A 57,671-nucleotide genomic window follows, 5' to 3' on the forward strand; every position below is an offset into this window, starting at 1 on the left:
TGTTTGGCGACTACACAATAACCTTTCCAGCCGTTTTCGTATCTAGTTCCCGCTAATGTGCGAAGAACCATAAAAAAGGCCACCTTTCGGTGGCCTTTTTCAGTTCAAGAGGCAGTCTTAGCGCTTAGGCTTGGACGCGCGGTCCAGCAGGCTCAGAATGTTCTTGTAAGGGATGCCAGAGTGAGTGGTCAGGCCAATCTCACAGGTGGCGGATACGGAGTAACCGCTGGTGCAACCCTTGTCCTTGGTTTCTGCTTTCAGGTGACGCAGACCGTGCTCGTTCAGCTCTGGGAAGTTCATGCCACGGTTACCGGCCATACCACAGCAGCCAACCTTGTCGCGGTCAGGTACAACTACGTCAGAGGCACACAGCTTGGCCAGGCCAACCAGGTCATCAACAATGCCCATCTTGCGGCAGGTACAGGTTGGGTGAACCGCGATCTTCTCTTCGATCTTGCTGATGTCCAGGCGGTCAACCATGTACTGCATGGCGAACTCTTCTGGACCCAACATGTTCAGGCGCTTGTCACAGGAACGACGCATACGCTCCAGACAGGCGGTGGTTTCCACCAGGATGGGGTGCTCACCGTTGTTGGACACTTCCAGCAGCCACTTGGACAGCTCGTCGGACTTGCGGTCCGCCTGCTCGTTGTGACCGTAGGATTCCCAGGACTGACCACAGCACAGACCCTGAGGCTTCTCGCCACACAGCATCTCGATGTTGCACTTCTCGAACAGAGCCTTGATGGTCTCTGGAACGGAGCGCTGATCAGGGTTGTTAGGAGCGGTACCCAGCATACGGTTCAGACAGGCTGGGAAGTAAACGGCCTTGATGTCACCGGCAGTCTTCATCTCAGGCAGGGCTTTACCGCGCTTAGGCATACCGGAGGTCCACAGAGGGATAGGCATGCCAGGCATAACCTTACGGGCAATCTTGGTGATGCCACCCATGCCGCCTTCGCCGATGACGGCACGGGCGATATCGGTTGCACCCAGGGCGAAGCGAGCAACGCCTTCCAGGTTGTCGTACTGGTTTGCAGTGAAGTTGGCTACCTTCTTGTCGGTACCGGTGGCGTACTTGGCACGTTGAACCTTGATGAACTTACCGGTGTCGATGCCCATGGGACAGCCCAGCTTACACAGGCCGTCGGCGGCACAGGTGTCCATGGCGAAGTACTTGTAGTTGGCCTGCAGGTCAGCCAGAACCTCGGGCTCTTTGCCGGTGGTCTCCAGGGTCTTCATCACACGGGCTACCGCGGTACGCTGACGAGGAGACAGGGTCAGGCTGTGGGCCACACAGTGCTGCTCACAGAAACCACACTCGATACACTTGTCGATGATGTCGTGTACCTGAGGCAGAGGCTTAAAGCCCTTGGAGTGACAGTGTGGGTCATCGTTGATGATCACGCCTGGGTTCAGGATGCCCGCAGGGTCCAGAACGTTCTTGGTGCGCTTCATCAGGTCGTAGATGCGGGTGCCCCACTCTTTCTCTACGAAGGCCGCCATACCGAAGCCGGTACCGTGCTCAGCTTTCAGGGAGCCGTCGTACTTGGTGGCAACCAGCTCTACTACCGCTTCCATGAAGTTGTCGAAGCGGTCTACTTCGGCCTGGGTGCTGAAGTCCTGGGAGAAGATTACGTGGTAGTTACCTTCCAGGGCGTGACCGTAGATCACCGCATCGTTATAGCCGTGCTCGAAGGACAGGTTCTGCAGATCGATGGTGGCCTGAGGCAGCACTTCGATTGGGAAAGCGATGTCTTCAATGATGCAGGAGGTGCCGGCAGGGCGCATGGAGCCAGCCAGAGGGAATACCGCCTTACGGATGGCCCACATGTTGGCAATTTCGGAGCCGTTCTGAGTGAACTCAACAGGACGGTACAGACCGTGCTTCTCCATGATGGCGTTCATCTTGGCGGTGTTGCGGTCGATCTCTTCCTGGCTCATGCCGAAGGTTTCGAACAGTACCGCAGTCACGTCCTTATGGATGTCGGCCAGGAAGTCTGGGGTCTGGTACTTGGACGCAGCTACCGCCTTCAGGGCGAAGTTGTCCAGCAGCTCGGCGGCGTTGGTTTCGTCGAAGGCGTCTTTACGCAGTTCAACGATCGCTTCACAGGCGCCGCGCAGAGAGTCGAAGTACACCATGGCGGACGCAGAGTGAGTCGCCTTTGGCACGCTCTTCATGGTCATCTCGGACAGGAAGCCCAGAGTACCTTCAGAACCCACCATCAGGTGCAGGATGATGTCGAACGGGTCGGAGAAGTCCACGAAGGAGTTCATGCCGTAACCGGTTACGTTCTTAATGGAGTACTTACGATTGATGCGGTTAACCACTTCTTGGTCAGCCATGATCTCATCGCGAATCGCTTCGATACCCTTGATCACTTCAGGGTACTTGGCGGTGAACTCTTTACGGCTGGCTTCACTGGCGGTGTCCAGGACGAAACCGTCGGCCATTACGATGCGGGCGGAATCAATCAGCTGGTAGGAGTTGGCGTGGGTACCGCAGTTCATGCCGGAGGCGTTGTTGGACACAATACCGGCAACCATGGCAGAGGCGATGGTGGCTGGATCTGGACCGAACTTCCAACCCAGCGGGTTCAGTACCTGGTTGACCTTGGAACCAATAACACCGGCCTGCAGACGGATACGTTCACCGCCGTCCAGCACTTCGTACTTGTCCCAGTCACCACCGGCTACCATCAGGATGGAGTCGGAGATCGCCTGACCACACAGGGCGGTACCAGCGGCACGGAAGGTAACAGGAGTTTTGTTGGCATGACATTCTGCCAGTGAAGCGGAGACTTCAGCTTCGGTCTTGGGGTGGACCACGATCTGTGGACGCTTCTGGTAGAAAGAGGCGTCGGTACCCCAAGCAACTCGGCGGAGGTTGTCGGTATGGACGCGATTAGCATCAAGAATCTGGCTAAGCTTGTTAGCCACTTCACTATAGTTAGCAGTTAGCACTTTTATTTACCCTTATATTTTGTACCAAGGGAGTCAAATATTTGAACAAATATTCATTGTCCCTGGTAAAAGCCGCACCTGGATCACATTCATTCAGTATAAATATTATGCCATAAGCGAATTCAGGGTCTTTGGGCGGATGACTGAATATAGAGGCGAAATTGACCAAGATTTTTGTGCAAATGAACAAAATTAGTGAAGAAAGATCACTTAATCTTGTTTGAGGCGAAAGCGTGTTCACCTGATCGGATGAGTGGAAGGATGGTGTAGATGGTTACTCTTCAGGGGGCGTATTTTTTGTGTGTGGCCACCTGATTGGGGCCGTCACGATGTTAAGCCTTTACCGAATGCTGAGTGAGCTCAGTTTTGCAATGAACAGGCTGATTAAAGCAACTCAGTAAGGTGCCCTTTGCGGCGCTGGACTTGCGTCAGCAGCACGGCTTCAACTACTAACTTTCTGGCAATCGAGATCCTAAATAACCCAGGCTAAATAGTGTCTTGGGCATGTTTTTGGACAATCGTCGAAGTCCTGGGCATTCCTCAAAATGGCGTCAGTTGCTTGATTCATGTAAGTGGCTTTTACCCCTGGTGGCCAGGGCGTCGGCGAACGACTTAAGAGAGGTGTCCCCATGGCCAGATTTACCCTTGTTGTGCTTTCGGTTAAGCCGACTAATGTGTTGCTGGCCCGAGGAGTCAATCATAGGGTTTGAGCGCCGCACCGGAAACGCGAATGCCACTCATGAAGCTTACTCACTCTTTCGGAGTTGGCATCATTGAGTTTCGCTAACTTGTTTATATGCACAACGCTGTTTTTGGTTTCTTTGAGCGGCAGGTGGTGCTGGATAGGGGAGGGGGTTTAATCAGCAGTGAGTAATGCGGGATGGTGAATATGAGGTTAAATCGGGTGCGCTAAATATTAGGTAAGTCAGATTCACCAAGGTGGATTTTAACAGCGGCAGGCAGATGAAGTGCTATTGAAATTAAAAAAGCCGGACCCTTATAGGCCCGGCTTTTTTTACGATCTTCTAGGAGCTATTAGTAGCCACCCCAGAAGAAGGCGATGGTACCGGCAACCATGGCGTAGGCCAGGGCAACAGGCATGGTCTTACGAATAATCTCAGACTCACGACCCGCCATGCCTACTACGGTAGCAGCAGCAACAACGTTCATTACACACATCATGTTACCGGCGTTAGCACCGATACCCTGCAGGGCCAGTACCAGGGCGTGGTTCATGCCCAGGTTGTCGGCTACGGAGTACTGCAGGCCGGAGAACATCATGTTGGAGAAGGTTGCGGAACCGGACAGGAAGGCACCGAAGATACCTACGACCGGAGCAGTCCACTCCCACACGGCGCCCATGGAGTTAGCCAGCATGTCAGCCAGTGCCTTAGGCATGGACATCAGGCCAGCGTCGTTGGCGCCAGAGTTCAGGAAGATCTTCACCATAGGTACGGAAGCACCCAGGGAGATGATGGTGGGGATCATGGACTTACAAGAGTCAGTGAACGCACCAGAGAAGGCCTTAGGCTTCATCTTGAAGATGAAGAAGCCCAGGATACACACGGCGACGAAGAAGGCGCCAGGGGCGTACAGAGTCTTGAAGCCGGAACCCAGCTCAGTACCCAGCAGGTTGGGGAAGCTCAGGTTGAAGCTCAGCAGGAAGCTCTTCAGAGGAGCAACTACGCGAGACAGAACCAGCAGGCCGGCCATAACCAGGTAAGGGGTCCAGGCAGCCAGCTGAGAGAACTGAGGCTTGGCAGCGGCGGCACCAGCGGACTGAGGCTGACCGGCGGCAGCAGGAGCGGCCTTGCCGTCGTTCTCGGCGAAGTCATTCCAAGGCTGAGCGGGCAGCAGGAAGCTTTTCTTGGCAGCAGGAATCACGATGGCCATGCCAACCAGAGCACCAATTACAGATGGGAACTCAGGACCGGCGAAGAAGTTGATCAGCCAGGCTGGGATGGTGAAGGCCAGGCCAGCAAACAGAGCGAACTTCCAGATCTGCAGACCTTCGGCGAAGGACTTCTTACGGCCGAAGAAGCCAGTCAGCACTGCAACCATGGTCAGAGGTACCAGGGTACCGGTGAACAGGTCGATGGTGATCATGTGCTTGGCAATCAGCTGAGCGTAGTCGGCGAAGCCAGCAGTGGCACCCAGGGCAGCAATCTGATCTGCAGCCATGGAAACACCACCAGCGTCCAGACCCTTGTCCATACCGAAGAGTACGGGCAGGCCGATGGCGCCGAAGGATACAGAGGTGGAGTCAGCAATCAGGGCCACACAGGCAGCAGCCAGAGGCGGAATGCCCAGCAGTACCAGCAGAGGAGCGCCGATAGCAGCAGGGGTACCGAAACCGGCGGAACCTTCGATGAAGGAGCCGAACAGCCAGCAGATGATGATGACCTGAACACGGGCGTCAGCACTAATGTTAGTGAAGCCCGCACGGATGGTATCCATGGCACCGGAAGCGGCCAGCGTCTTCAGCAGGAAAATCGCACCGAAGATGATGGTCAGAGGGGTAATGGCGTCCAACATACCCTGGACGACGGATGCGCTTAGAATTGCGGTATCCATCTGCCAGATGAAGGCAGCCGCCAAACCGGTTAATACTGCGGAGATTGGCATTGCCTTGGAAGCAGGCAAGCGCAAGAGCACCAAGAATACGAGTACCGAAATAATCGGTGTGAGCGTTGCGATGGTCTGTATGAGATTCACGCCGTTTCCCTTCTATTGAGGAATGATTACTTTGTTTCAGTTTCACTATAGTCAACCAAATTTGAATCATGCTTGGTTGAACGATAGTAATTGGTAGCGTATTCAATAGCGGAAAGCACCTCAGAAAATTGACCTAGATCAATATGGATGAACTTCACATTTTAGTAGCAATCGGGAATGAGTTTCTCATCCCAAATGGTGGGAAAGTGTGATCCGGGCACTTATGGCGGGATTTTTGACTGTGATCTAGATCGCAATAAAAAAGCTGTTTTTATAACCATTTTTTCACAATCAGCAAAAGTTTAATATAATCAATGAGATAGGTCGTGGTGGCGTTAGGGGGGTGTTGCAAGCTTAGAGTCACTAAAGGGTCATAATGGATACTTTTGGAATATATAAATGAACATTAATCATAAAAGTGAATAAGGCGACTAACTTCGTGACAAATTCGATTTAGGGGAAAATTTGGCATGAGGCGAAAATATTCGCCTATGACGGCTTGAAAGTGTAGGAAAATAACTAGATAAATTGGGTTATTGCCGAATTGCGGCGTTATTACTGAATATTAATTACAAAACGTCGTCATGTTTAGTTTTTGCACAACTCATCTTGCGCCAGATCACAAAGTGCTCCCGGTAGTCCATACTAAGCTTTGGTAAATCAATCTCCTACAAATTTGAGGTGGATTTTGCAGGGAAATTGGCTACTGATAATGGCCGCTGTGACCCTGGTGACGGCACTGCGAAACGTCCGGCTGATGACCCGGCACATCATCTTGTTAACAGTTGGCTTACTTGTGGGCCAACTTGTTAGTACATTCCAATGGCAGACTGGCGTAACCGCAGCAGGGCTGACTCAGACCATCTTCTACCTGATATTGCCCTGGTTGCTGGTGCATGCGGCCCAGATGATCTCACGTCGACGGCTGCGGACACTATGGCCCTGGGTTGCTGTCCCTGCCACTCTGGTGTTTCTGTTGACCCTGATGCTGGTGAGCTGGGGCCTCTATCTGTTGATTGGCCATCCAGGCTTTCCGTTGATCTCTGCAGTTATTGCTGGCCTGCTGCTGGCCGCGTCCGATCCCAGCTGGAGCAGCCAGTTGGTTCAACGCCAGCGCTCGCTGTTGGTGCTGCTGGAGGGGGAGGGACTCTGGGTCGAGCTCTTTGCCCTGGTGGGGCTGATGGTGCTGGTAAAGGCGGGGTCAGTTGACGAACTTCTGGCAGCAGAGTTTGCCCTGACCTTCGTGAGGTTGCTGGTTAGCTCTCTGCTGACTGCCTGGGCTCTCTCCTTTATTGTTCGTCCACTGATCAAGTGGAATCCGGGCCTGACCCTGCCCGTGGCTTACCTGAGCTTCTGGGGGGCAGAGTGGTGGCTGGGCCTGCCCGGGGCCGCGGTTTGTCTGTTGCTGGTGCTGTTCAGTCGTCCGCAGCTGGATAGTGGTGGCAATCAGGCTGTGGAGGAGGGTGCAAGACTGGGAGCGGATCTTCTGGTTCTTATTCTGGGTTTCTCCTTGACCCTCTCCATGTTTACCGAGCGCTACTGGGTGATGTTGGCGGCCATTGGGCTGTGCCTGATGGCCAGGGTGCCGCTGCTGTGGGCCACCTCCCGTTGGTTCAATCACCCACTCAGCCCGAAGTCTGCCTCCTTGTGGTGGCAACTGCCTGTACATGGGCCCGTCACCCTGGCCCTGGTGCTCTCCATTCCTGTGTCGGTGACCGCCTGGTGGACCATACAGGCTGCCTGTTATGGCGTGATACTGTTTGAGTTATTGATTCAGCGCCCATTGGCGAGCCGCTCTGTGAGCGGATCGTGATTCTGGAAAGGCAGCCCCAAAGGGGTCATACAGATGTGATGGGAGTCCGGAGAGTTTGATTGACCTTCAGTAAAATAGTCCTTTGGGTTTCTGTTTTATAGGTCAACTGTCATGCGCTGTCCCCACACCGATGCCCTCAGGGTGAAATGTCAGGCCGTCCTCGATGTGACTGAAGGGATGATCGATCAGCAGGGGTTGATCTCATTCAAGCTCTCCCAGGTTGCCAAGGAGGCGGAGATTGCCAACTCTACCTTCTATAAGCTGTTTGAGAGCAAAGAGGACCTGCTGGTGTGCTGCTTCATGCGTAACGCCACTTGCAATCACTTCGATGATTTCGAAGCCCTGCATCCGGGAATGTCTGCCATAGAGCGGGTTCTGTTGCCCATCATCTTTACCTTCGAGGCTACCTACTTCTCTCCCAGTTTCAACCTGGTTCGCCAGGTGGCAGTCAACAGTCGGGTGTGGCGCCTGGCCAGTGCCGACAAGGCCAAGGCGTTTGAGAATCGCATTAACCTCTATTGGGAGAGGATCACCGGATACCTGAAGCAGGCGGTAACCGAGGGGGAACTGGTGGCGTCTGATGACGAGGTGAGGGAGCTGGCACAGGCGATCACCTTCTACCTGAGCGGTGCCCTGTCCGCCTATGAGTGCCGCCTCATTGGTAAGGAGTTCCTGCAGGAGAAGCGTCAGACTCTGTTCCGGCAGCTGCAGAATGTATTCAAGCCTTACGGCTGGCGTGAGCCTCTGACCCTGGCACTGTTTGAGCGGGTGGGGGTTAGAGTACATATGTACTACCAGGCCAATCGCCGTGACTTCAACAGCTGTGCCCGCTGCATGGCGATGCAGGAGAAGCTGGGCGGCTGAGTTCAGTGGTGCAGATGAGTGGGCTCCCCCAGGGGAGCCTTTCCTTTATATAAGGGAAACAAAAAAGGCTCCCTTGCGGGAGCCTGGGCGTGTGTCAGGAGTTGAGTGTCACTTCAGCCTTAGAAGTAGTAGCCGAAGTTGATGTTGATGCGCTGGTCCCAGCCGTCGCCCGCTTCCTTCAGGCCAACGTGGTCATCCATCTCGGTGGAGAAGGTCATGTTCTTGCCCATCACGAAATCCGCCATGATGTACAGCGGGCCCGCAGCGATGGCAGCACCGGTGACGTTCTGGTAGCTGTTATCAAAGCTGTCGTCGTCGGTGTCAGGCGTCATCACACCGAAGTCGTTGTAGATCTTCACGCTGCCCCAGTCTGTGGGGATGGTCTTGGCGATGTTGAAGTTGTAGGCCTGGCCCTTAGAGGCGATCTCGTACTGCCAGCTCACCACGGAAACGCCGATCTTATTGGGATCCACCCCCTCCTGATTCTTGGCATCGTACTCATACTGCATCGCTTGCAGTTGGATGTTCCAACCGTTGAAGCTGGAGTCCAGGTGAGCGGCAATGGCGTAGCGGTCGCCATTGTCTTCGGTCTTGCTGTTGTAGATCTGACCCCACTGAACCGAACCACCGATGGTGGTGCTGCCGCCGTCGTGCTCCACGGTGTAGGTTTGGCGCAGGTTCAGCTGGTTGGTCTCTTCGTTGTAGTACTCGGTACCGTTGATGGTGCCGGTGTACAGGTCGGTGGCGTAACGCTTGTTTTCAGATGCGCCGTATTCGGGGTTCTTGTAGAAACCCAGGTCGGTGTGCCACTTGCCGTTGTCGAAAGTGGCCTTGATGCCCACATCATGGTCATCTTCGAAGCCCAGGTAGTAGGGGATACCAAACCACCAGCTGTTGGAGATGAAATCGCGGTTACCGAAGGGCACCTTGTTGATGCCGAACTGGATCTGCCACTCCGGGGTAGCGTCGTAGTAGCCGTAGCCGTACTTGATGTAGTGGGTGCCGGAGGTGAAGCGGTACTCGGAGGAGAGGCCCCAGTCGCCGTGCTTGCCGTTGAACTTAATGGCGGCCATGTCGAAGGTCAGATCGCCAGCCTTGTCTTTGGAGCTGTCGCTGTAGAATTTCAGGCCGTAGTTCACCCGTACGGCACCGCCGACACTGATGCCGTCTTCCTGGGCCTGGGCCACTGGGTTGAGCAGGGCGAAGATGGCACCTGCCACCAGGGAAAGCTTGGTTGCGTGTTTCATTGTATTCACTGCCTTAATCCGAGCCGGCAAGGCCGGCTCAAAAATCTGATACGTCGTTTTTATTTTTCGAACTTGTCTTGGTTGGTGCCGTATGGACCCAGGTCCATGGCGGCCTTGCGCAGGGCGTCAACACGGTCGAACGCCTCTTCCGCTACGCGCAGGTTTTTCACATCCTTACGCCAGTAGTACTTGAAGCCGTCGAAGTGGGCGTTCTTGGGGTACCAGTACATCACGCCGAAACCCTGCTCATCGGTGATGGGGGTGTTGTGGATGGTGTTGCCGGGGATGTAGAAGTACATGCCCTTCTCCATCCACTTGTACTGGCCGTCGGCCAGGGTGCGGGCGCGGCCGGATACGGCGTAGTAGCACTCAGGCTGGCCGTGGAAGTGGGGGGCGTGGTCAGACTTGCCGCCGTTGGTGATGCCGATAACCACAGGGGCGTCGGACAGCTCTTTCCACAGGTAGCCTACGGGCGCGTTCTCCAGCTTGCAGTCCTTGGCTTCCATGATGTTGCCGTCGTCATCCATGGTCTTGCAGAAGCGCTGGTCCTTGGCGATGGAGTCGTTGGACTTGATGGTGTTGAAGTCTACACGGCCCGCTTCCCAGTCGGCGATGTACTGTTCCACCAGAGGGTCGCGGCACTGCTCAGGCATGGTGGCCTGAGGAGAGTAGGGGGTGGAATCATAAGGGATGGCGGTAGCCTGCTGGTAGGGCAGTTGGGCGTGTTCCAGGTGGGCGTTGGCCATAACGGAACCGGAGCACAGGGCGCCGAGGATCAGTGCGAGTTTCTTCATCATTCTCTTCCTATATATAGGTGTTGTTGTGTTTGAGGCGGCAGGCACGGTGCCTGCCGCCAAATGGGTTACATCTCGTCGAACCAGGTGCGGTGGCACTCGGAGCAGACCGGAGCCTTGGTCTGGTGTTCGGCGTGACAGGCCAGGCAGCTGGCGCCCTGGTTGAAATGGATGCTCTTGTGAGGATTGGCCTCCTCGAGCACCAGGTCACGGGTCACCTCGATGTCGTTGATGTTGCCGTGGCAGTCGATGCAGGCGCTGTCGTCCACATACTTGCGAGCAGAGCCCTCGTGGCAGGTTTTGCAGCCATCTTCATAAATAAACTGGTGATTGGTGCGGCCCTTTATGGCGCCCTTTACCTTGACCAGATCACCGGCCTGAGCGGTATTGCACAGGGCCAGCATCAGCCCCAGGGAGATCAGTACTCGTTTCATGGCGTTCTCCTCAGGCGTCCGCTTTGATGGTCTTGGGCACGATCATGCCCATGGTCAGGCACTCCAGGCAGGAGGTGGAGCTCAGGCGGGCGTGGCCATGCACCCCGCCGGTTACCTCGCCAGCACCGTACAGCTTCTTGATGGGCTTCATGGTGCGGCAATCCAGCACCCGGCCACCCATGTCGGTTTTCAGGCCGCCCATGCAGTAGTGCACCTTGGGCCAGATGCGGCTGACCACGAAGGGTGGCTTGAGCTCGACGGCAGTGTCCATCTTGCGACCGAAGTCGGGATCGGTGCGCTTGCTTACCTGGGCGTTCCATTGAGCCAGGGTCTGTTTCAGCTCGGTCAGGGGCAGGTTAAACTTCTCTGCCAGTTGCTCCAGGCTGTCGACCTTCCAGGCCATTTCGTCCCGCAGGGCGCGGACCACACGGTCATCATCCGGGTGGTCGTTGTAGTTGAACAGCACCAGAGGGTAGGCGGGAGTACCGTCCTGATGGCGGTTTTTCATGATGGCGGTGGAGCAGGTCAGGCGGTCGGCGCGCTCGTTCATGTAACGTTTGCCGCTGAGTACGCTGACGGAGATCCCTTCATGCCAGCCGATGGAGAGCAGGGCGTTGGACCAGCCAAAGCCGCCTTCGTCCGGAGAGCCCCAGTGGCCGGTCTGGATCATGTTCAGGTGCACGGGCAGGGCTCCGTGGGCCATGGCGGCCAGCATCACTTCGCCGGTGGCACCCAGGTGGTTGGTGCCGTCCAGGGTGGGATCCAGTGACGGGTCCACGGCGGCGCGCAGGGCCATGTTACGGGTAAAGCCGCCGGAGGCGCAGATCACCGCCTTGTTGGCCTTGATGCGGATCAGAGAGCCCGTCTTCTGGTCAGGGAAGCGATAGCCGCGGCGAACCATCACACCTTCGACCTCACCCTGGCTATTGAGGATGAAATCTTCGATGTAGTGTTGCAGGCGATACTCGACCCCCTCTTTTTTGCCGGCTTCATACAGCTTGGTGGTGATGTCACCGCCGGTGCCGTGCTTGGTGCGGATGGCGCGGGCCTTATTGTGGCCGCCCACCTGGATGTTGAAGTTCTTGCGGAACTCGACGCCAGCATCGACGCACATGTGGTAGGCGCCCAGGGCGTGTTCGGCGATCTGGGTCAGCATCGCCTCATCGGCCATGCCGCGGCCGGAGATCATCTGGTCCTTCACCAACTCGGCTGGGCTGTCATCGTCGATGCCCTGAGACAGCTGGATGGGGTTCTTGGGCACGGCGAACCAGCCGCCGTTGATGGCGGAGTTGCCGCCAATCACCTGCATCTTTTCCAGGACCAGGACCTTGCCCAGACCCTGACGTTTGGCATTCAGTGCGCTGGAGAGGCCGGCGAAGCCGGAACCGATCACCAGCACATCAACCTCTTCATCCCATTTGGTGGCGGGGGCGGCGGTTGCCACCGCGGGCAATCCTGCTGCCAGGCCACCGGCGGCCAGACCGGCACCGAGTCGCAGGAATGAACGTCTGTTCGACATGATTTCTCCAAAGTCGAGAGTGTGTGTGAGGTGAAGGTTACGGGGATGCCTCTTCCCGTGCCGTGATGGCTTTATGGAGAAACTGTTCTCATCGGCGGTGGCCAGGGTGAACTATTTTACTGAGATGGCGAATGGAATTAGAGCTGAGTTGAAATGAATCCGAGTCGGCTCTCAGATTTTGCGTAGAGTGTGGCTTGGATCGCCGAACGGCACCTCTCCTAATCCGTGATCTCCTTCAAAAGAGTTTTTTCACTCCTCTCTGATTAGTAAGAAAAAAAGGTTGTGGTCTGGCCAGGTTAATGAAATGTTGCAAAGTGTTGGTGTGAAAGGTTTTCTGGCAAATCACACTGGAAATTGAGAGAGGGCTGACGAAAAAAACTGAAATCGGTGCTGGTTTTGGTTTTTGCTGGAGATTATGCCTTTCAATTTGCTCAAGCGTGGCGAATTGTTCGTTGGAAAAGGCCTGTGATGATGCATCGGCCTGAAAACGACAATCATTCGGCCTTTACACACCAGAAATGGCGGCCTAGGTTGCTCTTTGTCACAGTGTGAAGTCGTGGCCTGAAGGAAGTAATAATCATAACTATCAATGGGTAGAACCTATGACTCTGATAAAGAAAAGTGCCCTGACTGCCACTACGCTAGCGGCTCTTGGCCTGGTGAACCTTGGCCATGCGGCTGAGATGGAACGCTATATCGTTAAATTCAAGGCAGGCAAGGGGCAAGGCGTGGCGGCCAGTGTGGCCCAGGGCAATGGCAAGGTCGAGCGTATGCTCGCCAATCACAACGCCATGTCAGTCAGTCTGCCGGCACAGGCATTGAAGGGATTACAGAACAATCCCAACGTGGAGTACCTGGAAGCGGATGTTAAGCGGTACATGATGTCCCAGACCGTCCCTTATGGCATCCCTATGGTGCAGGCGGACATGCTGTCCGACTCTGCCGCCTCCAATACCCTGGTGTGCATCATCGACTCCGGTTATGACGGAGGCCATGAAGATCTCAACCATAATGGCGCGGTTCAGGGTACCAATGACCCAGGCACCGGCAGCTGGAACACAGATGAAAACAGTCATGGCACCCACGTGGCCGGCACCATCGCCGGTGTGGCCAACAGTGTCGGTGTCGTGGGCGTTCTGCCCAACAACAACCTGAACCTGCACATCATCAAGGTGTTTGGTGCCGATGGCTGGGCCTACTCCTCGGGTCTGGTGGCGGCCCTGGATGCCTGTAAGGCGGCTAAGGCTGACCGTCAGCTGGACCGCATGGTGATCAACATGAGCCTGGGTGGCTCACGCTCCAACCGCACCGAGATGCGCGCCTTCGATCAGGCGTTTGCCGAGGGAATTCTGAGCATCGCCGCAGCGGGTAATGATGGCAACACCCGTCACTCCTACCCGGCGTCCTATGACTCCGTAGTCTCTGTGGCTGCCATCGATGAGAACAAGGCAGTGGCAGATTTTTCCCAGCAGACTAATCAGGTCGAGCTCTCCGGTCCCGGTGTGGGTGTGCTCTCTACCGTGCCCATGAACAGCGCCGGCATATCGGATCTGACCGTCAATGGCAGCGCCATCGCTTCTGCCATGATGGATGGCTCGCCTATTCAGTCGGTGTCCGGCGACCTGGTGGACTGTGGTACCGGCGAAGCCAGTTGCGCCGCGTCCGGCAAGATCTGTCTGATTGCCAGGGGTAACGTCAGCTTTGCCGACAAGGTGCTCAACTGCGAAAGCAATGGCGGCATTGGTGCGGTGATCTACAACAACGAACCGGGAATGCTTTACGGCACCCTTGGCGAGACGGCCACCCAGATTCCATCTGTGGGGATCAGTGACACCGACGGTGCCACGCTGATGGCCAGTCTGGGCACTGCCAACCTGGCGGTTTCCACTGACCACTATGCCTACTTCGATGGTACCTCTATGGCCACGCCACACGTTGTGGGGGTCGCGGCTCTGGTATGGAGCAACAACCCCACCTGCAGCAACGCCGAGCTTCGCTCTGCCCTGACCAGCACCGCAGAAGATCTGGGTGTGGCAGGTCGTGATGATGCCTATGGACACGGACTGGTTCGTGCCTATGATGCTCATATGGCCCTGTCCAGTTGCAGTGGCGGCTCCGGTGGCGGTGACACCGGTGGTGGTGGCGGTAGCGACAAGCCGGGTAAAGGCAAAAAGAACCGTTAACCCTTGATCAGGGGCCGGCACCGCCGGCCCTTTTTTGTGGCTTACAGCTGGTCCTCGATAGGCAGCCACTGCAGAAACCAGGCGCCGAATCGTCGCCAGAATCCCGCATCCGGTTCACTCTCGAGGATGGCCCCCGTTTCCATGTCATGCCATCTGAGCTCGCCCTGCTCCAGTGACAGCTTATAGGCGACCTGTCCCAGCGCCTCTCCCAGCCCGTCGTTAACCGCCCCGGCCAGTTCGTCCGAGTGGATAAACACCCCCATCTCGGTGTTGATCTGGGCGGAGCGGGGATCGAGGTTAAAGGAGCCGACAAACAGGATGTTGCCATCAAACACCATGGTCTTGGCATGCAGGCTGGCTTGAGAGGAGGCGTTCCAGGCACCGGGTTCCAGGCCTGGCAAGCGCTTGGTTTCCCACAGCTCCACCCCAGCTTCCAGCATCGCCTTACGATACCCCTTATAACCGGAGTGCACCGCGACCACATCGGTGGCGGCCAGGGAGTTGGTGAGCACCCGGACCCTGACGCCCTGGCTGACCAGTCGGGCCAGACCTTTGACCCCTTCTTCACCGGGGACAAAGTAGGGGGAGACCAACAGCAGGTCGTGCTCGGTGGCTTCGAAGTAGCGGGCCAGGGCATCCACCATCAGGGTGGGGATCTGCTCCTGAACTGCAGCCTTCTCCGGAGCGTCGGCCACCACATGGATCTCTGCCCAGTAGAGGGGCAGAGTCTCATCGGTCAGATGACGCACCAGAGGCGTATCACGCAAGGAGTCAATATAGGCCTGCTGCCTGGCCTGGTCCCGCTCAATCACTTCGGCAAACTCCCGGGTGATCTGTTCGGTGGAGATCTTCTCCTGCTCAGGAATCAGGTGCTCCACCCCGATGGCGTAGTCGCTGTTCCAGTAGAGGTCGAACTGGGTGGCGGTCTCGTTGACCGCCGGCCCCAGCAGCATCACGTCGAAATCCCCAAAGCTGACCTGCTGATTGGCAGCAAAGTACTCATCGCCGATGTTGCGGCCGCCGGTGACGGCCAGGGTGCTGTCTACCACCATGGACTTGTTGTGCATGCGCCGGTTGGTCCGGTCGAAACTGCCCAACATCTCCAGTGAGCGCCACCGCCTGTTGGTAAAGGGGTTGAACAGGCGAACCTGAATGTTGGGGTGCTGGTTGAGGCGGGAGAGGGCGTCATCCTTGCCACTTTGCATGTCATCCAGCAGCAGCCTCACACGGACGCCGCGCTCCGCCGCCTGCCACAGGCTCCAGAGCAGGGCCCGACCCGTATCATCGCCTCGATAGATGTAGGTTTGCAGGTCGATACTGCTGACCGCCTGGTTGGCCGCCAGCACCCGGATGATCAGGGCTTCACGGCCATCTGAGATGGGATAAACGCCGCTGAGTCCTGGTTGTTCATTCACCAAGGGGGCAAAGGTTTGATGCAGGGGGCTGTGGTCCGGTGCCGGCAGGCTGTGACTGGATTGCTGTTCCACCTGTGGGAGCGAGGTGGCACACCCGCCCAGGAGCAGGCATAAGAGCAACAACGGGGACTTGAGCATGATGCAGGCTCCCAATTGGAATGAACTCTAAGCCTAGCAATGGGTTAGCCTGAGTAACAAGCAAAAAAATGCGGCCGGGAGGCCGCCAAGACGGTTATCGTGAACAACAGAACATCACCCGCTTATACGCTTGGGCCTGATTAAGAGATCATCGTTTCTTACTCAACCTGCGTGTTCCCGCCCTCAAAGGCAAACCTTTTGCGACGAGCGTTTGGTTTTGGCGATGCCGCTGAAAGATGGAGGAGCAATCCCCGGTCTGTAAAAGGTGTCCCACCTTAGCGTTGTCACTCCTTTCCCCCTTTCGAAAGTCGTACCCAGCCAATTGCTGGAGCCAATAACATCTCATTCAGTGGCATTTTTGATGCCGGAGCATCCTGGCCTTGTCCGCAGGGCTGGTCGATCCGTTCTCTCGCGGGGACACGCCCCTGTGAGAGCCTGACGCGACCGCCACTCCGTTGCCCGAGGTGGGTTTGGATTTTCTCTTTAGACTCAAATTGTTCTAACTTGCTTATTCATCAAATTGGGCTCAAAGTGGGAATTAATCCTCTGGTGAATTAATGCCTGAGGCCTAGACTGACGTCATTCACAGATTATGGAGTGACCCACAGATGAGAGCCCTGTTCTCCCTCTTTCTTTCTCTTCCTCTGCTCGCCGCTTGCAGTGGTGACGGAACCTCAAAGGCACTGGGCACCCTGGAGCGGGATCGGGTGATACTTACCGCCACCGCCAATCAGATTGTGCGCAGCACGCCCATCGCCGAAGGCAGCCCGGTGCACCAGGGGGATATCCTGGTGGTATTGGATGACACTCAGCAGAAGGCGATCGTGGCCCGAACCCGAGCAGAGGTGGCCAAAGCCAACGCCTACCTGCTCAGGCTGACCAATGGTGAGCGCCCCGAGGATATCGCCGCCGCCCAGGCCAATCTGCACCGGGTGGAAGCCACCCTAGTGGAGGCCCAGGCCAACTATCAGCGTGCCGTCACCCTGGTGGACAGAAAGCTGGCCAGCCAGGCTGAACTGGACAGTGCCCTGGCCAACCGGGATGCGGTCATCGCCGAGCGAGAGTCGGCCAGAGAGCAACTGGCCAAGCTGACTCGGGGCAGCCGGGTCGAAGACATCACCCAGGCTCAGGCTTCACTGGAGGCGGCCCAGGCGGAACAGGCATTGCAGGAGCAGATCCTGAGTGATCTGACCGTGGTGGCCACCCGGGATGGGATCTTGGACAGCCTGCCCTACAACGTCGGCGAGCGGGTGCCCATGAGCGGCATTGTCGCCGCCATTCAGGCGGAGATGGCCCCCTTTGCCCGGGTCTATGTGCCTGAGCCCTACCGGGTTGCCATGAAGCCTGGGATGACCCTGACCGTGCATGTGGATGGGGTGGAATCCTCCTTTGAAGGCAAGTTGCGTTGGATCGCCACCGAGCCCTCCTTTACCCCCTATTACGCCCTGAACGAGCAGGACAGGGCTCGCCTGGTCTATCTGGCCGAGGTGTTGCTGCCTGAGTCTGCCATGACACTGCCCTCCGGCGTGCCCGCCCAGGTGGAGATGCCCCATGAGTAACTACGCCATTGAAGCCAGCGGCCTGGTGAGGCGGTTTGGTGACTTTAAGGCGGTGGATGGGCTCAACCTCAAGGTGCCCAAGGGCAGCATCTTCGGTTTTCTTGGACCAAACGGCTGCGGCAAATCCACCACCATTCGCATGTTGACCGGGCTGTTGCAGCCCAGCGAGGGCAGTGTGTCCGTGCTTGGGCTGGAGATACCCCGCCAGGCAGAGGACCTGCGTCTGCGCATCGGCTACATGACTCAGAAGTTCTCCCTCTACGATGATCTGACGGTGAAGGAAAACCTGGAATTTATTGGCCAGATTTATGGCATGGGGCGGGCTCAGCTTCAACAGAGGATAGAGGATCAGCTGAAGACCTATGGCCTGACCCGGTTGATTGATCAGAGGGCTGGCGGCATGAGCGGCGGCCAGAAACAGCGCCTGGGGCTGGCGGCGGCCACCATGCATAAGCCGGATCTGCTGTTTTTGGATGAGCCGACCTCGGCGGTGGACCCGGAGAACCGCAGGGAGTTCTGGGAGCAGCTGTTCGATCTCTCTGACGCAGGTACCACCATACTGGTGACCACCCACTATATGGATGAAGCAGAACGCTGCCATGCTCTGGCGATCATGGAAGCGGGTGTGGTCCGTGCCGACGGTGCCCCGGAAACTCTGATGCAGCAGATGGGGGTGACTGTGGTGGAGGTGGAAGCGCCGGATCTGCGTCGGCTCAAGGAGAAGCTGTTGCCTCTGGATGAGATCCGCTCCGCCGCTCAATTGGGCATTCGCCTGAGGGTGCTGGTGGACCGCTCCGTCCCTGAGCCTATAAGCTGGCTGCGCCAGCAGTTCCCCGAACTGACCGGGGCCGAGCTGACTCTGGCCAGGCCCAGCCTGGAAGATGTGTTTGTCACCTGCACCGGGGAGGGACGCCAGTGAACAGTGTTAATCGTATTCTGGCCATCGTCTTCAAGGAGTTGCGCCAACTCTCCCGGGACCGCATTACCTTTGGCATGGTGGTGATGATCCCGCTGATTCAGCTGCTGCTGTTTGGCTTTGCCATCAACACCGATGTGCGCAATATCCCCGTGGCCGTGGTGGACCAGAGTCAGGCAACCCTGGGGCGGGTGGTGACCGAGTCGGTGAAGGCCACCCAGGTGGTGGAAGTGACTGAGAAGCTGGCCACTGTGGTGGAGGCGGAACAGGCAATCGCCGCAGGCCGGGTCCGGGCTGCCCTGGTGCTGCCCTATGACCTGACCCAGAGGGCGGCTCAGGGGCGTACCCTGGGTCAGTGGCTGGTGGATGGGTCCGACACCATGATCAGCTCTGCTTTGTTGCAGTTGCAGACCATGCCTCTGAGCGACTTGATTGTCTCCAAGCCCAAGCCACCCAATACCTTTGAGGTGGCGCTGTTCTACAATCCATCACGGCGGTCGGCGGTGAATATTGTCCCCGGGCTGCTGGGGGTGATCCTGACCATGACCATGATCCTCTTTACCTCGGCGGCCATCGTCCGCGAGCGGGAACGGGGCAACCTTGAGCTGCTGATCACCACTCCGGTGCACTCTCTGGAGCTGATGGTCGCCAAGATCATCCCCTATATCTTTATCGGCCTGCTGCAGGTGGCGATCATCCTGGGGCTGGGGGTGTCGGTGTTTGGGGTGCCCATCAACGGTGACCTGTCTCAGCTGCTGTTTGCCACCCTGCTGTTTATCTCTGCCAGTTTGACCCTGGGGCTGGTGATCTCCACCATCGCCACCAGTCAGTTGCAGGCGATGCAGATGACGGTGTTTGTGCTGCTGCCCTCCATCCTGCTGTCGGGGTTCATGTTTCCCTACGAAGCGATGCCAAATGCGGCCCAGTGGATAGCCGAGGTGTTGCCGGCGACCCACTTTATGCGACTGATTCGCGGAGTGGTACTGCGAGGCTCGGATCTGGGGGCCATGTGGCCGGACTCCCTGTGGCTGGCGGGCTTTACCGTGCTGGGGCTGATGGTGGCGTCCCTAAGGTTCAAGAAGAGCCTGGATTAGGCGGTTCTTAAGCGCAGGCCCCGCAATGCGGGGCCTGATTTTCTTAGGAGGTTTCGCTCATCCCCTCGGTGATGCAGCGGCTCCAGGGCAGGGCCACCTCATCCAGGGATGTGGGTTTGGGGATCCGGTCAAAGGGGATCCCCAGAGGGTTGGCCAGCAGACGACAGGCAAGCATCCAGTGCTGAACCCGGGCTTCATTCAGGTCGGTGTCATAGACGTCCATCAGCAGCGGCGCCAGAGTGGCGGGGGCATCGCTGAACATGCAGATCAGCCACTTCATCTCCTTGACGTGCATTCCCTGAAGGTAGCCCTGGGCCTGCACCGCCCTCAGCTCCGAGTCCATCAGGTGCTCAATGTCGGCGGGAGCATCCTGGAAGTAGTTGAACAGCATCTCGTTGTCCCGGACGGCGTCCACCATCAGCCGCATGGGGCGAGGGTCCTGGAGCTGGGTCGCCAGGAAACGGGAGATCAGATGGAAGTAGCGCTCATTGGCGGGGACCTTGGGGTCCAGTTCGGCCAGGATGGTTTTGACCTGCAGGGTGACGTCCTCCAGGACCAGATCGCAAATTTGCTCCCAGATCTGCTGCTTGCTGCCGAAATGATGGCGGATCAGGCCATGGGAGACGCCGGCCTTGTCGGCAAGCTCCCGCACTGAGACCCGATCAAACCCTTTGTCCACAAAGAGCTCGGCGGCGGCGCATAGGATGACCTTTCGGGTCTGCTGTGCCGAGGTCGCACTCTGTCTTCCGGATCGTTTTGCTGTCATTGGTCCTCACTCATTAACCACGCCTAAATACGGGCGTTAGCGCAACTTTATTTGCTACACAGGTGGATAGCAAGCTTGCTATCCGTACGTGTAGTATATAGGCTATACGCTCGTATAGTAAATCCACTCTTATCAGCGTATGCGTGGTTCACCATGTTAAATACTGCAGTTACTTCGACAATTTTCTCTCGTTCGAAGCAAATCCTGTTGATGACCATTGTAATGGCATGGAGTGCCGTTGCCCAATCCCAGACGGAGCTGGAGTCGGCACAGCCGGTCAAGGCGATGGTTGTGGGCAACCAGCAGCAGGTTACTCCCTTTGCGGCGGAGGTCTCCGCCACTCAGCATGCCGCCATGGCGTTTCGCATCTCAGGCGAGCTGCGTGGCCTCTACGTGCGCATGGGCCAGTTTGTTCGCCAGGGCCAACTGCTGGCGGAGCTGGACCCCACGGACTATGAGTTGGCGGTACAGGCCAGACAGGCGGAGCTGGATTTGGCAGCCATCCGCTCGGAGCGTGATGCCAAATTGTTTGAACGTAAGCTGATCAGTGAGGACCAGTTCGATCGCTCCAAGACCGACCTTCAGGTGGCCAGGGCCCGTCTGGCCCAGGCTCAGACCGACCTTAACGACACTCGGCTGCGGGCGCCATTCGATGGCTATGTGGCCCTGACCCACGCCCGTGCCGGTGAGGTGATGGCGGCCAATCAGATGATGATGCAGCTGGAGAATAACGATCAGGTGGACATCAGCTTTAATCTGCCGGTGCAGTATGGCGCCGAGATGCTGGAGGCGGGCACCCTGGCTGCCGCCGTCAGTTTCACCGGCCGCCCGGGTCGTTACCTGGGCGCCAAGGTGAAGGAGTTTGCCTCCCAGCCCGACCCGGACACCAACAGCTACCGGGTGACCCTCTCCCTTCCCCGTCCTCCCAAGGTCAATGCCCTGACCGGCATGAATGCCTGGGTGGAGCTGAGCACCCTCAATCAGCAGATGCAGCCTGTCTCTCTGCCCAAGGGTGCCGTGGTCAAGTACAAGGGGGACAACCCGGTGGTGTGGCGCATCGAGCCGGAGACCCACAGGCTCTCAGAAGTGGAGGTGACCCTGGACGAGGAGGGCCTGGTGGTGTCCGGTCTGAATCGGGGCGATCGCATAGTGGCCGCCGGTGCCAGCCGCCTGGTCAATGGTCAGAAGGTGCGCGTCTGGGAGCGGGAGCGAGGAATCTAAGATGAAGAGTTTTAAGAGATTGGCGCTGACCTCTGCGCTGCTGGCCCTGATGTCCGGCTGTTCCCAGGACACCAAGATTGAACCTGCGGCGGCCCAGAGGGTAGAGGCCCAACTGCTGACTGCACCGGAGCAGGTGTCCGAACGCCTGTTCAACGGTCAGGTCTCCGTGGCGGAGATGACCCGCATGGCGTTCCGCATCGAGGGCAAGCTGGAGAGCCTCAATGTCCTGCCGGGTCAGACGGTGAAAAAGGGCCAGATCCTGGCCAGGCTGGATGACGACATTCCTCAGCAGCAGTGGCAGGACGCCAAGGCGCAGAAGGAGTTGCTGCAGCGCCAATGGCAGCGCTCCTCCGTGCTGCTGGATAAGGGGCTGGTGGCCCAGGCCGAGTTCGACGAATTGACGGCTCAGCTGAGACTGGCCAAGGTCAACCTCAAATCCGCCGAAGCGATGCTCACCTACACCGAATTGCGTGCGCCTTTCGATGGGGTGGTGGACGCCCTGGATAAGCAGGCCTATGAGACCGCCTCCCCCGGTGAAACCGTGATGACCCTGTATCGCAGTGACCGCACCGACGTTGAGGTGGATATCCCGGACACCCTGCTTAGTCACGCGGTGAACTTCATCCCCAATGAAGATTATCAGCCCAGAGTGACCGTCCTGGGTCAACAGGGTGAGCTGGAGATGACCTACCTGGAGCACTCCCTGAAGCTGGATGAACAGCGCGGCAGCTACATCGCCCGTCTGGCGGCCTTCGGTTCGGACCTGGGGTTGTTGCCCGGCCAGGCGGTGGAGGTGCACCTGGACCTGCGTCAGGCCGGACTGCCCGCCACCAGCGGCTACCGACTGCCCATCACCGCCTTGCAGGCCAGGGGCAGTGAGCCTGGCTTCCAGGTGTGGCTACTCCAGGGAGACAGTGTGCAACCTGTGCCGGTCGAAGTGGTGCAGATGGGGCTGGAGGGCGCCCTGGTTGTGGGCGGCATCGCCAGCGGTGACCGGGTGGTCACCACCGGATTGTCTCGACTGAGACCCAACAAGCGCGTGGTAGTGGTCGAGAAGGACTGAAACAGATAATGAATATTGCACAATACACAATCAAACACCGCGTCATCAGCTGGATGTTCCTGATTTTGCTAGCGCTGGGAGGCAGCTCCTCCTTTATGAACCTGGGCCGCCTGGAGGACCCCGCCTTTACCATTAAAGAGGCGATGGTGATCTCCATGTACCCAGGTGCCACCGCAGAAGAGGTGGAGGAGGAGCTGACCTATCCCATTGAGAAGGCGATCCGGCTGCTGCCCTACGTCAAGAAGATCACCTCCACTTCAGCCCCAGGGCTGTCTCAGATCACCGTGGAGATGGAGTCCACCTATGGCCCCGACGAGCTGCCTCAGATCTGGGATGAGCTGCGTCGCAAGGTCAATGACCTGGGGCCTCAGCTGCCCTCCGGCGCCTATGCGCCCCAGGTGGTGGACGACTTTGGCGATGTGTTTGGTGTGCTCTATCTGGTCACCGGCAACAGCTATCAGTACGACGACCTCAAGCAGTACGTGGATATGCTGCGCCGGGAGCTGGAGCTGATCGACGGCGTGGGCAAGGTCGACATCTCCGGCGAGCAGCAGGAGCAGGCGTTCATCGAGCTCTCCCTGACCCGTCTGGCGGCCCTGAACCTGGACATGGCCCAGGTGATCAATCTGCTGACCCAGCAGAATGCCGTGCTGGACGCCGGCAAGATGACCATCAATGGTGAGTCCCTCTATCTGCGCCCCACCGCCCAGGGCTCCAGTATGGATCCCATCATTCACGGCCGGGATACCGGCCAGCTGGTGCGCCTGAGTGATGTGGCGACCCTGCACCGGGGCTTCCAGGAGGTGCCGAACCATCTGCTGCGCTTCAACGGTCAGCAGGCCCTGAGCCTGGGCATCGCTTTCTCCGATGGCGTCAACGTGGTCGAGGTGGGCCGGGCCATCGACCAGCGGATGGCGGAGCTGATGCAGGACAGACCCGTGGGGATTGAGCTGCACTCCCTGTATCACCAGCCCCAGGAGGTGGAGAGTTCGGTCAACGGCTTCCTGATCAGCCTGGCGCAAGCGGTGGCCATCGTTATCGTGATCCTGCTGTTTACCATGGGGCTGCGCAGTGGCCTGATCATCGGCATCGTGCTGCTGCTGACCATGCTGGGCACTTTCATCATGATGGAGTACGACGGCATTGAGCTGCAGCGCATCTCCCTGGGGGCGCTGATCATTGCCCTGGGGATGCTGGTGGACAACGCCATCGTGGTGGTCGAGGGGATCCTGGTGGGGCTGCAACGGGGCCGCAGTAAACTTGAGGCCTGTAAGGATATCGTCAAGCAGTCCCAGTGGCCTCTGCTGGGGGCCACGGTGATCGCCATTGTGGCCTTCGCCCCCATCGGCCTCTCCGCCGATGCCACCGGCGAATTTATGAATTCCCTGTTTTATGTCCTGCTGTTCTCGCTTTTCCTGAGCTGGGTAACCGCCTTGACTTTGACACCTTTCCTGGCGGACTTGATGTTATCCACGCCCAAGGGTGAGCAGAGCAGTGAGGACCCCTATAAGGGCGGCATCTTCAAGGTGTTCGGTGCCTTGCTGAACTGGTGCCTCAACTATCGCAAGACCACAGTGGTGGCCATGGTGCTGATGCTGGCGGGGGCCATTGTCGGCTTTGGCAGCGTCAAGCAGGCGTTCTTCCCGCCCTCCAATACGCCGATGTTCTACCTGGACCTGTGGCTGCCCGAGGGCACCGACATCCGCCGAACCGAGCAGGTGGTCAAGGAGGTTGAAGCCTATGTGCTGGAGCAGAAGGAGACCGAGTTTGTTGCCGCCACCGTTGGCCAGGGGATGCCCCGCTTCACCCTGACCTATGCACCGGAGAACAGCTACGCCTCCTACGCTCAGCTGGCCATTCGCAGCCCGGACCAGGAGAAGATGTTTGCGCTGGCCAACCGCCTGGATCAGGTGATGCCCGAGCGTTTCCCCCAGGCACAGTTCCAGTTGAAGCTGATGGAGATCGGTCCGTCGCCCAAGTCCAAGATTGAGGCGCGCATCTCAGGTGCCGACCCCCGTGTGCTGCGCCAGCTGGCGGCGGAGGTGGAGAACATCCTGGCACAGGACCCGGGCTCTCGGGGCATCCGCCACGACTGGCGGGAGCAGACCAAGGAGCTGGTGCCTGTGATGGACGAATCCCAGGCCCGTCGTCTTGGCATCGGCACCGATGCGGTGGCCCAGACCCTGAAGATGGCCTTCGGCGGCACCGAGGTGGGGATGTACCGGGACGGCACCCGGATGCTGCCCATCGTCACCCGCCTGGAGCAGCAGTACCGGGACGATTACGCCACCCTGGATAACCTCAAGTTGTGGAGCCCGACGCTGCAGAACTATGTGCCCATTCAGCAGGTGGTTCGTGATACCGAACTGGTGTGGACCGAGTCGCTGATCCAGCGTAAGAACCGCAAGCGCACCATCACGGTGCTGGCGGATCACAATGTGCTGGGTGAGGAGACCGCTGACGCGCTGTTCCGTCGAATCAAGCCCCAGGTGGAGGCCCTGGAGCTACCCCCCGGGTACAGCCTGGAGTGGGGTGGGGAGTATGAGTCTGCCGGTGACGCCCAGTCCATGCTGTTTGGCTCGCTGCCCATGGGTTACCTGTTTATGTTCATCATCACCGTGTTCCTGTTCGACTCCTTCAGGAAGCCGGCGGTGATCTGGCTGACCGTGCCGCTGTCGCTGATTGGGGTGACCGTGGGGCTGCTGGTGACCAACCAGCCCTTCACCTTCACCGCCCTGTTGGGGCTGCTCAGCCTGAGCGGCATGGTACTCAAGAACGGCATCGTGTTGATGGACCAGATCAATCTGGAGATGGCCAGCGGCAAAGAGCCCTATCAGGCCATTGTCGACAGTGCCATCAGCCGGGTAAGGCCGGTGACCAACGCGGCCATGACCACCATCCTGGGGATGATCCCCCTGTTGTTTGATGTGTTCTTCGCCTCATTGGCGGTGACCATCATGTTTGGCCTGGGCTTTGCCACCATTTTGACCCTGGTGGTGGTCCCTGTGCTCTACGCCATCTTCTTTAAGGTTAAGACCCCCTGATTCAACCCCTGGGTAAGTCGATTCCCTTGCCTTCCAAAGGCGCTTGGCCGGTCAGCCCCCTGACCGGCCTTTTTTTAGGTTCACTCTTGCTGAAGCGCTCTGGCACGTTCCAGGGCCTGCTCCACCAGGGCTTGGGCCCGTCTTCTGCCAATTAGATCTTTTCGAATCACCACTGAGCGGGGCTGATTGTTGGGCATCTTTTCCCGGTTGCTGTAGAGGCGGTATTCCTTGACAAAGTACTGGTGCCAGCCTGGCTGGGGACGGCGGGTCAGATCCAGCTCACGGAGCAAAAAGCGGTGTCTCGGTCTGTTGGCCGGGGTGGAATCCGTATCGCCGCTGGGTCCCTCGATGGCGTCGGTGGTCAGGCAGATGGTGTACTTTTTGGGGTTGCGAACGAGCTTAATGCCACTGATGCCTGTATTGAGCAGAAGAAGAAAAATAAACAACAATACCAATCCGGGGTCGCCGATCCACCAGAAGATAACTAGGGTAATGGGCAGCTCATAGGCCTGCCGCCTCAATGTTTCCCTGAGGTAGCTTGCCGGGGTTGGGGTGATCAGTTGCTGACTCACCCTTGCTGCTCCCGGAGTTTCATTGCTCTCTGATAATCGGTGATTCGGGCGTGCAACTGGTGAAACACCTCCTTGGCCCCTTGTCGGCCAAAGACCTTGGCGTCGATGCAGATGCTGTTGCCCTGATTGTCGTGGAGATGGTAGTCGCCATGCAGGCGTTCCAGCTGACCACGGCTCTGGCTCTTCTGCAGGTTGATCTTGCTCAGCGCCAGGTTCTTAGTTCCCCAGCGACCAAAGGGGTTTGTCTTGTCGTTTTCACCGGCTGGCCCCTTAACCCGATCGCGATACAGATAGATTGCGCCCTTGTGGCGATCCCAGTTGGGGAACATCAAGGTGAACAGGCCTGCGCCAATGGCGGCGTAACAGCCGGAGCGCAGCGGGTCAGCGTAAGCCGGGTCCAAAGCGATCAGCCACTGAATCGTCGCCAGCCCAAGCAGGCCGCCGGCGATACCGATTAAGCTGTTGCGCACCGAAGGCTTGGGGGCAAGAAACTCCGTCACCGGCTGGCCCAGTGTCCTGGAGTGAGCCGATTCGGCGGCGGCCAGAATCTCTCTGTGGATGGCGCCGGACTGACGAAGACCAAAGAAGATCATGGGAATGATGATGCTGCGGCCATTGTGGTCATGGATGCGATAGCGAAAGTTGAGCCATTTGCTCCATCTCTGGTTGCGGGAAGCGTTCAGATCTATCTCATTCAGGGGGAGACAGAGGCGAAAGCGCTCCTCTTCGGCGACCCCGGGTTCGCCGGAAAGTCCGGTGACTCCCTCTTTACCCAGTAGGATGCGCAGGTGATGATGGTTGCGCATGCGCCAGATGGGAAAGGTCAGGCCAAGCAGCAGGCCCATGCCATTATTGGCTTCTGTGTTACCCGACCAGGTCAGGCCCAGCCAAACCAGCCCAATCACGGCCAGGGTGATTAGCAGGGTCTGAGCCATGCCGTTAGGAGTGGGTCGATATTCTGTGGCGGTTCCAGTCAAGAAAACTCCATGTAAACAACTGAAAATAAAACAGTAACTTTATTTACATCCGTCAGGGAGTCTAGTGTTTTCTGGAAAAAGTGTGCGTCATATGGAAAAGCGCCACCTGGTGGTGGCGCTTGGGAACCCAGATCAGAGCACCACAGGGGTCCCCAGCTTGGGGTCGGTGACTATGGTGGGGCGGTAGTGCCACACCCGGGCGACCCGCTCTCCGGTGAGCACCTCCTGTGGCGGCCCCTGATAGCGCACCTCGCCCTGGTCCAGCACCACCAGGTGGTCGGCGTAGCGAGCCGCCTGGTTAAGATCATGGAGGACGGCGATGACGCCCACCCCCTGTTCGTGAGCCAGGGCCCGGGCCAGCTCCAGTACCCTGTGCTGCTGGGCCAGATCCAGTGCTGATGTAGGCTCATCCAGCAGCAGCAGGGGCGCCTGCTCCGCCTGGGACAACTGGGTCAGGACCCTGGCCAGCTGTACCCGCTGTTTCTCCCCTCCGGAAAGGGTAGGGTAGCGGCGGCCACCGAGGTGGGCGACGTCCACCTGTTCCTGGGCGTGATCCACCAGGTGCTTGGCCAGAGTGCGATCCGCCGTCAGGGGAAATAGGCCCATCTCCACCACGTCACGGACGGTGAAGGGAAAGGTGAGACTGTTGTGTTGAGGCAGCACGCCGAGGTGACGGGCCAGTTTGATGCGCGGCCACTCCTCCATGGGGCGGCCATGGAAACTGACCATGCCGGTGTCCGGTGTCATGTCGCCGCATATCCCTTTCAGCAGGGTACTCTTGCCGGCGCCATTGGGCCCCAGCAGGGCGGTGACCCTGCCAGGTTGGATTGCCAGCTCTATCTGCTTCAGCAAGGGCTGCCCGCCGATGCCCAGACTCAGGGATTGGATGGTTAGAAAGCTCATGATTACCCCAGTCGGTGTCTTTGATTGATCAGCAGGGCCAGAAAGAAGGGGGCGCCCAGTAGGGCGGTGACCAGACCCACGGGCATCTCGGCCGGGGCCATCCAGGTTCTCGCCCCCAGATCCGCCACCAGCAAAATGGCGGCACCCAGTCCGGCGGACAGGGGCAGCAGGGTGCGATGATCCGGGCCGACCATCATACGAATCAGGTGGGGCACCACCAAGCCAATAAAGCCGATCATCCCGGCGGCGGCCACGGTGACCCCCACGCCCAGCGCAGTAAGCAGGACCAGGCGAATCTTCAGTTTTTCCACCTCGATACCCAGGTGGCGGGCTTCTGCCTCGCCCAGCAGCAAGGCATTGAGGGAACCGGCCTGGCGCTGAAACTGCCAGGCCAGCAGCACAAAGACCGCACTACAGATGGCGATGCTGTGCCACTGGGCCGACGCCAAAGAGCCCATCTGCCACAGGGTCAGGTCCCTCAGGGCGGTCTCGTTGGCGATGAAGGTGAGAAAACCTATGCCTGAGCCGGTCAGGGCGCCGATGGCCACGCCGGAGAGCAGCAGCAGTACCACCGAGGTGCCGGTGCGGCTGTGAGCCAGACGGTAGACCGCCAAGGTGGTGGCCAGGCCACCGAGGAAGGCGGCCACCGGTGTGGTGTAGGCGCCGGCCTCGGGATAGATCACTATGGCGATGGCGGCGCCCAGGGCGGCGCCTGAGGCCACGCCGATGATGCCGGGATCCGCCAGGGGGTTGCGGAACAGCCCCTGCATCACCGCACCGCACTGGGCCAGCAGGGCGCCGATCACCAGAGCCAGTAGGGTACGGGGCAGGCGGACATTGGAGATCACCAGCTGTTCATGGGGTTGCAGGCTGGTGACCTGGGTCTGTGTCAGTGTGGCCCACAGGGCCCGCAGGCTGTCCCAGGCGTCTATGGCCAGGGGGCCCGTAGTCACCGACAACACACTGGCGATCAACAGGGAGGCTGCCAGGGGCAGCCACAGCAGGCGGGCCTCGGCCATCATTGAATCTCCGACAACTTCTGGGCCAGGTCCTCGGCCGCATCCAGAGCGCTGGGGCCCAGGCCGCCCAGCAGTGCCTTGGCGGGCAGGTCATAGATTTGACCATTTTTTCCCGCCGGGGTGTGGGCCAGCAGAGGCAGGGACTCGATCAGTTCCCCGGCGGCGTTGTCCGTGTCCATGGCGGGTTTGGTGACCAGGATCAGGTCAGGTTGCAGTGACAGCAGCGTCTCCTCGGAGGCGCTCTTATAGCCGTCGAAGCCGGCGATGTTCTCGCCGCCGGCCAGGGTGATCAGCAGGTCCGCCGGGGTGTGGCCGCCCCCCATGCGCGGTCCCCGATCGCCCCGCAGCAGGACAAAGACCACCTTGGGCGCCCGTTTGAGGTTGGCTCTGGCCTGGTTGATCCTCTCCACCTGGGACTGAATGGTGGCCTTCAACGCGGGAGCTGCGTCCTCTTCGGAGAGCAGGGTTGCCAGGGTATCGATGTTGGCCATCAGTTGCTGCGGAGTTTGTGCTGCGGGCAGGGTGGCCACCTGAACCTTGGCCTGGCGGACGATATCCAGGGCGGATCTGGGCCCCATCTCGTCGCTGCCTACCACCAGATCCGGGTTGAGGGAGAGCAGGCCTTCCGCCGACAGGGTGCGGTGGTAGCCAAGCTGAGGCAGTTCCATCCCTTCAGGAACCTGGCTGGTGACATCCACCGCCACCAGCTTGTTGGCGCCCTCCAGGGCCATCACCAGTTCGGTCACGGCGGCACCGGCACTGATCACCCGCTCGGCGGCCATCGCCGGTAGTGAGAGGGTGGCGCCCAGAAGCATGGGCAGCAAGGTTTTGCTGAAGTTGGGTGTCATGGGGTCTCCTCCATTAGAATCTGAGTCTTGTCTATCTGCCTGGCCTGAAGCAGGGCCAGCAGTTGCATTAGGGGTTGAACTGGGGCGGCCTTATCGGCGGCCACCACCACCTGGTAGTTCGGGTTGGCTTTATGTGCTTGCAAAAAGGCGTGCTTAAACTCCGGCCAGGAGTCATAGGTGATCTGATCCAGGGCGAAGTGGGGCGCATCGGCCAGTACATTGACCGCCAGGGTTTTGTCCTCTTCAGGGGAGCTGAGGGCCGTCTCCTGCTGCTGGGGCACATCCACCGGCAAGGCCAGCAGCCTGGTGTTGGCGGTGAGCAGCAGAAACACCAGCACGATAAAGATGATGTCGATCAGCGGGGTCAGGTCCACCGAGGGCGCGCTGCTGTCGACGGCACTGCTGTGTAGCCGAATCACGGCTTCATCTCCTGGGCGGACGCGACATGAATCCCGGCGAGCCACAGGTTGATTCGATTGAGTACGTGTTCCGTCTTGCCCAGTTGCCGATCGGCCCACAGGGTTAGCAGGTGTGCGCCACCCACGGCGGGCAGAGCGATGATCAGTCCGGCGGCGGTGGTGTACATAGCCAGCCCCAGGCCATCTGCCAACTGGGCTGGTGTCACAGGCCCGGCTGAGGCGCCGATCTCCTGGAACATGCCGATGAGGCCGAGGATGGTACCCAGCAGTCCCATCATGGGACTGATGATGCCTATCACCATCAATACCCTGAGTCCGGCATTGAGCTGCCGTTTCTGCTTGAGCAGCCAGAGCCCGGCAATCTCCTCCCGCAGACACTTCGCCTGACCGGCGTGACCTAAAAGCATCAGGGTGCCCCGGGCCAGCAGGCTGCGCCTGCCGGTTAACAGGTCAGTCAGCGCCTGACTGTCCAGTGGCTGGGACCAGTTCATCTGTTGCACCCAGCTGTCACGCCAGGGGGCGTTGATCAGCAGGTTGGCCAGGCGTTCCAGCAAGATGATCAGGGTCAGGGTCAGGCAGGCCATCAGGGGCCAGGCCATTACGCCCAGTTGATTAAGCGTGTGATCAAGCAGCGCCATAAGGCGAATATCTCCTGTTAGGTCGAGTTAGTTCAGGGCAAAACGGACCGGAATACGGACGCGGGACGATTGCCCCTGGCTGCCTTGGGTCAGGGGGGCGAACTCCCAGCTTTTCACCGCCGCCAGTGCTGCCCGGTCCAGACTGGAGTGACCGCTGCTCTCCAGAAGCTCCAGTTTTATCTGGTCGCCCAACTCGTTGAGCCACACCTCAACCAGAGCCACGCCCTGCTGGCCGCGCCTCTTGGCCATTTTGGGGTAGCGCGGTGGGTTCGGCGGGGTGCGAAACGCCGGTTGAGTCACCAGTTCCGGCAGTTGCTTGGCTCCCTGGCGGGCGGCAACGGGCTGGGCGGCTTCACTGGGGGCCTTGTTCATCGGCTTGGGTTCAGCCTTGGGCTCGGCTTGGGGTTCGGGTTTTGTCTGTGGCTTTGGATCGGGTCTGGGGGCCAACTCAGGCATAGGCTTCTGTATGGGTTGAGGCTTGGGTTTTGGCTTCGGCTCCGGCTTGGGTTTAGGTTCGGGCTTCTCCTCTTTTTGTGGCTCGGGCTTGGACTGTGCCGGTGCCGCATTGACCGCGGTGGCCAGGGAGAGGCTGACCGCCGTAGTGACCTGGCCGGACTGCAGCAGAGGCTGGGGTTCCTGAGCCATGGCGCCCAGGAATGAGCCCTGTATCAGCAGTGCGGCGGCGGTGGCCACCAGGTAGCGGTTCGGTGTCACTGGGTTAGTCCTGGGATCTGTGGTTGATGCCAAGATGATAGAACGCCAGTTACTGAAAGTGCAAATAAAAATGATTCGCATTTGATCTTGGTTTGGGTTTGGGATAAAGTGCCTGGACAATGAATCACCCGGCCTTACAAAAGTTAATTAACACAAGTGGTTAGTTAACTTTTTGGCCGTGCGACCGTCTGGATATCGACTCCGGGAGTGAAGATGACCCATACCCCGACCATGGACGACCAGATGACCGGCAAGGACACGCCGGACCCCCTGAAGTTTGCCTTTGAGCAGAAACGCGGTGCCCATGCCGGGGGCGGCGGCCGGCCACCTGTGGCTGCGGACCAGGTGCAAGCCACACTGAACAGACTGTTGGCCCAGGAAGCCACTCCAGGCAAGCGGCGCTTGCTCTACCTCCACGTCCCCTTCTGTCGGGTACGTTGCACTTTTTGCAGCTTCTTTCAGTATGCCGCCAGCAGAAAGCTGGTGGATGAGTATTTTGGTCACCTGCTGGCCGAGATTCGGCGCAAGGGTGAGACCCCTTATGCCCAGAGCGCCCCCTTCCACGCGGTCTACATCGGCGGCGGAACCCCGACGGACCTGTCTGGCGATCAGATTCATGAACTGGGGCAGGCTCTGAGAGAGAGTTTTCCCCTGACACCGGATTGTGAGCTGACCCTTGAAGGGCGCATAAACCGATTCGATGACGCCAAGTTCCAGGGCGCCCTGGATGGGGGATTCAACCGGTTCTCCTTTGGCGTGCAGAGTTTCAATACCCAGGTACGACGTGCCGCCAAGCGTCTCGATGACCGGGATCAGGTGATGGGGCGCCTGAAAGAGCTGGTCGCCGCGGACCAAGCCCCTGTGGTCATTGACCTGTTGTTTGGCCTGCCTTATCAGACTCCGTCAATCTGGCAGCAGGATCTGGAGGATATGCTGGAGTGCGGGGTCAGCGGCGTTGACCTCTACCAGCTTATCGATCTCAGCGGTACCTCCATGTTGGAGCAGTGTGAAAAGGGCACCGCTCCGCCGCCGGCGGACACTCCCACCAAGGCGATGATGTACCGGATGGGAGATGAGTTTATGGATCGCCACCAGCTGCGTCGGCTCAGTTGCTGCCACTGGTCCTCGGATAACCGGGAGCGCAGTCTCTACAACTCCATGGTCAAGTCCGGTGCGGAGATTCTGCCTCTGGGAGCCGGGGCCGGCGGTAACCTCGGGGGCTATGCCCTGATGCAGCCCAGAGACCTCGAGGCCTATCAGAGGGCCATTACAGACAAGGAATGGCCGGTGATGATGCTGTTGCCCAAAGGCGAGGAGGGCGTCAAGGCGGCCCTGGTGGGTGCCTGCGATAAGGGCTTCATCCACCGAAGCCTGTTGGGAGAACCGCTGTATCAACACGCCATGCCCCTGTTCAAAGCCTGGGAGAAGCGCGGCCTGGCCAAGGTCAGCTCCGATGCGGTGACCTTTACCCTGGCGGGACGGTTCTGGCAGGTCAACCTGTGCAACGGCCTGCTCAGCTATATGAATTCCAACCCTATGACAATGGAGAAGATTGCATGAATGATATCGCCCAGGCGGTTGCCCGCAAGATTGAGGAAAACCCCAGCCTGATGCCCGGTCAGATCGCCTCCGAGCTGGAAGTCAGTGAGTTTGAGGTGGTGGCCGCACTGCCGGAGCCCATGAGTGCTCTGCTGCCGGTGGAGCACCTCGCCACCCTGATGGAGTCATTGCCAAACTGGGGCCCCATGACCACCATCGTCAGTGTGGCCGGGTCCATCTTTGAATTTAAGGGGGCCTTTCCCAGGGGTAAGCCGGGCCATGGCTACTTCAATCTGATCACCAAGGGGGAGGGGCTGCATGGCCACCTGAAACTGGATGCGGTTCAGCATATCGCCCTGGTGAGCAAGCCCTTCATGGGCAGTGAGAGTCACAGCATTCAGTTTTTTGATGCCCAGGGGGCCATCATCTTCAAGATTTACCTCGGCCGGGACAGTAAGCGGGTGCTGCTGGCCGACCAGGTGGAGCGGTTCAGCGAACTGCGTCGTACTCTGGCTAGCTGAGCCAGCAACACAAAGACAAATAAGGGAAGAACAAACAGATGGACAACCAGAAAGATCAGAGACTGAGAGAGCGCTTGCTCCCCGAGATTGAGGAGTTCAAGACCAAGGCCCAGACCCTGATGCTGGCGACCCTGGACAGGGAGGGGGTGCCCAATGTCAGCTACGCCCCCTTCGCTCAGGGGGCTGAGGGGTTCTATATCCTGATCAGCGATATGGCCCGTCATGGCATGAACCTCAAGGTGAACAAGGCCCTGTCGGTGATGCTGGTTCAGGATGAGTCTGAAGCCAAGACGGTATTCGCCCGCAAGCGGTTGACCTTCGATGTTCAGGCGCAGCATGTTGCCCGGGAGAGCGAGGGCTTTGCGGCGGGCATTGCCGCCCTGGAATCCCGCTTCGGGGACATGGCCGAGAACCTTTCCAAGCTGGCAGATTTCAACCTCTACTGCTTACGGCCAAGCAAGGGGTTGTTTGTCAAAGGCTTTGGCCAGGCGTTCGCCATCGGTGGCGATGACCTGAATCAGGTGAGCTGGATGATCGGCGACGGCAAGGGACACGGCCACGCCAGAACGGCCTAACAACCTGATTTATTGAGATCCCCTTTCGGGACCGTTTTTGTTTATGATGGGTGACACTCTGTGTCACCCGATTTTTTTGGAGACTCACCCGTCGATGAAGCGCGCCCCCCTCACCTCAGTCGTACCCTGGATCTTGTCACTGCTTAAACCCTATCGGGGGCGGGTGATTGCCGCCTGTGTGGCGCTCGCGGTGGGCTCCCTCAGCTGGCTGGCTTTGGGGCAGGGGGTGAAGATGCTGGTGGATGAGGGGTTCCTGTCGGACAACAGCCAACGTCTCAATCAGATTATGCTGGTGGTGCTGGGGATCAATCTGCTGGGGGCCCTAGCGGCGTTTTGTCGCTTCTACCTGATGTCCTGGCTGGGGGAGCGGGTCAGCGCCGATATCCGCCGCACTGTCTACAACCACCTGTTGACCCTCTCTCCAGGTTTCTATGAGTCCACCCGCACCGGGGAGGTGATCTCCCGCTTTACCAGTGACACCACGGTGATTCAGACCGTGGTGGGGATGAGCCTTTCCATGGCGCTGCGCTCCAGCGTCACCCTGGTGGGGGGCCTGCTGATGATGCTGGTGACCAGCCCGATGATGACCCTGTACACCGCGGTGGCCGTGCCCCTGGTGCTGGTGCCCATTCGGGTACTGGGCGCCAAGGTGAGAATATACGCCAAGGCGAGCCAGGACAGGGTGGCGGACATCGGCGCCTACGTGGATGAAACCCTCCATGAGATCCATACGGTGCAATCCTATACCCACGAGGCGGTGGACAGGGGCAACTTCAACGAGCGAGTGGAAGCGGTGATCGAGGCCGCCGCCAATCGCATCCGTCACCGTGGCCTGTTGATCGCCCTGGTGATGGGACTCAGTGTCGGCGCCATCACCCTGGTCGCCTGGCTGGGGGCCCTGGAGGTGCTCGGTGGCGGCATGAGTGCCGGTGAACTGACCGCCTTCCTGTTCTATGCGGTGATGGTGGCCGGTGCGGTGGCCACGGTGTCTGAAGTGATCGGTGAGGTGCAGCGCGCCGCGGGGGCGACAGAACGACTGCTGGAGCTGCTCAGCACCCAGCCAGAGATCCGGGCTCCGGAATCACCTCTGGCCTTGCCTTCGCCTGTGCGTGGCGAGCTGATCCTGGAGAATCTTTTCTTTGCCTACCCCAGTGCCCCGGACAAAGCGGTCCTCGAAGAGCTGAATCTGACCCTTAATCCCGGTGAACGGGTGGCCCTGGTGGGCCCCAGTGGCGCCGGCAAGTCCACCCTGTTTCAGCTGTTGCAACAGTTCTATCTGCCACAGCAGGGTAGGGTACTGCTTGATGGGACAGACCTGACTTCACTGGACCCTCTGGAGATTCGCCGTCAGTTCGCCCTGGTGCCCCAGGAGTCGGTGATCTTTGCCAGCAGCGCGCTGGAAAATGTGCGCTACGGTCGACCCGGTGCCTCCCTGGAGGAGGTGAAGCAGGCCTGCCGTGCGGCCCGGGCCCATGAGTTTATCGAGGCTCTGCCTCAGGGGTATGACACCAACCTGGGGGAGCGCGGGGTGCGTCTCTCCGGCGGTCAGAAGCAGCGCATCGCCATTGCCCGGGCCCTGTTGGCGGACCGGCCGGTACTGCTGCTGGATGAGGCCACCAGTGCCCTGGATGCCGCCAGTGAACAGCAGGTGAAGCTGGCCCTGGACGAGCTGATGCGGGGCAAGACCACGGTGATCATCGCTCACCGCCTGGCCACCGTGGTCAATGCGGACCGGATTGTGGTGATGGAGCAGGGGAGAATCATCGCCATGGGTACCCACAGCGAGCTGGTGGCCAGAAACGCCCTCTACAAGGAGTTGGCGGACCTGCAACTGGTGAGTTGAGGCTGTATCTGACCCAGATTGCCCGAGATTTTGTTGGCAGCTTGATCCACCGCACCGTCAGCTACCGTCCCGGCGCGGCATAATGGTTCCTTTTGAATGCTACTGAGAGCCACCATGGACAAGCTGCTAGATCGCTTTCTTCACTACGTAACCTTTGATACCCAGGCGGACGCCGAGTCCAGCACCCTGCCCAGCACTCCGGGACAGCTGGTGCTGGCTCGTGCCCTGTTTGATGAACTCACCAACCTGGGGTTTGCGGACGTCTCTCTGGATGACAACGGCTATGTGATGGCCACCCTGCCTGCCAACAGCCAGCGTGAGCTGCCGACCATCGGCTTTATCGCTCACATGGATACCGCCCCGGATGCGTCAGGTAAGGATGTACGGCCGCAGATCATCCGTGATTACGATGGTGGTGTGGTGGCCCTGGGCGACAAGGGGGAGAAGCTGGATCCGGCCCAGTATCCGGCGCTGAACAGCCTGAAGGGTAAAACCCTGATCACCACCGACGGTTCCACCCTGCTGGGGGCGGACAACAAGGCGGGCATTGCCGAGATCATCACCGCCATGATGGTGCTCAAGGCCAACCCGCAGATTGAGCACGGACCCATACGCATCGGCTTTACCCCGGATGAGGAGATTGGTCTGGGGGCCAGTGAGTTCGATGTGGCCAAGTTTGGTGCCCAGTGGGCCTATACCATAGATGGCGGTCCTGTGGGTGAGCTGGAGTATGAGAACTTCAATGCCGCCAGCGCCACCCTGGTGTTCAGCGGCAACTCGGTGCATCCCGGCAGTGCCAAAAACAAACTGGTCAACGCCCTGTCCCTGGCCACCGGGTTCCATCAGCAGATGCCCAGCAGTGAGACGCCGGAGCATACCGAAGGCTATGAGGGGTTCTACCACCTGGTGGGGATCAAGGGGGGCACCGCCGAGGCCAGCCTGCACTACATCGTCCGTGATTTCTGCCTCGACTCCCTGGCCCGTCGCCGTGTCTATCTGCAGGCTCAGGCCGATGCCTTCACCCGGTCGGGCAAGCCCTGCGAGCTGCAGTGGACCGATGGCTATCGCAACATGAGGGAGCAGGTGGAGCCTCATCCGCACATCATTGAGCTGGCCAGGGAGGCGATGCTGGAGTGCGGTGTTGAGCCGGACATCAAGCCTATTCGCGGCGGAACCGATGGGGCGGTACTTTCCTATAAAGGACTGCCTTGTCCTAATATCTTTACTGGGGGCTACAACTTCCACGGAAAGCATGAGTTCATCACCCTGGAGGGGATGGAGCAGGCAGTGGCGGTGATCGTCAAGCTGTGTCAGCTGACGGCGGCCCGCTGATCGAGAGCGGGGCCGGGCCCTGCCATGGAGCATCTATGATTGCGGTGATACTGGAGATCTACCCCACACAATCCGGCAAGGAGGCGTTTACGGCCCTGGCGGAGCGGTTGCTGGTGATGATCAGTGGTCACCGGGGGCTGGTGTCCATCGAGCGGTTTCAAAGCCTGATGGATGAGCACAAGCTGCTCAGCCTCTCTTTCTGGCTGACCCGTGAAGATGTCCAGCAGTGGCATCGTCATCTGCAACAGGAGTTGTCACAGGATCCCGCAGCCAAGGCCCTGATTCGCCACTATCGAGTGCGCACCGCTCTGGTGGAGCGGGATCATGCCGGTGACCACCGCCATATAGATGCCTACTTTGACCATCTGGCCTGAAATCAGGTCGCTTTAAGCCCTCCCGGTTTGCTTCAGGCCAGATCAGCCGTTAGCTTGAGGCCAGAATCTGAGGAGGGCAGCATGTCGCAACAGGGGTTTCAACAAGAGTATCGCCGGGGGATAGCGCCCGGCTATTCCGGCTACCTTCACGCCACTGCCGTGCTGGCCATTGGGGCTGCTGTCCTGGGATACAGCGCCGTGCAGCTCCAATCTCCCTCTTCCTGGCAGTGGCTGACCGTGTTGGCGGCATTGCTCATCGGCAACCTGCTCGAGTATGTGGCTCATCGCTGGCTGGGGCATCGCCGAACCCGGCTGTTGCCCCTGTTCTACCAGCGTCACAGCGGTGATCATCACAGGTTTTTCACCCATCTGGATATGCTCTGGCAAAGCCACCGTGACTGGCGGGTGGTGCTGTTTCCCCTTTATCTCATCCTGTTGGTGATTGTGGCCAACGCTGCTCTGGGGTGGGGCCTGGCTCAGCTGTTTGGGGAGAACCTGGGCTGGTTGTGGTTGATGGGCACGGTATCGGCCTATCTGCTCTACGAAATCTGTCACTTCACCTGGCACCTTCCGGCCAATCACCCGCTGTTTCGAATCCGAGCGCTGGATGCCATGAGGGAGAGGCACAGGCTGCACCATCACCCCAAATGGATGAACCGCATCAACTTTAACATCACCTGGCCGCTGACTGACTGGCTGCTGGGAACAGACTCTCCCCGCGAGCCCGGGGGGCCATCGTCACCAATAGAGTAAGGAGTACTCATGTCTGAAACGGACCTGCACGCCCAGGGCGGCTTCACTGAAAAAGAGGACAGTGCCAAGACCCATGGGCTGATCGCCTATGGATTGATGCTGGCGGGCGCCTTTACCGGGATTCTGTGGTTGGTGGGGGCCATCTGGGCCATGCTCAAGCGGGCAGACGCCCGGGGCACCCGCTTCGAGGATCACTACCAGAATATGGTGACCACCTTCTGGTGGGGGTTGGGGCTGGCCCTGTTGGGGGTGGCGTTGATCCCCTTTGGGCTGGGGTTGCTGGTGCTCTTTGCCATGGGCCTCTGGACCCTGTACCGATTGATAAAGGGGCTGATTCGCCTGATGGACAATCGCAGCTTCCAGAACTAGGTCAACAGGTCGTTAGGACAGGAGGGAAGCTTAAAGCTGGTGCCGCCAGCTCAGGGCGTCATTTTTTTGAGCAGCAGCTCGGTGAGCCTGTCCGCGGTCAGGGGGCGGCTGAACAGGAAACCCTGTGCCAGGCGGCAGCCGCTGTCACACAGGAAGCCTGCCTGGCCCTGGTTCTCCACCCCTTCGGCGATCACCGTCAGGGAGAGAGAGTGGCCCATGGAGATGATCGCTTCTACGATGCCCCGGCTGTCCTGATCGCCAGGGACACCACTGACGAAGCTGCGGTCAATCTTCAGGGTGTTGAGGGGTAGCCGTTTCAGGTAGCTCAGGGAGGAGTAGCCTGTGCCAAAGTCATCGATGGAGATGTGGATCCCCATGCTCCTCAGTTGACCCAGACGGCGGATCGACTCCTCCGGATTCTGAATCATAAAACTCTCTGTCACCTCCAGCTCCAGTGCCGAAGCGGGCATGCCGCTCTCCATCAGCACCTGGCTTACCTCACTGACAAAGTTGTCTTTCAGCAGCTGGGGGCCGGCGATGTTGACGGCGATGCGGCCAAAGTTCAGGCTCTGGTCAAGCCAGTTGGCGCCCTGGTGACAGGCCTGCTTCAGTACCCACAGACCGATTTCGTCGATGAGGCCTATACGCTCGGCAGCAGGAATGAACCTCGACGGGGAAACCTGTCCAAGCTCTTCAGACTGCCACCGAAGCAGGGCTTCCAGACCCACCAGTTGACCGCTGTTGAGATCCACCTGGGGCTGATAGACCAGATAAAACTCCTCTCGCTCCAGGGCGGAGTGCAAGGCGCTTTGCACCTTGAGGTGCTCCATGGACTCTTCGGTCAGGGTATGGGTATAGAAGGCGAAGCTGTTGCGACCCTGCTGTTTGGCCCGGTACATGGCGGTATCGGCGTTGCGAAGCAGGGTGTCCCTGCTGCTGCCATCCTGAGGGTAAAGGGCGATGCCCATGCTGCCGGTGAGTTTCAGCTGCTCCCCTGTGCTGAGAGCCACAGGTTGCTGGAACAGGCTCATCAGGCCGCTGGCAACATTGGTGGCCGCAGGAGCCCCGCCCACTTCAGGAAGCAGAATCACAAACTCATCTCCGCCAATCCGTGCGACGGTATCCGAGCTTCGCAGCTGGTTCTTGAGGCGCTGGGCTATTTCACACAGCACCTCGTCGCCCACCAGATGGCCGCGACTGTCATTGATCAGCTTGAAGTGGTCCACATCGATAAACACCACCGCCAGTTCACTCTGGTTCCTGGTGGCACGGGCGATCTCCTGGTCCAACTGGCTGTGGATGCGCACCCGGTTCGGCAAACCGGTGAGAGGATCATGGTAGGCCATGTGGGCCAGGCGCTCTTCGGTCTGTTTCTGCAGTGAGATGTCGGAGAAGAGGGCGACCAGGTAGCGGATGCCGCCATCATCATCGTATACCGCCGAGTGAGTGGCCATCTGTGGGTAGAGGGTGCCGTCCTTACGCCGATTCCACACCTCGCCGTGCCAGTGCCCCTGAGCCAGCATGCTTCGCCACATCGACTCGTAGAATGTCTGGTCATGGCGGCCCGACTTGAGGATCCTGGGGTTGTTGGTCAGGGCCTCCTCTCGGCTGTATCCGGTGATGCGGCAAAAGGCGTCATTGACCTCGATGATGGTGCCGCGATGATCGGTGATCATCACCCCTTCCGCAGAGTTGGCAAACACCGTGGCGGCCAGGGTCAGCTGCTCCTGGAATACCCGACGCTGGGTGACGTTTCGAGTCATGCCGATGACCCCCAGCAGCTCTCCCTGCTTGTCGATAATGGGGCTCTTGATGGTTTCCAGCCAGGTCTGCTGCTCCGGATCGCCGGGGTCGGCGCACTCCTCCACCACCATCTGTCGACACTGACGAATTGCCTGGTTGTCGGCGGCTTCAAACACGGCGGCCCGCTCAGGCCCAAACAGCTGGGTGTCGTTTCGCCCAAGGGGAGAGCATTGCCAGTCGCGGACCACACTCTGGTTGGCTGCAACGTAGATGCCTTTGGCATCCTTAATCCAGACATGATCCTCAATGCTGTTGATGAAATCATTGAGGGTGATGCCTCTCAGGGCGGCGTCCTCGCCAGCCTGAGCATCCGTGTGGTGTTTCAGATGCCTGGCCAGATCGTTTTCCATTCGTCCACAGAGGTTGTCCTTGAGCAGCTTGGCATCGTCACTCAGCGCTGTCGGTCCATAGAGGCAGATGAGGCCGAAGAGCACGCCGTTGGGCCAGAACACCTCGTGGAGATGCAGCCTGGGATCCCTGGTTTTTTTGTCCGACGTATAGTTCAGGGTGGCACGAAGTTGCTCGGCCACTGGGGTGAGGATCAGCTTCAGTTGTTCGGGTGAGCAGTCGTTGGCGTCACAGAGCAAAATGGGCTCTGCGCCCTGATCCACGTGAAGGATGACGCCTTTGGCGTCAGCGGCGTTGGCCAGCAGCCTCATGGAGGGGCGCCAGTCCTGGCCCAGATCTGCAAAGACGCTTGTGTCCAGCCACTCTGGATTCAGTACTGCCACTCAGATGCTCCCCTAGGCTCAAACAGGCTACAATAAATAATGCCAACAATAATAAAGACTTGCCTAACGCTTTGGGGCGTCAGGCTGATTTTTATGCTGGGATTATCTCATTTCGCCGGACTATTGGGAACCAAGGCTTGTTCCGGGAGAGAAGCTGTACAAGGGCGGGGCCCCGGTTTAGGGGCAGGCGCAACGGCGGTGAGCGGCGATCAGCTCAGCTCCTTTTTCAGAAAGAAGCTGACGTAGCCGGGGGGCATATCCTCCAGCTTGGCAAACACTTCATAGCTGTGCTGCTGATAGAACTCCAGAGCAAGGTAGTTGGTGGTCTTGATGAAGATGCCGTGAGCCCCCTTGGCATGGGCGTAGCCCTCCAGTTGGTTCAGCATACGCGTGCCGGCACCGCAGCGTCGCTTGTCCTCTTCCACCCAGATGCCATCCACATGGAGCCAGCCCAGTTTCACCTCTCCGGCGATACCACCGACGATTCTACCCGTTTCATCTTTAATGAAGCAGGCAACGGTTTCATGTTGCATGGAGCCAGCAACGGCGTCGTTGAAGCCAATCAGCCCCTGCTTCAGGGCCTGAACTTCGCTCTGGTCCGGCGGGGATACCGGCGTCAGCTGTAAACTGTCCATGTCATTGATCTCTTGGGCTGGGTAACGGGATTAAGTTACTGTCCACCTGGAGTAGTTGCAAGTTCCGCCGAAATCAGACCCTAGAACTGCTCGGAAAATTCGAGTTTCATTGAAGCCAACTTCCAGTGGCCATCCCCTTGTCGGCACCACTGCTCCATGAGGATCTTTCCTCGGCCGATGTTCATCTGCCATTGACCACACAACTGGACCTCATCATCGCTGATAAGGGTGACCTGAGTGTTCTTGTAAACCAGATCACTGGCTCCGGATTGCAGCATCCCCTGCCAGAAAGTGTGAATCTGCTCCTGGCCGGTGAACTGCCCCATGGGCTTAACGTCAAGAGACGCGCCATCGGCGAAACTGGCGACACAATAGTCGAGATTGCCGTGATTAAACTGATTGATCCAGTTCTGGCTGGCCTTGAGGGCGTTAATCAGGGTGTGATGATGCATAAGCGCCTCCGGATAGTCAGGCCTGATGACAAAAGCATAACACCACCAAGTAATATATGCTGCAAACTACCCTTATCTCGCTCTTCAGTTGATCGAGGTGGTGTCCAGTATGTTTTTGATGGCTTCTTGGAAGTTGTTTTTAAGTAGTTCTTCCAGGGTTTTCATGGCTGGGTGCTGATACCAGGAGCGGTTGCATATGAAGCCATACTGAAAATCGATCGGGCTTCCCTCACAGGTGACCGGTCGCCAAACCAGATTATGTTGGCTGTGTTCTGGGTAGGCGTTGCTTGAAAAGACAGAATAATCCAATTGTTCAGCGCAACGCAGTGCCGCCTGCATTGAAGCGACGGTTATGTTCGAACTCAGCTTAATGCCGTGCTCTTCAAGAATCACTTTTTCTAGATGCGGAACTTTGGCTCCGGAGTCAAGACTAACAAAGTTCATTTTTTGCAGATCATTTATCTCAATCGCCTTGTTGACTGATAGTGGGTTATCGGCACGAAGGTAGACGCCGAGGTGAATGCTTCCGAGTCGCCTCTGAATGAATCGACTATCAATGTCGAAAGGGAAAAAGTTAATTCCGACAGCAAAATCGCTAGGGTTTAGATCTGGCAGGCTGTCTGTTGGCCAGGCATGGAAGCTGAAACCAAGATTACATTGATGTTGTTTTAGCTCTTTCATCAATCCAATCATAATATGCTCGGTAAGGTAGAGTGGCGCGTAAACTTTAAGGCAGCCCTCCATTCTTTCTATGGAACTCTCCGCCGATTGTTTTATGCAATCATCTAAACTTTTGACAAGTGGAGAGATTGCCTGAATAAGGTTTACGGCAAATGCTGTTGGCATATATTGTCCATTGGACGTGATAAATAGTTCATTACCAAAATGGCCACGTAGTTGTGCCAGGCTACGATTAAGCGTTGAACGGCTCACACTAAGGTGCCTGATAATGGCGTGTGTCGTCCGATACTCGTTTACAGCCAATAGATACCTTACTAAGTTTAAGTCGAGCTTCGTCATTTCTTGTTCTCGTTGTAATTGAAGCACTCAGGCCGCCTGCTTCACAGGAGGCTATCTTACGCTCACCTTTGCGATATTGACCCAGGTCACAAAAAGGGCTGGTTGGATCGAGAAGGTTGACGACTACACCCGGGTAAAAGTCAATGCTCGGCATGGTTCAGAGACCATTTATCCATTAGAGCACGATATTAGAACTGATTGAATTGTTACGAGGTGGGTAAATATGTCCGCATTTTTGTTTGTTGAGCAAATCTGATGTTGTTTCTGGTTTGTCGGAGTTGCTATTTTCTATTGCTTCGGAGGGTTGCTCGTACGCTTAGTGAACGGGTTCATATTTGAACTTCCGTTGATTCAGATTTGATTCTGCTTCTAAGAAATACTTCGGCACATCGGCATTACGTATTTCAGAAGTCGATAGTTAATTAAATTGAATTCATTGTGGAGCCAATATGAATATGGAACCAAAAAACCTTTTTGGGTGGTTACTGGCGGGGGGGATTGTACTGTTACTGTGCGCCATTGCCGTTGCAGTGTCCTCCTACGGAGGCAGTCAGGGAAGTGATGCTCCCCTGTTTTTTGACAGCCTGTCGTACTTTTTGCTGTTTGTAGTCGCCTGTGCCCTAATCTGCTCGGCAAAGTTGTCCAGGCCAGGTGATCGTATTAAGGGGAACCGAGTGCTTCGGCACGATGGTGTTGCCCGTCTGACTCATTGGACCACAGCCATGGGGTGTTTGATTCTGCTTGCTACTGGTGTCGGCCTGGGCTTTCTTGAGTTTCCCCGTCTGGTGGTGAGTGCTGATGACACGGCTTTGATGTTTAACCTCCATTATATCGGTGCCCTGTATTTCCTGTTCGGATGTAGCCTGTGGGCCGCCAACCAACTGGTTGACCCAGACCGTCTGCGCAGTCACCTTCCGGACGAGCCGCTGTGGGTTGAGATTAAGAAATCGGTGCTTCACTACGCCCACATGATGGGGTTAACGCCAACTGCGGTTCCCGCCCCCAAGTACCACCACTCGGGGCGCTTGGCGGGTCTGGTGATTATCGGGGCTTCCTTTGTGGTTATTGTCTCCGGGGGCGGCAAAATCGTTGCCCGGGGTTTGGAGTTAGACCTTCTGATTATCAAGGTGGTCAACCTCGGCCATGATTGGGCGGCTCTGCTCTTGCTCCTGCTTATTCCGATACACGCTTTCCTGGGGGGTATTGCCCCCTGGGCCTGGAACACCCTGTCGGGGATGGTTACCGGATATGTGAGTGCGGATTACGCCAGGCATCACCATGGCCTTTGGTTTCGGCAACTGGAGCAGAAACAGCAAAGGGAGAGACAACAATGACAGCTAGGGACACGACTTCCGGGATGGACAGCGGCCGGCGCCATTTCCTCACTGCCTTGGGCAGTGTTGGTATGCTGATTGGACTCAGCGGCAACGCCTATGTATTGCGTGATGAAAAGATCTATATAAAGAGCGCCGGCGGTGCCTTGGTGGTCGATTTGAAGAAATGCATGGGGTGCGGCACCTGCATGACCACCTGCTCACTGACCCATCATGGCAAGGCCTCAATGTCGCTGGCCAGGATTCAGATTCAACAAGATTCGTTCACCCCCTTCCCAGATGATATCCAGATGGCTACCTGTCATCAGTGTGAGGATGCCCCCTGTGTCGGCGCCTGCCCGGTCAACGCCAACACGGCCAATGAGGAGTTCGGGTTTGTGCGAGACATCGATCCGAACCGGTGCATCGGTTGTATGCAGTGCATCGAGGCCTGCCCCTATACCCCTAAGCGCGTGCAGTGGAACGCGGAAACCCGAAGTGCCCAAAAATGCGATCTCTGCGTTAACACCCCCTTTATGAGCGAGGAGGGTGGGCCTGAGGGGGTTCGTGCTTGTCAACGGGTGTGCCCGGTGGCGGCCATTGACTTTGTCACCGAGCTGCCGCCGGCCAGTGCTCCCGATGACGCCTATGTCGTCAATCTACGTAATGAAAGCTGGGCTCTCACCGGCAAGACCATCGAGGATTAAGCGCAATGAAGATGAAAGGCTTTGCTGGAAAGATTCTGCATGTCGATTTGAACAATCTGACCACTTCGGTTATCCCGACCGCCAAGTATCAACGCTGGGGCGGTGGTCATGGCTTAGGGGCCGCGCTGTTTTGGGATCTGTGCCAGGAGGTGGAGTCGATCTCCGATGGGCGAGACCCGCGTAATGTGGTGACACTGGCCGCATCACCCTTCTCCGGAACTAATGTGCCCTCTGCCGGAGGGCGCTGCGAAGTGACCGGCATAGGCACCGGCCTGAAACCCAAGAACTGGTTTACCCGCTCAAACTTCGGCGGCCAGTTCAGCGCCATGCTGAAACACGCCGGCTGGGATGCGGTGACGGTGACCGGTGCGGCTCCCTATCCGGTGTATCTGGATATCCGCAATGACAAGGTGGTTATCCGCGATGCCGCCGGGGTGTGGGGAAAGGACACCTACGACACCCAGAGGATCATCCAGCAGGAGGTGGCCAATGTCGAGGCCACCGCTGGCTGGAATGCGCAGCTCGATAACAACGAGATCGGCCGAACCACTCAGAAGGCGGCCGTCGTCTCCATTGGCCCGGCGGGAGAGAACCAATCGGTGTTGGCTTCCCTGGTTCACGGCGCTGGCCACGGTTCCGGGCAGTGTGGTTTTGGTGCGGTATTGGGCTCAAAGAACCTTAAGGCGATCAGTGTCATTGGCACCGGAAGCGTCGATATTGCCGACCCCTTGGCATTGGTCAATGCCCGTTTCAAGACCCGGGAACTCTATGCCAACGACGCGGATAATGTCACCGTCCTTGGGACGCCCAGCAATCCCGATGCGGCCAATGTCCATCTCAATACAGAGGTGGGGGCCCACGCTTTGGGCAGCGCCTCGCGAGCGCTCCTGTTTGCTCCAATAAACAGCAACCACCGCAGCATCGGCTGTCACGGCTGCATCAATGGGTGTAAGCAGCGTCGAGATGGCTATGGCAACGAGTCCCACTGCCAGACGACGGTGTGGTACTTGGCGCCCGCGCTCCTGGCTGCTCGTGGCGAGGCGGCACTGAAGATGACCCTGTTCGATGACCGTAAAGATATCACCGAGACCATGATGTATGCGGCGGAAACCATTCAGCGGCTGGGCATCAACTCCTACCCGCTGACGGACGGGTGTCTATGGTTGGGAACTCTGGCCCAGTACGGGGTGATCGGTCCCGACAAGCCGATCAACTCCAATTTGCCCTGGCACAAGTTTGGCACCATGGAGTTCTGCAGGGCGTTTTGCGAAGCCATCGCCTTCAAGACCGATATTGGGGAGCTGCTGGCTGAGGGGTTTGTCGAGGCCGCCAGGGCCGTTGGACGGGAGCAGGACCTGAAAGAGGGAAAGATTCTGCAATACCCCTACTGGGGCATTCCCGAGCATGGTTATGACCCGCGGGCGGAGTTGACCTGGGGTTACGCCACCCTGATGGACAGCCGCGACATCAACGACCACGGCTATAACTGGATCTTCTGGAACGTCAATTATGAGATCGCCGCGGGCATCGAGCATCCGGTCGATGCGGAAACCATGGCCAGGTGCTACACCGAGAAGATGATTCCCTATGCCCATGATCTGCCCCTGGCACTGGATTTTTCAGAGAAGAATATGTACTCGGAGAATATTGCCAGGGCGGTGCAGTGGCAGATGCACTACAACCGCTTTTACAAGAACTCGTTGTTGATGTGTGATTTCCGCTGGCCTGACTGCTGCAACCTGAATCGTCCCGATTTCAGGGGGGCGACTGCCGATTCCGAAGTGGGTGAGCAGGTGTACTGGAGGGCTGTTACCGGTGAGGCGATTACCTTCGAGGAGGGAATTCGCCGAGGGCGTCAGGTTTACAACCTCGACAACGCCATATGGACCCTGCAGGGGCGGCATCGCGACCTGGTGAAATTCGAAGACTACATCTACGACAAGAAATATGATCACTCTAAGCTTGGCAGTTACTGCTGGCCGTCAACCAATGACGATGGTCAGTGGGCTTTCAGAGACACGGTAGGACGCCAATTGGATCGCCAGGGGGTGGAGCATTGGAAGGATCATTATTATCGGCTTGAGGGTTGGGATCTGAATACCGGCTGGCCGACCCGGGCGACGCTGGAGCAGCTGGATATGGGGTTTGTGGCGGACCGCCTCGCCCAGGCTGGCAAGCTGGGTCGGGAGGGAGGTGTTCAATGAACCCTGTTACAGGAGCCCAGGCTAAACATTATTTGCGTCAAGTTAAGTTTGAAGAGGCGATGATGGCCGCCATTATAGTTCGCCCAAGGGGGATGGCCCCGATGATAGTGAATTCAGTCGAATCGTTGTACATCTTGTTTGAACCAAATAGTAAATCGGTTCCCGGGGTGGATTTTAATGAGCTTGAGCGATGGCTGTCGGATATCGTAGGAGATACAGAATTGGCTGATGCAGTTCACTATGATTCTGACAAGGGCACGTTTTTTGAACATTGTGTAAAAGTGTATCGCAAATTGGATATAAGGCTTCGCCAATATGCCTCTGCCATGAATATCCCCGTGCCTGAGAAAGAATCCAGGCAGGTGGTTAACCCAACTTTCACCCTGTATAAAAACTACGCAAATCATATCTGATAGATATTAATTGGTAAGTAACCCTGACTTCAGGGTTACTTACCCATCTGTGGATGAAACTAGAGATTAGTCAAAATGTATAAAATAATTAATATTGCCTTGATATTTATTTTCTTTGTTTCTACTGGGGTTTCTTCAAAAGAACTTCACAGCAAGGATCCGCGCAACTCGACCTCCAAGGTGGGGGCTGAGGTTGATGAGAAGGGAGAGTTGAAATTCCTTTTGGGAGGGGGCAGTATCAACTGGTACGAGGGAAGCGACAATCAGTTCGTCTTCCTGGCAGAGTACAAGATAGACTCGAGCGACGGCCGCTTCCGTTTTGCCAACTTCGACAGCCGCTTTGGTGGCTTGTACGGCGATTTCATCTATACCGATGATACCTCTTTGATGAGTACTGTCGGCTATATACTTCCCATTGATGCCAATAATGATAAAACACAATTCTTCCCAAGCCTGAACTACAGCTATCTTGATTTTAACAAAAGCAACCCAATTCGCTCTTTAGTGCCGGACGAGTTTGGTGGAGGTAATCATAGTCAGCTTTATAGTTTAAATCTGTATATTCTCCATCCTTGGAATGAAACCCACTTTACCTTTATTGAGATGTTCGGTGGTCGATCATTTTCTGGGGTGGAGATCGAGATGTATGATGTGTGTTGGACCCAGGGAATGAATAGCAGCATCTTAGGCAAGCCCGCATTCGTATATTTCAAGGGGCAGTATTCACGCACCGAGGTGTTTGGAAGTTTTGCTCCTTCCGGATCCGATAATAACGATGATGCGAAATTCAGTTTTGGGGTGGAGTTAAAGTTTTAGTCCTAGCCTGAGTGGTAACCCCCCCTGCGACGAAGAGGGGTATCAATAAATCATTTAATCCTCGGCTGTGGAAATTAAAGGCTTCCACAGCCGAAGGGGAGCCGTGGTTAAGCGTACAGGCCCAGGTTTTCCTTGGCGAAGGCTTCGAACTCGGTGCAGCCGCCCACGTGTTCCTGATCGATGAAGATTTGAGGGACGGTTGCAACGGGGGCGCCCACGGTCTTTTCCAGATCCTGCTTGCTGATCCCTTCGGCATGCATATCCACGTAGCGGAACTTAAAGTCCTCACGGGATTCGGTCAGGGTCTCGGCGATCTGCTTGGCGCGAACACAGTATGGGCAGCCGGGACGGCCAAAGATAACTACAAACATGGGACTCTCCTTTAAAACGATGGAGTATTTATACCACAGACGTCGGATTCTTCTAAATGGGGCAGGATCTCAGCCTAAGGATATTTTTCTTTATATTATAAGTGTTTATATTATGTTAATCGGTATGCCTAATAGGCACTATCGGCTTTTCTGTATCGCCCCTGGTAATCAAACAGGGTTTCGATCACCTTCCAGCCATACTTCTCTTTGCGGGCAATGACGAAATCCGGGTGGCGGAACAGGGGGGCGGCGGCGACGACGGCTTCGGCATCAGGCAGCCGCAAAGGGGTGCCTGGGGACTTTAGGTGCATTCGGGCGAAGTGATGGTAGAAAGCGCCTTTCTGACCCGCGGTGGTAAAGCCAAAGATCTGATGCACCTCCACACCATCTTCGTCATGCCAGGTGATTTTGATGCCCGCCTGGCCGGATTTCAGGGTGTGGGGGGTCAGGGAGAGGCCTGCGCAGCGCAGCACCAGGTAATCCTTGAGTTTAAGCACCTCTTTAAGGCGTTTGTCCGGGTCCACCAGGGCCTTGTCACAGGCCTGGCAGTGGCGGGCAGCGATGTCGTTCTCTGCCATGCAGTCGGGACACTCCTTGAAGCGGAACCGAAAATCACACTGCTGCTGTTCCTCATCCAGCCCTTGGCACCGGCGCCCGTAATGCTCCAATAGCAGGCCATTTTCATCGTGTTTGCCCCAGAAGTGGTTTTTGTGGCCGCACTTGGGGCAGGGCACTATGGCCACCTGGGCATCGGCTTTTGGCTTGGGCTCGCCCACTTCAGGGGAGAACAGCGAGTAGCCATTGCCGGCGAAGTCCAGTACCAGGCACTCCTCCTTGCCCTCGGCGAGACGCAGACCCCGCCCCACCATCTGCTGATAGAGGGCCACGGAGTCGGTACGGCGCAAGATGGCGATGAGATCGATATGGGGGGCATCAAATCCTGTGGTCAGCACAGACACATTCACCAGATACTTGAGCTTTCGGGCCTTGAAAGCCTGAATGATGGTCTCCCGCTGAGACGCCGGCGTCTCCCCGGTGATCAGGGCTGATTCTCCTTGGGGCAGTTTCGATACCACCTCCTGGCCATGACGCACCGTGGCGGCAAACACCAGCACCCCCTGGTGGTGTTTCCCCAGCTTACTGAGCTGGTCGCAGATCAACGAGGTGGCGCGCCCCTGGTTGATCAGCATGGTGTCTGCCTGTGCGTCGTCGGCAGGCAGTAACAGGGACGCCACGGCGCCGTCGATGACCCGGGCGGGCGTCAGGTAGCCCTGCTTGATCAATTGGCCGATGGGCAGCTCGAACACACAGGTTTCGAAAGGCTTGGGCTCTGTGCTTCTCAGGGTGCCATTGATGTGCTTCTGATAGACCCAGCCGCCGTCGAGCCGATAGGGGGTCGCGGTCAGCCCAAGGAGTTTTACCTTCGGGTTGGCCTTCTGCAGAGCCTGAATCACCCGGCTGTACTGGCTTTCTCCCTTGAGGCTGACCCGGTGACACTCGTCGATGATCGCCATGGAGAAGGATTGGTCCATCGCCTGATCTGAAGCGGCCAGGGACTGGATGGAGGCGAACACCACCTTGCCGCTGGCCTGCTTCTGGCCCAGACCGGCGGAGTAGATGTCTGCCTGATGTCCCATGGCGGCGAGCTTACTGTGGTTCTGTTCCACCAGTTCCTGAACATGGGTGAGCACCAGCACTCTTCCTTTGGCCAGTCGGGCCAGTTCGGCGATGATGACGCTTTTTCCCGCGCCAGTGGGCAGAGCCAGCAGGGCAGGGGATGGGTGTTGCCTGAAGTGTTGGACGACGGCCTTGACCGCATCCTGTTGATAGGGACGAAGCTGCATGGGGATAGTAATGGCTGAGAGTATGGGCATCCTAGCCCGGTGACGGCCTGTGCTCAAGCCGACTTCTGGATGGGGGATCCGTAAATTGACCCACTTATGGGTTAACTGGAGTGAGATCGCACTTTTAGTGAGTTGCGTTCGAAAGTGGTTCGCTCACGGTTTTGGTTGCCCTATGATGCTATGGCTCTCAAAATGTGACCGCATTGGTCAAATGCCGGCCAAGGGAAGTGGGATAATTACATTAATTTGAGGGCTGGCTTACATTGTTTGTTGTGGGCTTGTGTGGTGCCCCGGACTTTTTGCTTGGTGGATCACGATTTTTCATTAGCATGGGGTAAGCGATTTTATTCCGGGGGGGCGGCATCTGTGCAAAAGTTTCAATGGCTGAACCGCTGGTTGGGTGCAGACTCACTGACAAAGCGGCACAGCTACCTGCTGTTATCCGCCTGCTTTATTCTCTTCGGGGCTGCGGTCGCCCTGCTCTCCTCCTTTATCCATTATCGCATGCAGTCCACCAGCATCGAGGCCTCCATTCACCAGAGGTACAATCAGCTTAGGGAACAGAAGCTGGAGATGCTGCAGGGGCGTGTTCAGGAGCTGAACGGACTGGTTCTTGCCCTGGCTGAAAACCCGTTGATGACCGAGTATCTGGTGGCCCCTACACCGGAACGCCTGGAGGCGTTGCAGTACCTGTTCAGCCTGGTGGCTCGTTCTCACGGGGAGCTGATGCAGGTGCGTTACCTCGATCGTTCCGGCATGGAGCGGGTGCGGGTGGACCGGGCCCGGGGGGGCGGTGAGCCTCAGGTGGTGACTGACGCCCTACTGCAGGACAAAAGCCACAGATACTACTTTAAAGAGACTCAGGATCTGGCTGCCCAGCAGTTCTGGCACTCCCGGCTGGATCTGAATCGTGAGCGTGGACAGCTTGAGCGCCCCATCCGCCCGACCCTGAGGGTGGCCACACCGGTCTACCTGGGCAATTACTTTGCTGGCATCGTCATTCTCAATACCGAGGCTCAGGCGACCCTGGACTCCCTGAGCCGGGCTCCGGAGTTTGATCTGTACCTGGTGGATGGGGATGGTGAGGTGCTGGTCAACCCCAACCCCAAGCTCTCCTGGAGCCGGTACCTGGACAACAGGCCCTCCATCAGGGAGCTGCTCCCGGAACGCTGGGAGAGCGCCGAAGGGCTGTACCGGTTCAGCATCAATTCTCTGATTCAGAACGGGGAGTCACTGGAGCTGGTGGTGGTCCCCAGAGAGGACGCCCTCAGCGAGCTGATGCACGCCAATACCCTGGCGGCAATGCTGATCGCAGCCAGCGTGATTCTTCTCTCATTCCCCCTGGCCTGGCTGGCGGCGGTGATTCCGGCGGGGTTGCAGCAGCGGCTGCAGGATGCCCTGGCAAAACTGCGCAGCAGCAGAGAAACCCTGGATACCCACGTGATCTCCAGCAGTACAGACCACGAGGGGCGCATTACCCATGTGAGCGGAGCCCTGTGCCAGGTCTCCGGCTACAAACCCTGGGAGCTGCTTGGGCGAACCCATGAACGGCTTCGCCACCCTGACGCCCCCCAGAGCCTGTATGACGAGATCCACTCTGTGGTCAGCCGGGGTAGCAGCTGGCGCGGTGAACTGATGCAGCTCAGCCGACAGGGAGAGACCTACTGGGTTAATACGGTGATCACCCCGGATCTGGATAAGGAGGGGGAGGTGGCCGGTTACACCGAGGTGTCTGTGGATGTGACCGATCGCAAGGCCCTGGAGAAGATGTCGGTCACCGATGACCTCACCAATGTGGCCAACCGTCGTCGCCTGGATCAACTGCTGGAGGAGGAGATGGAGCGTTACCTGAGGTATCGTCAGTTCTTCTCGGTGATCCTGCTGGATCTGGACAGGTTTAAGGCGATCAACGACACCGAGGGGCACCAGGCAGGCGATGCGGTACTGTCTCAGGTGGCCCAGTGCCTTAAGGATAATCTGCGTAAGGTGGATCATCTGGGGCGCTGGGGCGGCGAGGAGTTTCTGGTGATCTGCTCTGGCACCGAGGAGTCTGGAGCGGCTCAGCTGGCCGAAAAACTCAGGGTTAAGGTTGCCGAGCTTCCCCAGCCCGTAGGGCGTAGCGTGACCGTGAGTCTGGGCGTCGCCCAGGCGAGGCCGGGAGAGAAACTCAATCAGCTGATCAGCCGCGTGGATGCGGCGCTTTACCGCTCCAAGCACGGAGGGCGCAACAGGGTGACCCGTTCCCAGGGACAGTTTGAAGAGGATTCTCAGACTCTGGGATAAGTGTCCTATCTCACAGACTTCCTGGGACTAAACCGCTAAGGTGAAGCGGTTTTTTCTCGGGAGGCAGATGTGACCAATCTGATTATCGGCATCGTCGCTGTGGCGGCGTTGGTGATCCTATTTTTAAAGTTCAGGCCCAAACCCCAGCCGACCCCTGTGGTGGTAGTGCCTGACAAGGCGAGCAAGCGGGACAGGCCTTGCCCCAGGTGTCAGTACACCCTGGGCTATAAGCCTGCGCCCTGCAGAAAGTGCCGCATCTACCCCCAGCCCGATCAGGCCTGATCAGCTCAGCGCCCCTGTCAGGCCCACCAGGGCAAACCCGGCCACCAGGGCAACCACTGCACAGTCATGGGCCCGGGACGGATGTCGCTGCCGGGGGTGATCAGTCGCCCTATGAGTGCGGCGACCAGCAGCAGCCCTATCTGGGTGATCAGCGAGGGAAACAGCAGCAGGGTACTGGCGCTGAGGATGCAGAGCCAGCGGTGCAATGCCCCCCGGCAGAAGCTGGTAAACATCCCCAGTACCGCGTCGGCCACCACCACCACTGCCAGCAGTTTGAGCCCGTGGATGATCCCCTGAGCCCACGCCTGATGGAGGTAACTGAGGCTGAACGAGGCCAGAAGTATCATCAGGATCACCGAGGGCAGGGTAAAGCCGATGAAGGCGGCAATGGCGCCGCCGAGGCCGCCACGTTTGTGCCCCAGGGCAAAACCCAACTGGCTGGAGCCTGAGCCTGGCAGGAACTGGGTGAGGGCGATAAGCCGGGCAAACTCCTCGTCGCTTACCCAGCCTCTCTGCTGTACCAAGGCGCGGCGAAAGTAACCAATGTGGGCCGCAGGGCCGCCAAAGCTGACGCATCCCAGCATCAAAAATGTTTTAAAATATCGAACATAGTGATTTCAGCTTGGAAAGGCTGGTCTGTTGTTACGCCATCTCTGTGACACTTCGGTGACAATGTGCAGAGTTTTACTTATTTCCCAGGATAAAAAAGACCCCGCCAGGCGGGGTCGGAAGGTCACAAAACAGAGAGTGTAACGGGCTTAGCCCTCGCTGCGGTTGAGACGGGTCTCGATCAGGTCGTCGATCACCGTTGGATCCGCCAGGGTGGAGGCATCACCCAGGGCACCCACCTCATTGGCGGCGATTTTGCGCAGGAAGCGGCGCATGATCTTGCCGGAGCGGGTTTTTGGCAGGCCGGGAGCCCATTGAATCAGGTCCGGGGTGGCCAGGGCACCAATCTCTGAACGAACCCACTGACGTAGAGTTTGTCGCAGGGCTTCGGTCTCCTCGGTACCCTTGGTCAGGGTGACGTAGGCGTAGATCCCCTGGCCCTTGATGTCGTGGGGATAACCCACCACCGCGGCTTCAGCCACCTCAGGGTGTGCCACCAGGGCACTTTCAATCTCGGCGGTACCCAATCGGTGACCGGACACATTAATCACGTCGTCCACACGGCCGGTGATCCAGTAGTAGCCATCCTCGTCGCGACGGGCACCGTCACCGGTGAAGTACATGCCACGGAAGGTCTTGAAGTAGGTGAGCACAAAGCGGTCGTGATCACCGTAGACGCTGCGCATCTGACCAGGCCAGGAGTCCAGCAGCACCAGGTTGCCTTCGCCGGGGCCGTCGATCAGGTTGCCCATGTTGTCCACCAGGGCAGGTTGCACACCGAAGAAGGGGCGGGTGGCACTGCCGGGCTTCAGATCCGTGGCGCCGGGCAGCGGGGTAATCAGAATGCCGCCGGTTTCGGTCTGCCACCAGGTGTCGACAATGGGGTTGCGCTCTTTGCCGATGACGTCGTAGTACCAGCGCCAGGCTTCCGGATTGATGGGCTCGCCCACAGAACCAAGGATGCGCAGGCTGCTGCCGTCGAAATCGCTGAAGTGCTCCTCTCCCTCGGCCATCAGGGCCCGGATCAGGGTGGGGGCGGTATAGCAGATGTTCACCTTGTGACGATCGATGATCTCCCCCATCCGTTTGGGCGTGGGCCAGTTGGGCACCCCTTCGTGCATCAGCAGGGTGGCGCCATTGGCCAGGGGACCGTAGACCATGTAGGAGTGGCCGGTGATCCAGCCCACGTCGGCGGTACACCAGTAGATCTCGCCGTCACGGTAGTCGAAGACATACTCGTGGGTCATGGAGGCGTACACCATGTAGCCACCCGTGGTGTGCAGCACCCCTTTGGGGGTGCCGGTGGAGCCGGAGGTGTAGAGGATAAACAGGGGATCCTCGGCATTCATCTCCGCGGCTTCGCAGTAGGGGGAACTGACGGACATCAGGTCGTGCCACCAGATGTCGCGGTTCTCCTGCCACTGAATCTCGCCACCGGTGCGCTGCAGGACGATAACCCGCTCAACCGTGGTGACGTCCGGATTTTCCAGGGCGGCGTCGACATTGCCCTTCAGGGGAATGATGCGGCCGCCACGGACGCCCTGGTCGGCGGTGATCACCACCTTGGACTTGCCGTCGATGATGCGGCTGGCGATGGAGTCGGGTGAAAAGCCCCCGAAGATCACCGAGTGGATGGCGCCGATGCGGGCACAGGCCAGCATGGCTACCGCGGCTTCGGGCACCATGGGCATGTAGATGGTCACCACATCGCCTCGCTGGACGCCCTGACCGCGCAGGGCATTGGCAAAGGCACACACCTTCTCATGCAGTTGGCGGTAGGTGAGCGTCAACTGGTCCTTGTCGTCGTCCCCCTCCCAGATGATGGCGGGCTGGTCGCCGCGGGTTTCCAGGTGGCGGTCCAAGCAGTTGTAGGAAGCGTTCAGGGTGCCGTCATAGAACCACTTGATGTAGAGGTTGTGGTCATCGAAGGAGACCTTGCGGATCTTGGTGTAGTCCTTGAACCAGGTAATGCGCTGGCCATGCTCTCGCCAGAACCCTTCAGGGTTTACCACGGACTCCTGGTACATGCGACGATACTGTTCGTCATTGAGTTTCGCCGAGGCGGCGAGTTCGGCATTCACCGGATAGAGAGACTGCGTGCTCATCGAGGAATCCTTCTCTTTATTCAAAATGATGTCTACCCGATAGAGTCTTGCAACTCACCACGGGAGCAACCATTAGACATTGGTCTAGCGTGCTTTTAACCATAGCAGTGGCTGGCCGGCGCCGGGGTGAGCCACTGGTGTCAATAAGCGTCTTCACCCTAGATGTCCAAATAAAAACTTAAATAAATACAGTGGTTTAATTGGTGTTGGCTCGGTTGGCTCATCAATGACGAATCCGGTGGCTGTTTGGGGCCAATCAGGACCGACCACTTCGGTGGTGCTGTGGTGCCGGTGTCGGCAGGCCCTCCGGTGTTCCGGGGATCTTCATCAGGGTTCTGTTTCAGGGGAAATGGTTTGAGTCCCATGGCAAGGGAAAATTGTGATTTCATCTGGGTTGCTGGCATCATAAGGGCATAATTACTAAACAGTTACGCCTATGTCACCCACGCTGCTTATCGGGGTTGCCGCCCTCTGTTACCTGAGTCTGCTTTTCCTGATCGCCTGGGCAGGGGATCGCTACATTCGTCAGATCCCCAGTCGGGTGAAGCGCTGGGTCTATGGCCTCTCCCTGGCGGTCTACTGTTCCAGCTGGAGCTTCCTGGGCACCGTGGGTCAGGCCACCACGGATCCCTGGGGTTTTATTCCCATCTATATCGGCCCCATCCTGCTGTTTACCGTGGGCTTTGGGGTGATACGCAAGCTGGTGACCGTCTCCAAGCAGCAGAACATCACCTCGGTGGCGGATTTTATCGCTGCCCGCTACGGCAAATCCCAGTTGCTGGCAGCTCTGGTGACCCTGATTGCGGTGTTTGGCGCCATGCCCTACATCGCCCTGCAACTCAAGGCCATGGTGATCAGCTTCAGCCTGTTTCAGCCCAGGACCACCGCCCTGGAGGGGGACATTCTGGCACTGCTGATCTCCGCCTGTCTGGCGGTGT

At 58.0% G+C, this 57,671-nt stretch carries 48 protein-coding genes and 1 pseudogene (1 of these 49 running past the window's edge); 25 read left to right on the forward strand and 24 right to left on the reverse strand.

Annotated features, from left to right (window positions below; all coding sequences use genetic code 11):
- Positions 1-117: 117 nt before the first annotated feature.
- Positions 118-2,940, reverse strand: coding sequence for an FAD-binding and (Fe-S)-binding domain-containing protein (locus ACN0RV_RS14260; RefSeq protein WP_417348523.1), 2,823 nt, complete (start codon positions 2,938-2,940; stop codon positions 118-120).
- Positions 2,941-3,999: 1,059 nt separating this feature from the next.
- Positions 4,000-5,679: an L-lactate permease gene (locus ACN0RV_RS14265; protein ID WP_417348525.1), complete on the reverse strand. Its 1,680-nt coding sequence runs from the start codon at positions 5,677-5,679 to the stop codon at positions 4,000-4,002.
- 712 nt (positions 5,680-6,391) lie between these two features.
- Between ACN0RV_RS14265 and ACN0RV_RS14270 the strand changes: the two genes are divergently transcribed.
- Together ACN0RV_RS14270 and ACN0RV_RS14275 are read left to right on the forward strand one after the other, a co-directional pair.
- Entirely contained in the window at positions 6,392-7,492 is a 1,101-nt protein-coding gene (locus tag ACN0RV_RS14270; protein WP_417348526.1) for a cation:proton antiporter, read from the forward strand.
- 111 nt (positions 7,493-7,603) lie between these two features.
- Positions 7,604-8,356, forward strand: a complete 753-nt coding sequence (locus ACN0RV_RS14275; protein ID WP_286342128.1) for a TetR/AcrR family transcriptional regulator — start codon at positions 7,604-7,606, stop codon at positions 8,354-8,356.
- A gap of 119 nt (positions 8,357-8,475) precedes the next feature.
- Here the strand turns inward: ACN0RV_RS14275 and ACN0RV_RS14280 are convergent, their stop codons facing one another.
- From ACN0RV_RS14280 to ACN0RV_RS14295, 4 genes are all read right to left on the reverse strand, one after another.
- Positions 8,476-9,603, reverse strand: coding sequence for a hypothetical protein (locus ACN0RV_RS14280; protein WP_417348528.1), 1,128 nt, complete (start codon positions 9,601-9,603; stop codon positions 8,476-8,478).
- 59 nt (positions 9,604-9,662) lie between these two features.
- Positions 9,663-10,397: a cupin domain-containing protein gene (locus tag ACN0RV_RS14285; protein WP_417348530.1), complete on the reverse strand. Its 735-nt coding sequence runs from the start codon at positions 10,395-10,397 to the stop codon at positions 9,663-9,665.
- Positions 10,398-10,465: 68 nt separating this feature from the next.
- Positions 10,466-10,831: a cytochrome c3 family protein gene (locus ACN0RV_RS14290; protein ID WP_417348532.1), complete on the reverse strand. Its 366-nt coding sequence runs from the start codon at positions 10,829-10,831 to the stop codon at positions 10,466-10,468.
- A 10-nt stretch (positions 10,832-10,841) separates the two neighbouring features.
- Positions 10,842-12,350: a flavocytochrome c gene (locus tag ACN0RV_RS14295; RefSeq protein WP_417348533.1), complete on the reverse strand. Its 1,509-nt coding sequence runs from the start codon at positions 12,348-12,350 to the stop codon at positions 10,842-10,844.
- Between the two features lie 602 nt (positions 12,351-12,952).
- On the opposite strand from ACN0RV_RS14295, the gene ACN0RV_RS14300 reads away from it, so the two are divergent.
- A complete protein-coding gene (locus ACN0RV_RS14300) occupies positions 12,953-14,533 on the forward strand; it encodes a S8 family serine peptidase (RefSeq protein ID WP_417348535.1) in 1,581 nt (526 codons plus the stop codon).
- Positions 14,534-14,574: 41 nt separating this feature from the next.
- Here ACN0RV_RS14300 and ACN0RV_RS14305 read toward each other — a convergent pair whose 3' ends face one another.
- Positions 14,575-16,086, reverse strand: coding sequence for a phospholipase D family protein (locus ACN0RV_RS14305; protein ID WP_417348536.1), 1,512 nt, complete (start codon positions 16,084-16,086; stop codon positions 14,575-14,577).
- 608 nt (positions 16,087-16,694) lie between these two features.
- On the opposite strand from ACN0RV_RS14305, the gene ACN0RV_RS14310 reads away from it, so the two are divergent.
- The 3 genes from ACN0RV_RS14310 to ACN0RV_RS14320 are packed head-to-tail and all read left to right on the forward strand — an operon-like array spanning position 16,695 to position 19,655.
- Entirely contained in the window at positions 16,695-17,645 is a 951-nt protein-coding gene (locus ACN0RV_RS14310; RefSeq protein ID WP_417348538.1) for an HlyD family secretion protein, read from the forward strand.
- A complete protein-coding gene (locus ACN0RV_RS14315; RefSeq protein WP_417348540.1) occupies positions 17,638-18,564 on the forward strand; it encodes an ABC transporter ATP-binding protein in 927 nt (308 codons plus the stop codon). Before ACN0RV_RS14310 ends, ACN0RV_RS14315 begins: the two co-directional genes overlap by 8 nt.
- On the forward strand, positions 18,561-19,655 hold the full coding sequence (locus tag ACN0RV_RS14320; RefSeq protein WP_417348542.1) for an ABC transporter permease: 1,095 nt from the start codon (positions 18,561-18,563) through the stop codon (positions 19,653-19,655). The genes ACN0RV_RS14315 and ACN0RV_RS14320 overlap by 4 nt, the downstream gene beginning before the upstream one ends.
- Before the next feature lie 43 nt (positions 19,656-19,698).
- On the opposite strand, the gene ACN0RV_RS14325 is transcribed toward ACN0RV_RS14320, so the two are convergent.
- Positions 19,699-20,421, reverse strand: a complete 723-nt coding sequence (locus tag ACN0RV_RS14325) for a TetR/AcrR family transcriptional regulator (RefSeq protein WP_417348543.1) — start codon at positions 20,419-20,421, stop codon at positions 19,699-19,701.
- Between the two features lie 210 nt (positions 20,422-20,631).
- On the opposite strand from ACN0RV_RS14325, the gene ACN0RV_RS14330 reads away from it, so the two are divergent.
- Genes ACN0RV_RS14330 through ACN0RV_RS14340 form a run of 3 tightly spaced genes read left to right on the forward strand, consistent with a single transcriptional unit; the run spans position 20,632 to position 25,749 of the window.
- Complete coding sequence (locus ACN0RV_RS14330) at positions 20,632-21,642, forward strand: efflux RND transporter periplasmic adaptor subunit (protein WP_417348545.1); 1,011 nt, start codon at positions 20,632-20,634, stop codon at positions 21,640-21,642.
- Between the two features lies 1 nt (position 21,643).
- A complete protein-coding gene (locus ACN0RV_RS14335) occupies positions 21,644-22,705 on the forward strand; it encodes an efflux RND transporter periplasmic adaptor subunit (RefSeq protein WP_417348547.1) in 1,062 nt (353 codons plus the stop codon).
- 8 nt (positions 22,706-22,713) lie between these two features.
- Positions 22,714-25,749, forward strand: a complete 3,036-nt coding sequence (locus ACN0RV_RS14340) for an efflux RND transporter permease subunit (protein ID WP_417348549.1) — start codon at positions 22,714-22,716, stop codon at positions 25,747-25,749.
- Positions 25,750-25,829: 80 nt separating this feature from the next.
- Here ACN0RV_RS14340 and ACN0RV_RS14345 read toward each other — a convergent pair whose 3' ends face one another.
- From ACN0RV_RS14345 to ACN0RV_RS14380, 8 genes are all read right to left on the reverse strand, one after another.
- Entirely contained in the window at positions 25,830-26,321 is a 492-nt protein-coding gene (locus ACN0RV_RS14345) for a hypothetical protein (RefSeq protein ID WP_417348551.1), read from the reverse strand.
- Positions 26,318-27,298, reverse strand: coding sequence for a hypothetical protein (locus ACN0RV_RS14350; protein ID WP_417348552.1), 981 nt, complete (start codon positions 27,296-27,298; stop codon positions 26,318-26,320). Before ACN0RV_RS14350 ends, ACN0RV_RS14345 begins: the two co-directional genes overlap by 4 nt.
- A gap of 132 nt (positions 27,299-27,430) precedes the next feature.
- Positions 27,431-28,201 carry a heme ABC transporter ATP-binding protein gene (locus tag ACN0RV_RS14355; protein WP_417348554.1) on the reverse strand — a complete coding sequence of 257 codons (771 nt, stop codon included), beginning with the start codon at positions 28,199-28,201 and terminating at the stop codon, positions 27,431-27,433.
- Between the two features lie 2 nt (positions 28,202-28,203).
- A complete protein-coding gene (locus ACN0RV_RS14360) occupies positions 28,204-29,220 on the reverse strand; it encodes a FecCD family ABC transporter permease (protein WP_417348660.1) in 1,017 nt (338 codons plus the stop codon).
- Positions 29,220-30,068, reverse strand: coding sequence for a heme/hemin ABC transporter substrate-binding protein (locus ACN0RV_RS14365; RefSeq protein ID WP_417348556.1), 849 nt, complete (start codon positions 30,066-30,068; stop codon positions 29,220-29,222). Before ACN0RV_RS14365 ends, ACN0RV_RS14360 begins: the two co-directional genes overlap by 1 nt.
- Positions 30,065-30,487: an ExbD/TolR family protein gene (locus tag ACN0RV_RS14370; RefSeq protein ID WP_417348558.1), complete on the reverse strand. Its 423-nt coding sequence runs from the start codon at positions 30,485-30,487 to the stop codon at positions 30,065-30,067. The genes ACN0RV_RS14365 and ACN0RV_RS14370 overlap by 4 nt, the downstream gene beginning before the upstream one ends.
- Positions 30,484-31,125: a MotA/TolQ/ExbB proton channel family protein gene (locus ACN0RV_RS14375; protein ID WP_417348560.1), complete on the reverse strand. Its 642-nt coding sequence runs from the start codon at positions 31,123-31,125 to the stop codon at positions 30,484-30,486. Before ACN0RV_RS14375 ends, ACN0RV_RS14370 begins: the two co-directional genes overlap by 4 nt.
- A 27-nt stretch (positions 31,126-31,152) precedes the next feature.
- The gene (locus ACN0RV_RS14380) at positions 31,153-31,839 is read right to left on the reverse strand and encodes a TonB family protein (protein ID WP_417348562.1); all 687 of its coding nucleotides are present in this window, start codon (positions 31,837-31,839) and stop codon (positions 31,153-31,155) included.
- Positions 31,840-32,052: 213 nt separating this feature from the next.
- Here ACN0RV_RS14380 and hutW point away from each other — a divergent pair, with 213 nt between their 5' ends.
- The 8 genes from hutW to ACN0RV_RS14420 all read left to right on the forward strand — a co-directional run bounded on the left by hutW (position 32,053) and on the right by ACN0RV_RS14420 (position 39,145).
- Positions 32,053-33,399 carry a heme anaerobic degradation radical SAM methyltransferase ChuW/HutW gene (gene hutW / locus ACN0RV_RS14385; protein ID WP_417348564.1) on the forward strand — a complete coding sequence of 449 codons (1,347 nt, stop codon included), beginning with the start codon at positions 32,053-32,055 and terminating at the stop codon, positions 33,397-33,399.
- Complete coding sequence (gene hutX / locus ACN0RV_RS14390) at positions 33,396-33,899, forward strand: heme utilization cystosolic carrier protein HutX (protein WP_417348566.1); 504 nt, start codon at positions 33,396-33,398, stop codon at positions 33,897-33,899. Before hutW ends, hutX begins: the two co-directional genes overlap by 4 nt.
- Before the next feature lie 38 nt (positions 33,900-33,937).
- Positions 33,938-34,474 carry a heme utilization protein HutZ gene (gene hutZ, locus ACN0RV_RS14395; protein ID WP_417348567.1) on the forward strand — a complete coding sequence of 179 codons (537 nt, stop codon included), beginning with the start codon at positions 33,938-33,940 and terminating at the stop codon, positions 34,472-34,474.
- A 94-nt stretch (positions 34,475-34,568) separates the two neighbouring features.
- Complete coding sequence (locus ACN0RV_RS14400) at positions 34,569-36,317, forward strand: ABC transporter transmembrane domain-containing protein (RefSeq protein ID WP_417348569.1); 1,749 nt, start codon at positions 34,569-34,571, stop codon at positions 36,315-36,317.
- Positions 36,318-36,431: 114 nt separating this feature from the next.
- On the forward strand, positions 36,432-37,649 hold the full coding sequence (pepT, locus tag ACN0RV_RS14405) for a peptidase T (protein ID WP_417348571.1): 1,218 nt from the start codon (positions 36,432-36,434) through the stop codon (positions 37,647-37,649).
- A 35-nt stretch (positions 37,650-37,684) separates the two neighbouring features.
- Positions 37,685-38,023 (forward strand): antibiotic biosynthesis monooxygenase family protein, encoded by a 339-nt coding sequence (locus tag ACN0RV_RS14410; RefSeq protein WP_417348573.1) that lies wholly within the window; start codon positions 37,685-37,687, stop codon positions 38,021-38,023.
- Between the two features lie 81 nt (positions 38,024-38,104).
- The gene (locus ACN0RV_RS14415) at positions 38,105-38,776 is read left to right on the forward strand and encodes a sterol desaturase family protein (protein WP_417348575.1); all 672 of its coding nucleotides are present in this window, start codon (positions 38,105-38,107) and stop codon (positions 38,774-38,776) included.
- Positions 38,777-38,785: 9 nt separating this feature from the next.
- The gene (locus ACN0RV_RS14420) at positions 38,786-39,145 is read left to right on the forward strand and encodes a DUF4870 family protein (RefSeq protein WP_417348577.1); all 360 of its coding nucleotides are present in this window, start codon (positions 38,786-38,788) and stop codon (positions 39,143-39,145) included.
- A 50-nt stretch (positions 39,146-39,195) separates the two neighbouring features.
- On the opposite strand, the gene ACN0RV_RS14425 is transcribed toward ACN0RV_RS14420, so the two are convergent.
- The 4 genes from ACN0RV_RS14425 to ACN0RV_RS14440 all read right to left on the reverse strand — a co-directional run bounded on the left by ACN0RV_RS14425 (position 39,196) and on the right by ACN0RV_RS14440 (position 43,786).
- Complete coding sequence (locus tag ACN0RV_RS14425) at positions 39,196-41,679, reverse strand: EAL domain-containing protein (protein ID WP_417348579.1); 2,484 nt, start codon at positions 41,677-41,679, stop codon at positions 39,196-39,198.
- 209 nt (positions 41,680-41,888) lie between these two features.
- The gene (locus ACN0RV_RS14430) at positions 41,889-42,314 is read right to left on the reverse strand and encodes a GNAT family N-acetyltransferase (protein ID WP_417348581.1); all 426 of its coding nucleotides are present in this window, start codon (positions 42,312-42,314) and stop codon (positions 41,889-41,891) included.
- A gap of 80 nt (positions 42,315-42,394) precedes the next feature.
- Complete coding sequence (locus ACN0RV_RS14435) at positions 42,395-42,766, reverse strand: nuclear transport factor 2 family protein (protein WP_417348583.1); 372 nt, start codon at positions 42,764-42,766, stop codon at positions 42,395-42,397.
- Between the two features lie 84 nt (positions 42,767-42,850).
- Positions 42,851-43,786, reverse strand: coding sequence for a LysR family transcriptional regulator (locus ACN0RV_RS14440; RefSeq protein WP_417348584.1), 936 nt, complete (start codon positions 43,784-43,786; stop codon positions 42,851-42,853).
- Between the two features lie 449 nt (positions 43,787-44,235).
- Between ACN0RV_RS14440 and ACN0RV_RS14445 the strand changes: the two genes are divergently transcribed.
- The 5 genes from ACN0RV_RS14445 to ACN0RV_RS14465 all read left to right on the forward strand — a co-directional run bounded on the left by ACN0RV_RS14445 (position 44,236) and on the right by ACN0RV_RS14465 (position 49,239).
- Positions 44,236-45,120 carry a cytochrome b/b6 domain-containing protein gene (locus ACN0RV_RS14445; protein ID WP_417348585.1) on the forward strand — a complete coding sequence of 295 codons (885 nt, stop codon included), beginning with the start codon at positions 44,236-44,238 and terminating at the stop codon, positions 45,118-45,120.
- A complete protein-coding gene (locus ACN0RV_RS14450; RefSeq protein WP_417348587.1) occupies positions 45,117-45,806 on the forward strand; it encodes a 4Fe-4S dicluster domain-containing protein in 690 nt (229 codons plus the stop codon). Before ACN0RV_RS14445 ends, ACN0RV_RS14450 begins: the two co-directional genes overlap by 4 nt.
- Before the next feature lie 5 nt (positions 45,807-45,811).
- Positions 45,812-48,010, forward strand: a complete 2,199-nt coding sequence (locus ACN0RV_RS14455; protein WP_417348589.1) for an aldehyde ferredoxin oxidoreductase N-terminal domain-containing protein — start codon at positions 45,812-45,814, stop codon at positions 48,008-48,010.
- On the forward strand, positions 48,007-48,423 hold the full coding sequence (locus ACN0RV_RS14460; RefSeq protein ID WP_417348591.1) for a hypothetical protein: 417 nt from the start codon (positions 48,007-48,009) through the stop codon (positions 48,421-48,423). The genes ACN0RV_RS14455 and ACN0RV_RS14460 overlap by 4 nt, the downstream gene beginning before the upstream one ends.
- 75 nt (positions 48,424-48,498) lie before the next feature.
- Complete coding sequence (locus ACN0RV_RS14465; protein WP_417348592.1) at positions 48,499-49,239, forward strand: hypothetical protein; 741 nt, start codon at positions 48,499-48,501, stop codon at positions 49,237-49,239.
- 107 nt (positions 49,240-49,346) lie between these two features.
- On the opposite strand, the gene ACN0RV_RS14470 is transcribed toward ACN0RV_RS14465, so the two are convergent.
- Both ACN0RV_RS14470 and ACN0RV_RS14475 read right to left on the reverse strand, forming a co-directional pair.
- Positions 49,347-49,610, reverse strand: a complete 264-nt coding sequence (locus ACN0RV_RS14470) for a GrxA family glutaredoxin (RefSeq protein WP_028108208.1) — start codon at positions 49,608-49,610, stop codon at positions 49,347-49,349.
- A gap of 128 nt (positions 49,611-49,738) precedes the next feature.
- Positions 49,739-51,484: a DEAD/DEAH box helicase gene (locus tag ACN0RV_RS14475; protein WP_417348593.1), complete on the reverse strand. Its 1,746-nt coding sequence runs from the start codon at positions 51,482-51,484 to the stop codon at positions 49,739-49,741.
- Positions 51,485-51,820: 336 nt separating this feature from the next.
- Between ACN0RV_RS14475 and ACN0RV_RS14480 the strand changes: the two genes are divergently transcribed.
- Both ACN0RV_RS14480 and ACN0RV_RS14485 read left to right on the forward strand, forming a co-directional pair.
- Positions 51,821-53,737 carry a diguanylate cyclase gene (locus ACN0RV_RS14480; RefSeq protein ID WP_417348595.1) on the forward strand — a complete coding sequence of 639 codons (1,917 nt, stop codon included), beginning with the start codon at positions 51,821-51,823 and terminating at the stop codon, positions 53,735-53,737.
- A gap of 69 nt (positions 53,738-53,806) precedes the next feature.
- The gene (locus ACN0RV_RS14485) at positions 53,807-54,019 is read left to right on the forward strand and encodes a hypothetical protein (RefSeq protein ID WP_417348596.1); all 213 of its coding nucleotides are present in this window, start codon (positions 53,807-53,809) and stop codon (positions 54,017-54,019) included.
- A gap of 17 nt (positions 54,020-54,036) precedes the next feature.
- On the opposite strand, the pseudogene ACN0RV_RS14490 reads toward ACN0RV_RS14485, so the two are convergent.
- Positions 54,037-54,609: pseudogene (locus ACN0RV_RS14490) on the reverse strand (chromate transporter); the annotation flags it as partial.
- Positions 54,610-54,777: 168 nt separating this feature from the next.
- Positions 54,778-56,733: an acetate--CoA ligase gene (gene acs / locus ACN0RV_RS14495; RefSeq protein WP_417348597.1), complete on the reverse strand. Its 1,956-nt coding sequence runs from the start codon at positions 56,731-56,733 to the stop codon at positions 54,778-54,780.
- Positions 56,734-57,169: 436 nt separating this feature from the next.
- Between acs and ACN0RV_RS14500 the strand changes: the two genes are divergently transcribed.
- On the forward strand, positions 57,170-57,671 hold the 5' end (the start) of the coding sequence (locus tag ACN0RV_RS14500; protein WP_417348599.1) for a NahK/ErcS family hybrid sensor histidine kinase/response regulator. The gene runs 2,924 nt beyond the window's last position; the window shows 502 of its 3,426 coding nt (coding positions 1-502); it begins with the start codon at positions 57,170-57,172; its stop codon lies beyond the right edge, outside the window.

The sequence above is a fragment of the Ferrimonas sp. genome (assembly GCF_048263965.1).
In the GTDB taxonomy this organism is placed as follows: Bacteria; Pseudomonadota; Gammaproteobacteria; order Enterobacterales; family Shewanellaceae; genus Ferrimonas.

What these genes read in the sequence shown, in the direction of transcription:
- ACN0RV_RS14270 (WP_417348526.1), top strand. Translation starts at nt 6,392, where the DNA reads ATGGCCGCTGTGACCCTGGTGACGGCACTGCGAAACGTCCGGCTGATG.
- ACN0RV_RS14275 (WP_286342128.1), top strand. Translation starts at nt 7,604, where the DNA reads ATGCGCTGTCCCCACACCGATGCCCTCAGGGTGAAATGTCAGGCCGTC.
- ACN0RV_RS14280 (WP_417348528.1), bottom strand. Translation starts at nt 9,603, where the DNA reads ATGAAACACGCAACCAAGCTTTCCCTGGTGGCAGGTGCCATCTTCGCC.
- ACN0RV_RS14285 (WP_417348530.1), bottom strand. Translation starts at nt 10,397, where the DNA reads ATGAAGAAACTCGCACTGATCCTCGGCGCCCTGTGCTCCGGTTCCGTT.
- ACN0RV_RS14290 (WP_417348532.1), bottom strand. Translation starts at nt 10,831, where the DNA reads ATGAAACGAGTACTGATCTCCCTGGGGCTGATGCTGGCCCTGTGCAAT.
- ACN0RV_RS14295 (WP_417348533.1), bottom strand. Translation starts at nt 12,350, where the DNA reads ATGTCGAACAGACGTTCATTCCTGCGACTCGGTGCCGGTCTGGCCGCC.
- ACN0RV_RS14300 (WP_417348535.1), top strand. Translation starts at nt 12,953, where the DNA reads ATGACTCTGATAAAGAAAAGTGCCCTGACTGCCACTACGCTAGCGGCT.
- ACN0RV_RS14305 (WP_417348536.1), bottom strand. Translation starts at nt 16,086, where the DNA reads ATGCTCAAGTCCCCGTTGTTGCTCTTATGCCTGCTCCTGGGCGGGTGT.
- ACN0RV_RS14310 (WP_417348538.1), top strand. Translation starts at nt 16,695, where the DNA reads ATGAGAGCCCTGTTCTCCCTCTTTCTTTCTCTTCCTCTGCTCGCCGCT.
- ACN0RV_RS14315 (WP_417348540.1), top strand. Translation starts at nt 17,638, where the DNA reads ATGAGTAACTACGCCATTGAAGCCAGCGGCCTGGTGAGGCGGTTTGGT.
- ACN0RV_RS14325 (WP_417348543.1), bottom strand. Translation starts at nt 20,421, where the DNA reads ATGACAGCAAAACGATCCGGAAGACAGAGTGCGACCTCGGCACAGCAG.
- ACN0RV_RS14330 (WP_417348545.1), top strand. Translation starts at nt 20,632, where the DNA reads ATGACCATTGTAATGGCATGGAGTGCCGTTGCCCAATCCCAGACGGAG.
- ACN0RV_RS14335 (WP_417348547.1), top strand. Translation starts at nt 21,644, where the DNA reads ATGAAGAGTTTTAAGAGATTGGCGCTGACCTCTGCGCTGCTGGCCCTG.
- ACN0RV_RS14340 (WP_417348549.1), top strand. Translation starts at nt 22,714, where the DNA reads ATGAATATTGCACAATACACAATCAAACACCGCGTCATCAGCTGGATG.
- ACN0RV_RS14355 (WP_417348554.1), bottom strand. Translation starts at nt 28,201, where the DNA reads ATGAGCTTTCTAACCATCCAATCCCTGAGTCTGGGCATCGGCGGGCAG.
- ACN0RV_RS14360 (WP_417348660.1), bottom strand. Translation starts at nt 29,220, where the DNA reads ATGGCCGAGGCCCGCCTGCTGTGGCTGCCCCTGGCAGCCTCCCTGTTG.
- ACN0RV_RS14365 (WP_417348556.1), bottom strand. Translation starts at nt 30,068, where the DNA reads ATGACACCCAACTTCAGCAAAACCTTGCTGCCCATGCTTCTGGGCGCC.
- ACN0RV_RS14375 (WP_417348560.1), bottom strand. Translation starts at nt 31,125, where the DNA reads ATGGCGCTGCTTGATCACACGCTTAATCAACTGGGCGTAATGGCCTGG.
- hutW (WP_417348564.1), top strand. Translation starts at nt 32,053, where the DNA reads ATGACCCATACCCCGACCATGGACGACCAGATGACCGGCAAGGACACG.
- hutX (WP_417348566.1), top strand. Translation starts at nt 33,396, where the DNA reads ATGAATGATATCGCCCAGGCGGTTGCCCGCAAGATTGAGGAAAACCCC.
- hutZ (WP_417348567.1), top strand. Translation starts at nt 33,938, where the DNA reads ATGGACAACCAGAAAGATCAGAGACTGAGAGAGCGCTTGCTCCCCGAG.
- ACN0RV_RS14400 (WP_417348569.1), top strand. Translation starts at nt 34,569, where the DNA reads ATGAAGCGCGCCCCCCTCACCTCAGTCGTACCCTGGATCTTGTCACTG.
- pepT (WP_417348571.1), top strand. Translation starts at nt 36,432, where the DNA reads ATGGACAAGCTGCTAGATCGCTTTCTTCACTACGTAACCTTTGATACC.
- ACN0RV_RS14410 (WP_417348573.1), top strand. Translation starts at nt 37,685, where the DNA reads ATGATTGCGGTGATACTGGAGATCTACCCCACACAATCCGGCAAGGAG.
- ACN0RV_RS14415 (WP_417348575.1), top strand. Translation starts at nt 38,105, where the DNA reads ATGTCGCAACAGGGGTTTCAACAAGAGTATCGCCGGGGGATAGCGCCC.
- ACN0RV_RS14420 (WP_417348577.1), top strand. Translation starts at nt 38,786, where the DNA reads ATGTCTGAAACGGACCTGCACGCCCAGGGCGGCTTCACTGAAAAAGAG.
- ACN0RV_RS14430 (WP_417348581.1), bottom strand. Translation starts at nt 42,314, where the DNA reads ATGGACAGTTTACAGCTGACGCCGGTATCCCCGCCGGACCAGAGCGAA.
- ACN0RV_RS14435 (WP_417348583.1), bottom strand. Translation starts at nt 42,766, where the DNA reads ATGCATCATCACACCCTGATTAACGCCCTCAAGGCCAGCCAGAACTGG.
- ACN0RV_RS14440 (WP_417348584.1), bottom strand. Translation starts at nt 43,786, where the DNA reads ATGACGAAGCTCGACTTAAACTTAGTAAGGTATCTATTGGCTGTAAAC.
- ACN0RV_RS14445 (WP_417348585.1), top strand. Translation starts at nt 44,236, where the DNA reads ATGAATATGGAACCAAAAAACCTTTTTGGGTGGTTACTGGCGGGGGGG.
- ACN0RV_RS14450 (WP_417348587.1), top strand. Translation starts at nt 45,117, where the DNA reads ATGACAGCTAGGGACACGACTTCCGGGATGGACAGCGGCCGGCGCCAT.
- ACN0RV_RS14455 (WP_417348589.1), top strand. Translation starts at nt 45,812, where the DNA reads ATGAAGATGAAAGGCTTTGCTGGAAAGATTCTGCATGTCGATTTGAAC.
- ACN0RV_RS14460 (WP_417348591.1), top strand. Translation starts at nt 48,007, where the DNA reads ATGAACCCTGTTACAGGAGCCCAGGCTAAACATTATTTGCGTCAAGTT.
- ACN0RV_RS14465 (WP_417348592.1), top strand. Translation starts at nt 48,499, where the DNA reads ATGTATAAAATAATTAATATTGCCTTGATATTTATTTTCTTTGTTTCT.
- ACN0RV_RS14470 (WP_028108208.1), bottom strand. Translation starts at nt 49,610, where the DNA reads ATGTTTGTAGTTATCTTTGGCCGTCCCGGCTGCCCATACTGTGTTCGC.
- ACN0RV_RS14475 (WP_417348593.1), bottom strand. Translation starts at nt 51,484, where the DNA reads ATGCCCATACTCTCAGCCATTACTATCCCCATGCAGCTTCGTCCCTAT.
- acs (WP_417348597.1), bottom strand. Translation starts at nt 56,733, where the DNA reads ATGAGCACGCAGTCTCTCTATCCGGTGAATGCCGAACTCGCCGCCTCG.